At 65.4% G+C, this 56,289-nt stretch carries 55 protein-coding genes (1 of these 55 running past the window's edge); 26 read left to right on the forward strand and 29 right to left on the reverse strand.

Annotated elements, in window-relative coordinates; genetic code table 11:
* Window positions 1-36: 36 nt before the first annotated feature.
* On the reverse strand, window positions 37-456 hold the full coding sequence (locus F6X37_RS19075; protein WP_187612392.1) for a hypothetical protein: 420 nt from the start codon (window positions 454-456) through the stop codon (window positions 37-39).
* 336 nt (window positions 457-792) lie between these two features.
* On the opposite strand from F6X37_RS19075, the gene F6X37_RS19080 reads away from it, so the two are divergent.
* The 5 genes from F6X37_RS19080 (at window position 793) to fumC (ending at window position 7,287) form a co-directional block, all read left to right on the forward strand.
* Complete coding sequence (locus F6X37_RS19080; RefSeq protein WP_187612393.1) at window positions 793-1,011, forward strand: RNA-binding S4 domain-containing protein; 219 nt, start codon at window positions 793-795, stop codon at window positions 1,009-1,011.
* 293 nt (window positions 1,012-1,304) lie between these two features.
* Window positions 1,305-2,720 (forward strand): MATE family efflux transporter, encoded by a 1,416-nt coding sequence (locus F6X37_RS19085; RefSeq protein WP_090801226.1) that lies wholly within the window; start codon window positions 1,305-1,307, stop codon window positions 2,718-2,720.
* A 342-nt stretch (window positions 2,721-3,062) separates the two neighbouring features.
* Window positions 3,063-4,022, forward strand: coding sequence for a bile acid:sodium symporter family protein (locus tag F6X37_RS19090; protein WP_187612394.1), 960 nt, complete (start codon window positions 3,063-3,065; stop codon window positions 4,020-4,022).
* 250 nt (window positions 4,023-4,272) lie between these two features.
* Window positions 4,273-5,874, forward strand: coding sequence for a phospholipase D family protein (locus tag F6X37_RS19095; RefSeq protein ID WP_187612433.1), 1,602 nt, complete (start codon window positions 4,273-4,275; stop codon window positions 5,872-5,874).
* Window positions 5,875-5,889: 15 nt separating this feature from the next.
* Window positions 5,890-7,287, forward strand: a complete 1,398-nt coding sequence (gene fumC, locus F6X37_RS19100; RefSeq protein WP_187612395.1) for a class II fumarate hydratase — start codon at window positions 5,890-5,892, stop codon at window positions 7,285-7,287.
* Between the two features lie 10 nt (window positions 7,288-7,297).
* Here the strand turns inward: fumC and F6X37_RS19105 are convergent, their stop codons facing one another.
* Window positions 7,298-7,804 carry an acyl-CoA thioesterase gene (locus tag F6X37_RS19105; protein ID WP_187612396.1) on the reverse strand — a complete coding sequence of 169 codons (507 nt, stop codon included), beginning with the start codon at window positions 7,802-7,804 and terminating at the stop codon, window positions 7,298-7,300.
* Between the two features lie 118 nt (window positions 7,805-7,922).
* Window positions 7,923-8,063: a hypothetical protein gene (locus F6X37_RS19110; RefSeq protein ID WP_167368602.1), complete on the reverse strand. Its 141-nt coding sequence runs from the start codon at window positions 8,061-8,063 to the stop codon at window positions 7,923-7,925.
* Between the two features lie 210 nt (window positions 8,064-8,273).
* On the opposite strand from F6X37_RS19110, the gene F6X37_RS19115 reads away from it, so the two are divergent.
* Both F6X37_RS19115 and F6X37_RS19120 read left to right on the forward strand, forming a co-directional pair.
* A complete protein-coding gene (locus tag F6X37_RS19115; RefSeq protein WP_184061380.1) occupies window positions 8,274-8,987 on the forward strand; it encodes an ArsR/SmtB family transcription factor in 714 nt (237 codons plus the stop codon).
* A gap of 149 nt (window positions 8,988-9,136) precedes the next feature.
* Window positions 9,137-11,596 (forward strand): DUF6600 domain-containing protein, encoded by a 2,460-nt coding sequence (locus F6X37_RS19120; RefSeq protein WP_187612397.1) that lies wholly within the window; start codon window positions 9,137-9,139, stop codon window positions 11,594-11,596.
* A gap of 112 nt (window positions 11,597-11,708) precedes the next feature.
* Here F6X37_RS19120 and F6X37_RS19125 read toward each other — a convergent pair whose 3' ends face one another.
* Both F6X37_RS19125 and F6X37_RS19130 read right to left on the reverse strand, forming a co-directional pair.
* On the reverse strand, window positions 11,709-12,680 hold the full coding sequence (locus tag F6X37_RS19125; RefSeq protein WP_187612398.1) for a thymidylate synthase: 972 nt from the start codon (window positions 12,678-12,680) through the stop codon (window positions 11,709-11,711).
* 334 nt (window positions 12,681-13,014) lie between these two features.
* On the reverse strand, window positions 13,015-14,409 hold the full coding sequence (locus F6X37_RS19130) for a sigma-54 dependent transcriptional regulator (RefSeq protein WP_090801240.1): 1,395 nt from the start codon (window positions 14,407-14,409) through the stop codon (window positions 13,015-13,017).
* A 540-nt stretch (window positions 14,410-14,949) separates the two neighbouring features.
* Here F6X37_RS19130 and F6X37_RS19135 point away from each other — a divergent pair.
* The 9 genes from F6X37_RS19135 (at window position 14,950) to F6X37_RS19175 (ending at window position 23,425) form a co-directional block, all read left to right on the forward strand.
* Entirely contained in the window at window positions 14,950-15,426 is a 477-nt protein-coding gene (locus tag F6X37_RS19135) for a hypothetical protein (RefSeq protein ID WP_187612434.1), read from the forward strand.
* 119 nt (window positions 15,427-15,545) lie between these two features.
* Entirely contained in the window at window positions 15,546-16,097 is a 552-nt protein-coding gene (locus tag F6X37_RS19140; protein WP_187612399.1) for a hypothetical protein, read from the forward strand.
* Window positions 16,094-16,762: a hypothetical protein gene (locus tag F6X37_RS19145; RefSeq protein ID WP_187612400.1), complete on the forward strand. Its 669-nt coding sequence runs from the start codon at window positions 16,094-16,096 to the stop codon at window positions 16,760-16,762. Before F6X37_RS19140 ends, F6X37_RS19145 begins: the two co-directional genes overlap by 4 nt.
* 25 nt (window positions 16,763-16,787) lie before the next feature.
* On the forward strand, window positions 16,788-18,179 hold the full coding sequence (locus F6X37_RS19150; protein WP_187612401.1) for a hypothetical protein: 1,392 nt from the start codon (window positions 16,788-16,790) through the stop codon (window positions 18,177-18,179).
* A 105-nt stretch (window positions 18,180-18,284) separates the two neighbouring features.
* Complete coding sequence (locus F6X37_RS19155) at window positions 18,285-18,998, forward strand: C39 family peptidase (protein ID WP_090801251.1); 714 nt, start codon at window positions 18,285-18,287, stop codon at window positions 18,996-18,998.
* Window positions 18,999-19,005: 7 nt separating this feature from the next.
* Complete coding sequence (locus F6X37_RS19160) at window positions 19,006-19,815, forward strand: peptidase C39 (protein WP_187612402.1); 810 nt, start codon at window positions 19,006-19,008, stop codon at window positions 19,813-19,815.
* 92 nt (window positions 19,816-19,907) lie between these two features.
* Entirely contained in the window at window positions 19,908-21,359 is a 1,452-nt protein-coding gene (locus tag F6X37_RS19165; protein ID WP_187612403.1) for a hypothetical protein, read from the forward strand.
* A 24-nt stretch (window positions 21,360-21,383) separates the two neighbouring features.
* Complete coding sequence (locus tag F6X37_RS19170; RefSeq protein WP_187612404.1) at window positions 21,384-22,853, forward strand: sigma-54 dependent transcriptional regulator; 1,470 nt, start codon at window positions 21,384-21,386, stop codon at window positions 22,851-22,853.
* Window positions 22,854-22,924: 71 nt separating this feature from the next.
* On the forward strand, window positions 22,925-23,425 hold the full coding sequence (locus tag F6X37_RS19175) for a dihydrofolate reductase (protein WP_018421333.1): 501 nt from the start codon (window positions 22,925-22,927) through the stop codon (window positions 23,423-23,425).
* Between the two features lie 97 nt (window positions 23,426-23,522).
* On the opposite strand, the gene pmbA is transcribed toward F6X37_RS19175, so the two are convergent.
* Window positions 23,523-24,893: a metalloprotease PmbA gene (pmbA, locus tag F6X37_RS19180; protein ID WP_187612405.1), complete on the reverse strand. Its 1,371-nt coding sequence runs from the start codon at window positions 24,891-24,893 to the stop codon at window positions 23,523-23,525.
* 150 nt (window positions 24,894-25,043) lie between these two features.
* Between pmbA and yjgA the strand changes: the two genes are divergently transcribed.
* Complete coding sequence (yjgA, locus tag F6X37_RS19185) at window positions 25,044-25,661, forward strand: ribosome biogenesis factor YjgA (protein ID WP_184073814.1); 618 nt, start codon at window positions 25,044-25,046, stop codon at window positions 25,659-25,661.
* Window positions 25,642-26,283: a molybdopterin adenylyltransferase gene (mog, locus tag F6X37_RS19190; protein WP_187612406.1), complete on the forward strand. Its 642-nt coding sequence runs from the start codon at window positions 25,642-25,644 to the stop codon at window positions 26,281-26,283. The genes yjgA and mog overlap by 20 nt, the downstream gene beginning before the upstream one ends.
* A 38-nt stretch (window positions 26,284-26,321) precedes the next feature.
* Here the strand turns inward: mog and orn are convergent, their stop codons facing one another.
* Complete coding sequence (gene orn / locus F6X37_RS19195) at window positions 26,322-26,933, reverse strand: oligoribonuclease (RefSeq protein WP_090801266.1); 612 nt, start codon at window positions 26,931-26,933, stop codon at window positions 26,322-26,324.
* Between the two features lie 227 nt (window positions 26,934-27,160).
* Here orn and F6X37_RS19200 point away from each other — a divergent pair, with 227 nt between their 5' ends.
* From F6X37_RS19200 to F6X37_RS19210, 3 genes are read left to right on the forward strand one after another with little or no spacing between them, the layout of a single operon-like run.
* Complete coding sequence (locus F6X37_RS19200) at window positions 27,161-28,420, forward strand: M48 family metallopeptidase (protein WP_090801268.1); 1,260 nt, start codon at window positions 27,161-27,163, stop codon at window positions 28,418-28,420.
* Entirely contained in the window at window positions 28,417-29,415 is a 999-nt protein-coding gene (gene rsgA / locus F6X37_RS19205; RefSeq protein WP_187612407.1) for a ribosome small subunit-dependent GTPase A, read from the forward strand. The genes F6X37_RS19200 and rsgA overlap by 4 nt, the downstream gene beginning before the upstream one ends.
* A gap of 1 nt (window position 29,416) precedes the next feature.
* Window positions 29,417-29,737, forward strand: coding sequence for a DUF2007 domain-containing protein (locus F6X37_RS19210; RefSeq protein ID WP_184047461.1), 321 nt, complete (start codon window positions 29,417-29,419; stop codon window positions 29,735-29,737).
* Window positions 29,738-29,809: 72 nt separating this feature from the next.
* On the opposite strand, the gene F6X37_RS19215 is transcribed toward F6X37_RS19210, so the two are convergent.
* The 6 genes from F6X37_RS19215 to rpsP all read right to left on the reverse strand — a co-directional run bounded on the left by F6X37_RS19215 (window position 29,810) and on the right by rpsP (window position 34,196).
* Entirely contained in the window at window positions 29,810-30,748 is a 939-nt protein-coding gene (locus F6X37_RS19215; protein ID WP_187612408.1) for a CobD/CbiB family protein, read from the reverse strand.
* Window positions 30,749-30,899: 151 nt separating this feature from the next.
* Window positions 30,900-31,658: an NUDIX hydrolase gene (locus tag F6X37_RS19220; RefSeq protein ID WP_187612409.1), complete on the reverse strand. Its 759-nt coding sequence runs from the start codon at window positions 31,656-31,658 to the stop codon at window positions 30,900-30,902.
* An 87-nt stretch (window positions 31,659-31,745) separates the two neighbouring features.
* Complete coding sequence (gene rplS / locus F6X37_RS19225; RefSeq protein ID WP_013090115.1) at window positions 31,746-32,132, reverse strand: 50S ribosomal protein L19; 387 nt, start codon at window positions 32,130-32,132, stop codon at window positions 31,746-31,748.
* Window positions 32,133-32,281: 149 nt separating this feature from the next.
* Entirely contained in the window at window positions 32,282-33,049 is a 768-nt protein-coding gene (gene trmD, locus F6X37_RS19230; protein WP_184027806.1) for a tRNA (guanosine(37)-N1)-methyltransferase TrmD, read from the reverse strand.
* 25 nt (window positions 33,050-33,074) lie between these two features.
* Window positions 33,075-33,809 (reverse strand): ribosome maturation factor RimM, encoded by a 735-nt coding sequence (gene rimM / locus F6X37_RS19235; protein ID WP_187612410.1) that lies wholly within the window; start codon window positions 33,807-33,809, stop codon window positions 33,075-33,077.
* Window positions 33,810-33,941: 132 nt separating this feature from the next.
* Window positions 33,942-34,196, reverse strand: coding sequence for a 30S ribosomal protein S16 (rpsP, locus tag F6X37_RS19240; RefSeq protein ID WP_013090118.1), 255 nt, complete (start codon window positions 34,194-34,196; stop codon window positions 33,942-33,944).
* Between the two features lie 171 nt (window positions 34,197-34,367).
* On the opposite strand from rpsP, the gene F6X37_RS19245 reads away from it, so the two are divergent.
* Window positions 34,368-35,552 carry a PQQ-dependent sugar dehydrogenase gene (locus tag F6X37_RS19245; RefSeq protein WP_187612411.1) on the forward strand — a complete coding sequence of 395 codons (1,185 nt, stop codon included), beginning with the start codon at window positions 34,368-34,370 and terminating at the stop codon, window positions 35,550-35,552.
* Window positions 35,553-35,750: 198 nt separating this feature from the next.
* A complete protein-coding gene (locus F6X37_RS19250; protein WP_187612412.1) occupies window positions 35,751-36,218 on the forward strand; it encodes an NINE protein in 468 nt (155 codons plus the stop codon).
* A 36-nt stretch (window positions 36,219-36,254) separates the two neighbouring features.
* Here F6X37_RS19250 and F6X37_RS19255 read toward each other — a convergent pair whose 3' ends face one another.
* Both F6X37_RS19255 and F6X37_RS19260 read right to left on the reverse strand, forming a co-directional pair.
* Window positions 36,255-37,406 carry a PA0069 family radical SAM protein gene (locus F6X37_RS19255; protein ID WP_187612413.1) on the reverse strand — a complete coding sequence of 384 codons (1,152 nt, stop codon included), beginning with the start codon at window positions 37,404-37,406 and terminating at the stop codon, window positions 36,255-36,257.
* Window positions 37,407-37,551: 145 nt separating this feature from the next.
* The gene (locus tag F6X37_RS19260; protein ID WP_090801287.1) at window positions 37,552-38,040 is read right to left on the reverse strand and encodes an Lrp/AsnC ligand binding domain-containing protein; all 489 of its coding nucleotides are present in this window, start codon (window positions 38,038-38,040) and stop codon (window positions 37,552-37,554) included.
* A 179-nt stretch (window positions 38,041-38,219) separates the two neighbouring features.
* Between F6X37_RS19260 and F6X37_RS19265 the strand changes: the two genes are divergently transcribed.
* On the forward strand, window positions 38,220-39,506 hold the full coding sequence (locus F6X37_RS19265) for a D-amino acid dehydrogenase (protein ID WP_187612414.1): 1,287 nt from the start codon (window positions 38,220-38,222) through the stop codon (window positions 39,504-39,506).
* Between the two features lie 149 nt (window positions 39,507-39,655).
* Here the strand turns inward: F6X37_RS19265 and F6X37_RS19270 are convergent, their stop codons facing one another.
* From F6X37_RS19270 to F6X37_RS19295, 6 genes are all read right to left on the reverse strand, one after another.
* Complete coding sequence (locus tag F6X37_RS19270; RefSeq protein ID WP_187612415.1) at window positions 39,656-41,446, reverse strand: acyl-CoA dehydrogenase; 1,791 nt, start codon at window positions 41,444-41,446, stop codon at window positions 39,656-39,658.
* A 98-nt stretch (window positions 41,447-41,544) separates the two neighbouring features.
* A complete protein-coding gene (locus tag F6X37_RS19275; protein ID WP_187612416.1) occupies window positions 41,545-42,492 on the reverse strand; it encodes an electron transfer flavoprotein subunit alpha/FixB family protein in 948 nt (315 codons plus the stop codon).
* A 77-nt stretch (window positions 42,493-42,569) separates the two neighbouring features.
* The gene (locus tag F6X37_RS19280) at window positions 42,570-43,319 is read right to left on the reverse strand and encodes an electron transfer flavoprotein subunit beta/FixA family protein (RefSeq protein ID WP_187612417.1); all 750 of its coding nucleotides are present in this window, start codon (window positions 43,317-43,319) and stop codon (window positions 42,570-42,572) included.
* A 235-nt stretch (window positions 43,320-43,554) separates the two neighbouring features.
* Complete coding sequence (locus F6X37_RS19285; RefSeq protein ID WP_187612418.1) at window positions 43,555-44,352, reverse strand: MetQ/NlpA family ABC transporter substrate-binding protein; 798 nt, start codon at window positions 44,350-44,352, stop codon at window positions 43,555-43,557.
* Window positions 44,353-44,400: 48 nt separating this feature from the next.
* Complete coding sequence (locus F6X37_RS19290) at window positions 44,401-45,054, reverse strand: methionine ABC transporter permease (RefSeq protein ID WP_187612419.1); 654 nt, start codon at window positions 45,052-45,054, stop codon at window positions 44,401-44,403.
* The gene (locus tag F6X37_RS19295; RefSeq protein ID WP_090801299.1) at window positions 45,044-46,078 is read right to left on the reverse strand and encodes a methionine ABC transporter ATP-binding protein; all 1,035 of its coding nucleotides are present in this window, start codon (window positions 46,076-46,078) and stop codon (window positions 45,044-45,046) included. Before F6X37_RS19295 ends, F6X37_RS19290 begins: the two co-directional genes overlap by 11 nt.
* A 239-nt stretch (window positions 46,079-46,317) precedes the next feature.
* On the opposite strand from F6X37_RS19295, the gene F6X37_RS19300 reads away from it, so the two are divergent.
* Complete coding sequence (locus tag F6X37_RS19300) at window positions 46,318-47,223, forward strand: alpha/beta hydrolase (RefSeq protein WP_187612420.1); 906 nt, start codon at window positions 46,318-46,320, stop codon at window positions 47,221-47,223.
* A 27-nt stretch (window positions 47,224-47,250) separates the two neighbouring features.
* Here the strand turns inward: F6X37_RS19300 and F6X37_RS19305 are convergent, their stop codons facing one another.
* Complete coding sequence (locus F6X37_RS19305; protein ID WP_187612421.1) at window positions 47,251-48,060, reverse strand: enoyl-CoA hydratase; 810 nt, start codon at window positions 48,058-48,060, stop codon at window positions 47,251-47,253.
* Window positions 48,061-48,139: 79 nt separating this feature from the next.
* Window positions 48,140-49,063 (reverse strand): histone deacetylase family protein, encoded by a 924-nt coding sequence (locus tag F6X37_RS19310; RefSeq protein ID WP_090801305.1) that lies wholly within the window; start codon window positions 49,061-49,063, stop codon window positions 48,140-48,142.
* 334 nt (window positions 49,064-49,397) lie between these two features.
* On the opposite strand from F6X37_RS19310, the gene mltB reads away from it, so the two are divergent.
* Window positions 49,398-50,576 (forward strand): lytic murein transglycosylase B, encoded by a 1,179-nt coding sequence (gene mltB / locus F6X37_RS19315; RefSeq protein WP_184061350.1) that lies wholly within the window; start codon window positions 49,398-49,400, stop codon window positions 50,574-50,576.
* A 112-nt stretch (window positions 50,577-50,688) separates the two neighbouring features.
* Here mltB and cysM read toward each other — a convergent pair whose 3' ends face one another.
* From cysM to lapB, 6 genes are all read right to left on the reverse strand, one after another.
* Entirely contained in the window at window positions 50,689-51,591 is a 903-nt protein-coding gene (gene cysM / locus F6X37_RS19320; protein WP_187612422.1) for a cysteine synthase CysM, read from the reverse strand.
* Between the two features lie 237 nt (window positions 51,592-51,828).
* Window positions 51,829-52,203 carry a ComEA family DNA-binding protein gene (locus F6X37_RS19325; protein ID WP_187612435.1) on the reverse strand — a complete coding sequence of 125 codons (375 nt, stop codon included), beginning with the start codon at window positions 52,201-52,203 and terminating at the stop codon, window positions 51,829-51,831.
* Between the two features lie 78 nt (window positions 52,204-52,281).
* Window positions 52,282-53,274 carry an ADP-glyceromanno-heptose 6-epimerase gene (gene rfaD / locus F6X37_RS19330; protein ID WP_187612423.1) on the reverse strand — a complete coding sequence of 331 codons (993 nt, stop codon included), beginning with the start codon at window positions 53,272-53,274 and terminating at the stop codon, window positions 52,282-52,284.
* A gap of 85 nt (window positions 53,275-53,359) precedes the next feature.
* Window positions 53,360-54,367, reverse strand: coding sequence for a D-glycero-beta-D-manno-heptose-7-phosphate kinase (rfaE1, locus tag F6X37_RS19335; protein ID WP_090801312.1), 1,008 nt, complete (start codon window positions 54,365-54,367; stop codon window positions 53,360-53,362).
* The gene (locus F6X37_RS19340) at window positions 54,333-55,736 is read right to left on the reverse strand and encodes a UDP-glucose dehydrogenase family protein (RefSeq protein ID WP_090801314.1); all 1,404 of its coding nucleotides are present in this window, start codon (window positions 55,734-55,736) and stop codon (window positions 54,333-54,335) included. Before F6X37_RS19340 ends, rfaE1 begins: the two co-directional genes overlap by 35 nt.
* Window positions 55,737-55,862: 126 nt before the next feature.
* A protein-coding gene (gene lapB, locus F6X37_RS19345) for a lipopolysaccharide assembly protein LapB (RefSeq protein ID WP_187612424.1) crosses the window boundary here: on the reverse strand, window positions 55,863-56,289 show its final stretch. The gene runs 749 nt beyond the window's last position; 427 of the gene's 1,176 nt are visible here — the last part of the coding sequence; its start codon lies off the right edge, out of view; the stop codon is at window positions 55,863-55,865.

The raw sequence follows: 56,289 nt of genomic DNA on the forward strand, positions 1-56,289 counted from the left end.
CCTCGCAGACCCACGCGCCGCGGCATCCAGCAGGGCTTAGTGCTTGACGTCCGCGCCGTCGCCCTGCGTGGCAGCCTGCCCTTCCATGTTCATCTTCATTTCGTTATTGGCGGTCTGTTTGTCCGCCTTCTGGTTCAGCTTCGCGCCGCGCACCTGCTCCTTGTACTGGTCCTTCGCGGCCTTCTGCTCCGCCTTCAATTCCGCTTTCGAGGACTTCCTGGCCGCGCGATACTCGGCGTTGGCCTTCGCGTCGGCGTCGCGCTTCTGCACGAGCGGGTCGGTGGAGCCCGAAGCCGTCAAACGGGCCGGCGGCGGCGCCATGTCGGCGGCGCCCTGGCTCTGGATCTGCGGCTGAGCGCCGATGCCTGCTGCCGGCTGCGCGGTCTGCGCAACGGCCGCCGTCGCGGCAAAAGCAGTGAGGGCGGTACCGATCAGGAGCGAACGAATCTGGGTCATGGTTATCCTCTCTGGAGTTGTTGTGACACGGGCGGACTCTCTGGCGTCGTGATGACGGAACGTCGCGCGCGCCTCGTCCGGTCTGTGCATCGCTGGATGGGCGGCCGGGGAGCGATCCCGGAAGCCAGCGGGCTTTGCTGCTGAAACTGCACTCTAGGAGTGAAATCCGTCCGGTGCGACCAGCGTTACGGAACGTTTCACTTTCCGACAACTGAATAACATCTACTTTCATTTGCTTGCGCGAAGGGCTCGCCGGATGGCCGCGCCGCCGCTCCGGGTGCGCTTGCTTTATGATGCGAACCCCAACGCGACCCCGCGCCCAAAGGTGCAAACGCCATGCCCAACCTCAATTTCACGCTGACCGGCGAATACGTCGAACTCCACAATCTGCTGAAGATCACGGGCCTCGCGGATAGTGGCGGCGCCGCGAAGATGATGGTTGCCGACGGCGCCGTGATGGTCGATGGCCGGGTCGAGACGCGTAAGACCTGCAAGATCCGCGCGGGCCAGGTCGTGCTGCTCGGCGATACGCGGATCGCGGTCCACGAAGGCTGACGCCAGTCCGGAAAATCGCAGGCCGGCACGCACCAGAATTGTGCGTCGTCCATCGACAGCGGCCGGGGGAGGCAATAAGCTGTCGGTTTCGACAGGTAAACGACGGACCGCGCCACGGGCGAGGAGTCGGCTGACCGGCTCGGCGCCGCGTCGCGTTTTTTCCCGCCCGCTGCCCGGCCGCTCCAACGCCCGTCGGAGCGCGCGGCGAGATGCAATGCGGCGCCGCTCGCGCCCGCCTTTCGCTGACGCCACCGCTGTTGCCACCGCTGCCACTTTTCGCCGTCAGGCATTCGATGACTCAACCCAGCTTCGCCCGCGCGGCCAGCCGGCCGCCGACCCTATCCCGCCACGCGGCCGACACCGCGCGGCTCGCCGCGCCGCTCGCGATCGCGCAACTGTCGCAAATGGCGATGAGCGTCACCGACACGATCCTGCTCGGCTCGCTCGGCCCCGATGCGCTCGCCGCCGGCGGCCTCGGCGCGAACCTCTTTTTCGTCGTCGTCACGCTGCTGCAGGGCGTGCTGACCTCGGTCAGCGTCAGCGTCGCGCACGCGCGCGGCGCGCGGGACGACGGCCGGGTACCGCATATTTACTGGACCGGTTTCGTGCTGTCGGTGCTGCTGTCGGTGCCGGCGTTCATCCTGCTGTCGTTCGCGTCGAGGATCCTGCTCGCGGTCGGCGAGCCGGGCCTGCTCGCGCACAACGTCGGCCGATACGCGGCGGTGTTGCGCTGGGGCGCACCCGCGAGCCTGATCGGCGTCGGCCTGATGCGCTCGTTTCTGCCGGCGATCGGCGCGGCACGGCGCCTGTTGTGGGTGTCGATCGCGAGCGTCGGCGTGAACGGCTTCCTGAACTACGGGCTCATCCACGGCGCGTACGGGCTGCCGCGGCTGGGTTTTCTCGGCTCGGCGGCCGCGACCACGATCACCGTGTGGCTGACCGCGCTCGTGCTGATGGCGCTGCTGCATCTGCGGCCGCGCTTCCGCCATTTCGTCGTCGCGACGCGGCCGAAGCTGCCGTTGATGGGCGAGTTGTTCGGCATCGGCTGGCCGGTCGCGATCACCTACGGCGTCGAGTCGACGCTGTTCCTCGCCACTGGCCTGATGGTCGGCCTGCTCGGCGAATCGCAACTGGCCGCGCATCAGATCGCGCTGAACGTCGCGTCGGTCGCGTTCATGGTGCCGCTGTCGATCGGCCAGGCGGCCAACGTGCGGGTCGGCTACTGGGCCGGCGCCGGTCAGCCGCTCGCCGCGCGCCACGCGGGCTTCGTCGCGCTCGCACTCGGCGTCGGCTTCATGTCGATGTCGGGCCTCGTGCTGATCACCGCGCCGCACTGGATCGTCGGTCTGTATCTGCATCTGGACGACCCGGCCAACGCGCCGACCATCGCGCTCGCCAGCTCGCTGCTCGGCGTGGCGGCGATTTTCCAGATCGTCGACGGGATGCAGGCGGTGGGCTCCGGTTGTCTGCGCGGCCTGAAGGACACGCGCGTGCCGATGATCGCGGCCGCGTTCGGCTACTGGGTGATCGGTTTTCCGACCGGCTATCTTCTCGCGTTTCACGCCGGCCTCGGCGCGCGCGGCTTGTGGTGGGGGCTCGCCGCAGGTCTCGCGAGCGTCGCGCTACTGATGACGCTGCGTTTTCACAGGCTAAGCCGGCGGCAGGCGCCGACGGCGGCATCGGCCACGCCGCCCGCGCGCTCGGTTTGAGCGAAGTAGCCGTACGCTCCACTCCTGAAGCACTCCCTGCAAAAGGTAAAATGGCCGCCGCGGCACGCGAGCGCTAACCCGCGCTCACGCGCCACGAACCGCACGACGGCGCGCCTCACGAAGGCAGGCGCCGGACTGGCGCCGCTCGCGCGCTCACCATTGCCCGCTTCGCGTGCGGCTTCAATGGGCCGCCCGTTTTTGCCGCGCTTTCGCCACGGCGCTTGCCGTAGCCGCTTCACCCGCTTTGGCGCGGCAAACGCCGCAACGCCAGCCGCCAGCCGACACCCGGCCGCGCCGCAGCCCCGCTTTCCCGCGATACAACATAACCAAGGACCACCCACCATGCTTGCCCGCGTCACCCGCCTGTTCCCGCTCTGGGCCGTGCTCGTCTCGGTCGCCGCGTACTTCTCGCCGGCCTCGTTTTCCGGCGTTGCGCCGCACGTCACCACGCTCCTCACGATCATCATGCTGGCGATGGGCGTCACGCTGTCGGCCGGCGATTTCCTGCGCGTGTTTTCGCGGCCCGCGCCGGTGGTCGCCGGCATCGTGCTGCACTACCTCGTGATGCCGCTCGCCGCGTGGGTCATCGCCAGGGCGCTGCGCATGCCGCCCGAGCTGACCGCCGGCATGGTGCTGGTCGGCAGCGTCGCCAGCGGCACCGCGTCGAACGTGATGATTTATCTCGCGCGCGGCGACGTCGCGCTGTCGGTGACGATCAGCGCGCTGTCGACGCTCGTCGGCGTGTTCGCGACCCCGCTGCTCACGCGCCTTTACGTCGACGTGTCGATCGTCGTCGACGTGCACGGCATGCTGATGAGCATCCTGCAGATAGTCGCGCTGCCGATCGTCGTCGGTCTCGTCGTCAATCATCTGTTCGGCAAGCTCGTGCGCAAGATCGAACCGATCCTGCCGCTCGTGTCGATGGTCGCGATCGTGCTGATCATCGGCGCGGTGGTGGGCGGCACGCAGAAGAGCATCGCGTCGGTGGGCTTCGTCGTGATGGTCGGCGTCATCCTGCACAACGGCATCGGCCTGCTCGGCGGCTACTGGGGCGGCCGTCTGCTCGGTTTCGACGAAGCCGTCTGCCGTACGCTCGCGATCGAAGTGGGCATGCAGAACTCCGGTCTCGCCGCGACGCTCGGCAAGCTCTACTTCACGCCGCTCGCCGCGCTGCCGGGCGCGCTGTTCTCGGTCTGGCACAACCTGTCGGGCTCGCTGCTCGCTGGAGTGTGGGCGGGTCGCCCGGCGAAAGGCTCGACCCATCCCGATGGCGAGCGCGCGCTGCACGCCGGGCGCGTCTGATAGAGCGTCCGCGCGCCGCGGTTCGCATCGGGTGATGGATCACCGAACCGCGGCGCCCTCCCGACCGACGCGCGGCACGCTGCTGCGTTTGCAGACGAACGACGAACACGCGCCCCAATTCCCTTAGAATGGTTTTCTCGACAGCGTGCGCAGGCCTTCGCTGTCGCCACGCGAAAAGCTTGCAAAACAAGGGGAAAACAGCGTGCAGGGCCAATTCGAACAACATCGGCGGGCCGCGCGCCACCACTCGATAGTCAGCACGACGAGGCAATTTTTCCTGCTCTGTTGCGCGGCGGCATTGGTGACCGCCTGCGCGACGAAGCCGCCCGCCACCGCGTTCAACCGCCAGCTCACGCACGCACTCCCCGCCACCGCGGATACGCCGCTGCGCGAAGCGCTCGCGCCGTTCGAGGCGAAGCATCCGGAGCAGTCGGGCTTTCGCGTGCTGGCGAACGGCACCGACGCGCTGCAGATGCGCATCGCGCTCGCGCGCGCGGCGACCAAAACCCTCGACATGCAGTACTACATTGCCAACGAGGACACCACCGGCAAGCTGCTGCTCGGCGCCGCGCTGTATGCGGCCGATCACGGCGTGCGCGTGCGCATGCTGGTCGACGATCTGAACTTCAAGGACATCGACCGCGTCATGGCGGGGCTGAACTCGCACGACAACATCGAGATTCGCGTCTTCAATCCGTTCGGCAGCGCCCAGCAAGGCATGTTCGAGCGCACCACGAACGTGTTCACGCAGATCGGCCACTTCACGCGCCGCATGCACAACAAGGCGATGATCGCGGACAACCAGCTCGCGATCGTCGGCGGGCGCAATCTTGGCGACGAGTACTTCAGCGCCAGCGAGACGCTGCAGTTCCGCGACATGGACGTGCTTGCGGCGGGCCCGATCGTCGCCGACGTCTCAGCGAGTTTCGACGACTACTGGAACAGCGACCTCGCCTATCCGCTGCGTGCGCTGAACAAGCAGAAATTCGACCAGAAAGAACTCGACCAGACGCGCGACGACCTGCGCCACCACTGGCGCACCAATGCCGATCCGTACAACGCGAAACCGCTGAACGCGACGCCGCTCGCCGCGCAGATTACGAGCGAGCAGCTCGGCCTCACGTGGGCAAGTGCGGAATTCTGGGCGGACCTGCCGGAGAAGATCGCGCATCCGTCGCCGGACTACGTGAGCCCGCCGCTCGCGCGGCTGCGCGAACTGATGCGCGACGCGCAGCACGACTTCCTGATCGTGTCGCCCTACTTCGTGCCGCACGCGTCGGGCGTGCAGGCGGCCGGCGAGCTCACGCGCCGCGGCATCCGCATCGCAGTGCTGACCAACTCGCTCGCGGCTACCGACGCGGTCGCCGTGCAGGCCGGCTACAGCCCGTTCCGGGTGCCGCTGCTAAAGGCAGGCGTCGAACTGTACGAATTCAGGTCATTCCAGGACACGCCGAACGTGGGGCTGGTCGGCTCGCGTTCGCGCGCGAGTTTGCATGCGAAGACTTATGTGATCGACCACCAGATTCTCGTCATCGGCTCGATGAACCTCGACCCGCGCTCGGCCAATCTGAACACCGAGCTCGCACTCGTGATCCACAGCCCCGAACTCGCGAATCAGGTCGCCGGCATCTTCGAGCGCGCCATCCAGCCCGATCACAGCTACCACGTGACGCTCGCCGACGCGGCCCAGCTCGCCTATCTGCGCTCGATCGGCGCGCCCCTGTCGCCGCTCGTCTGGACCGACGTCGAGAACGGCCAGACACGCACCTACATTTTCGATCCGCAGGCCGGTTTTTACCGGAATGCGCTAACGGGTCTATTCTCGTTATTGCCTGTCAACTCGGAACTTTGAGAAGCGGAGTCAACCATGAGTGAAGACGTACGGATGGAGCGCGACACGTTCGGCGAAATCGCGGTGCCGAACGCCCGCCTGTGGGGCGCGCAGACGCAGCGCTCGCTGCAGAACTTCAAGATTTCGACGGAAAAGCAGTCGCCCGAGCTGGTCACCGCGCTCGCGGTGATCAAGCGCGCGGCCGCCGAGGTCAACCTCGGCCTCGGTGTGCTCGACGAGCAGAAGGCCCGCGCGATCATGCAGGCGGCCGACGAGATCATCGACGGCAAGCATCCGGACGAATTTCCGCTGGCGGTCTGGCAGACCGGCTCGGGCACGCAGACCAACATGAACCTGAACGAGGTGATCGCCAACCGCGCGAGCGAGCTGCTCGGCGGCGAGCGCGGCGAAGCGCGCAAGGTGCATCCGAACGATGACGTGAATCGCGGGCAGTCGTCGAACGACGTGTTTCCGACCGCGATGCACGTGGCTGCCGCGGATGCCATCGTCAAGCATCTGCTGCCCGCGCTGAAGACGTTGCGCGACACGCTCGACGGCAAGGCGAAAGCGTTCACCGACGTCGTCAAGATCGGCCGCACGCACCTGCAGGACGCGACGCCGCTCACGCTCGGCCAGGAATTCTCGGGCTATGTCGCGCAGCTCGAGCACGGCATCCGGCACGTCGAGTCGGCGTTGCCGCATCTGTACGAGCTTGCGCAGGGCGGCACCGCGGTCGGCACGGGACTGAACGCGCACCCGAAGTTCGCCGACGGCGTCGCCGCCGCGATCGGCAAGCTGACCGGTCTGCCGTTCGTGTCGGCGCCGAACAAGTTCGAGGTGATGGCAGCCGCCGACGCGCTGGTATTCGCGCACGGCGCGCTCAAAACGGTGGCCGCGAGCCTGAACAAGATCGCCAACGACATCCGCTGGCTCGCGAGCGGCCCACGCTGCGGTCTCGGCGAGCTGTCGATCCCCGAAAACGAGCCGGGCAGCTCGATCATGCCGGGCAAGGTCAATCCGACCCAGTCCGAAGCGTTGACGATGCTGTGCGCGCAGGTGTTCGGCAACGACGTCGCCGTGAACATCGGCGGCGCGAGCGGCAACTTCGAGCTCAACGTGTTCCGTCCGATGATCGCGCACAACGTGCTGCAGTCGGTGCGCCTGCTCGCCGACGGCGCGCACAGCTTCAACGACAACTGCGCGGCCGGCATCGAGCCGAATCATGAGCGCATCGATACCTTGCTCAACGAATCGCTGATGCTGGTGACGGCGCTCAATCCGCACATCGGCTACGACAAGGCCGCGCAGATCGCGAAGAAGGCGCACAAGGAAGGCACGACGCTGAAGGTGTCGGCGCTGGCGCTCGGCTATGTCACCGAGCAGCAGTTCGACGAGTGGGTGCGACCGAAGGATATGGTCGGACGCACCGCATGATGATGCGCGCTTAGATCTTTCCCTGCGCGACTTCTTCCGGCTTCAGCTCGACGATCGCGTCGAGCGCTTCCTTCACGTCCATCGCGTACCTGGCGAGGCGTTTCTGTTCGTCGGTCTCGGGCAGGAAGGCGGGCACCGGCACCGGATGGCCGTTCTCGTTGACGGCGACCATGACGACGAGACAGTCGGTGGTCTGCAGCAGTTCGCCGCCCTTCGGGTCGCCCGCGTACACCGACACGTGGATGTGCATGCTGGTGCGGCCCGTCGCGACGACGCGCGCGCGCAGCTCGACCAGATTGCCGACGAGGATCGGCCGACGGAAACGGATATTGCCGACGCTGACCGTCACGCAATAGCGCCCAGACCATACCGCCGCGCATGCGTAGGCGGTTTCGTCGATCCACTTCATCAGCGCGCCGCCATGCACCTTGCCGCCGAAGTTGACCGAGGTCGGCTCGGCGAGAAAGCGGAAGGTGGTTTCCGAACGGTCCAGCGGTGCGGTGGGAACAGTGCTCATCTTGACTCCGGTCAATCGGATGCATTGAAAGGAGGCGATTATACGAGCGCAATATTGCGCGCGGCGCGGTGTCGATTGGGGACGCGGCGCGAAGCGCGCCGATGGGCCGAGGGTGGGCCTAGTTGTGGACGCTGATCCCTGTGTCGACGGTGCCGTACATGTTGATGCTGCCGCTGCCGGCCGACCCCGAGCCGGCTCCGCCCCCCGCGCAGGCGCTGGACAGCAGAACCGCCGCGGCGACGGCGAGAAGAGTTTTCATCACATCGATTTCCTGCAAGGACAGGCTTCGATTCTAGCCTGGCGGCTCGCGACGACGCGCAAACGCGGACCGAGCCGGACACGTCCGTCGCATCGATTGTTCACGCGAAGCTGAAACATCGAATACCCGATGCGCGTAGAGTAGGAATCATGGCGGCGGGCTTTGCGATTGGACCGCGCTGCCCTGTGCCGCCCATTCAGGAGACGCGCCATGACCGCCCCCCTCTTAGACGACCAGAACCACTTCCCCGGCCTGAGCCGCATCGGCGCGCTACTCGCCGATCCCGGCCGCGCCGCGATGCTGTGGGCGCTAATGGACGGCAGCGCCCGCCCAGCCGGCGAACTGACGATGATCGCGGGGCTGTCGCCATCGGCGGCGAGCGCCCATCTCGGACGGCTCACCGACGGCGGGCTGCTCGCGCTCGAAGTGCGCGGCCGGCATCGCTATTTCCGTATCGCGTCGGCGGACATCGCCGCATCGATCGAAGCACTCGCCAACGTCGCGCAGGTCAGCGCGCCACAGCGCTCCGTGCCGCGTCCGGCACGCACCGTGCCGCTAGAAATGCGCTACGCGCGCACCTGTTACGACCACATGGCAGGCGAGCTGTCGGTGCGCATGTTCGAGCGCATGCTCGAGCGCGGACTGCTGACGCAAGACGGCGCTTCGCTCGAAGCGACCGCGCAGGGCGTCGCCCGCTTTGCCGACTGGGGCATCGATATGGCCGCGCAGAAGACCCGACGGCGGCGCTTCGCTTGCACCTGCCTCGACTGGAGCATGCGCCGACCGCATCTGGGCGGCGCGCTCGGCGCGGCGTTGCTCGATGCGTGGTCGGCGCATGGCTGGGTTGAGCGGACCGAGCGGCCGCGCGTGCTGCGCGTCACGCCGGCCGGCCATCAACAGTTCGATGCGTTTCTGGCCGGATAGACCGTTCGCCTGCCGGCGGCCCGACGCCGCGAGACCTTTTGTTACACGCCAGTGAATCCACATTACAAATGAGCGAGTCTTGAAACATAGGCGGCGGCTACAGTGACTGAACGGACCCGGCCCATTGCCGCGTCCGTCGGAGATCAGTCATGACACACGCCAAGCAACCCGTGCAGCATGCCGGGATCCGACGCCGGATGAGCGGCTATACGCTGATCGCGGCCGCCGTCGCGCTCGCGGCGCAGAGCGCCCTGGCGCAGCAAGCAACACCCACGCCACAAGCCGCGGCGGCCGTCGGGCCGGGCGGCGATCCGTCGGGCGGCGCTCCGTCGGGGGGCGATCCGCCGGGGCGCGTCGCGCGGCTGAACTACACGGCCGGCGCCGTGACCACCGAGCCGGCCGGCGCGACCGACTGGTCGTACGCGCAGATCAACCGGCCGCTGACGACCGGCGACCAGCTATGGAACGACCAGAACGCACGCTCCGAGCTGCACATCGGCTCGACCGCGGTGCGCCTCGGCCAGAACACGAGCCTCGACGTGCTCAATCTCGACGACACGACCGCGCAACTGAAAGTCGCGCAAGGCACGCTATCGACGCGCGTGCGCGAGCTCGCGCCGGGCTCGTCGTATGAAATCGACACGCCGAACCTTGCGCTCGGCGTAAATGGTCCCGGCGACTACCGCGTCGACGTCGCGCCGGACGGCAGCAGCACGACCGTCACCGTGCGCAGCGGCAGCGCGATCGCGTACGGCGACGGCGGCCAGGTGCCGGTCGCGGCGGGTCGGCAGATCCGCTTTGCCGGCACCAGCCTGCAGCAGCTCGCCGACAACCGCGCGCCCGCTGCCGACGAGCTCGACCAGTGGGCCGCCAGCCGCGACGCCGACGAAGACCGCTCGCTGTCGGCGCGCTACGTGTCGCGCGACATCCCCGGCTACGAGGACCTCGATGCCAACGGCACATGGCGCGAGACGCCGCAGTACGGCGAAGTGTGGATGCCGAACGCGACGCCGGCCGGCTGGGCGCCGTATCACGACGGCTACTGGGTCTGGCAGGCGCCGTGGGGCTGGACCTGGGTCGACGACCAACCTTGGGGCTTCGCGCCGTACCACTACGGCCGCTGGGCCGAGGTCGACGGCACGTGGGCCTGGGTGCCAGGTCCGCTCGAAGCGGACGCGACGCCGGTCTATGCGCCGGCGCTGGTCGCATTCGTCGGCGACGACGACGGCGGCGTCGACTGGGGTGTGAACCTGGCGGTCGGCGGGGTCATCGCGACGGGCGTCGCGTGGTTTCCGCTCGGGCCGGGCGAGCGGTGGCATCCGCATTGGGGCGGTCACGACCGCTGGAGCGCTGGGTACTACGACCGCGTGAACCGCACGACGATCGTCAACGACTACCGCCGCAACGTGAACATCCACAACACATACGTGAACTATCGCGTGCCGGGCGGTGTGACAGCCGTGCCGGCGACAGCGTTCGTGCACGGTCAGCCAGTCCGACGCTTTTCGCAGAAGGTCGATCCGGCGCAGTGGCGCAACGCGCGGATCAACCCGGGCGCACCGGGGATCGCGCCGGTGCGCGAAAGCTTCGGGTCGGATCTGCGGCGCGCGAACTACCGGCCACCGGCGAGCGTCGTCGGCCGGCCGGTCGTCGCGACTCGCAATCCCGTCATGCCGGCCGCTTATCACGACGAACTCGCGCAGCGCTTCGCGCAAAGCGGCGGTCGGGTGCCCGGCGGCGGCCAGCCGGTCGTGCGCACCGCGGTGCCGGCGCATATGACCGGCGCACCGAACGCGCTGCCGATGGCGAACGTGCGGGTCGTGCAATCGCATGTGCCGGGACGTCCGCCGGGGATGGCCGCGGGTGCGCTTGGCGCCCCCAGCGCAATGGGCGGTAACGGCCCGCATGGCGTCGAGCAGGCTGGCCAGCGGCCCGGCGAAGCCGGCGTCGTGGGGCCGCATGGCGAAGCGCCGCAAGCGCGTCAGGGCATGCCGCCGCAGACGGTCGGCAAGCCGCGTCCGCCGCAGTCTGGCGAGAGCGGGCTCGCGGGCAATATGGGCCATCCGTCGAATGGTGTGCCGCGGCCGCCGCAAGCAGCCGGCGGGAATTCAGCCGACGCGGCGGCGTACGCACGGCAGCGCGGCGCGCCGCAGGAATGGGGCGCGGTCGGCAGGTCTCAGCCGGCATGGACGCAGCCGCATACCCCGATGGCGCAGCAGGCACCGCGCATGGCGCAACCAGGCGGCCCGCAACAGCCGAGCTTCGCGCAACAGGCCGGTGTGCCCCATCCGCCGGACAACCCGGCCGCGCAGCAACAGGCGCGTGTGCCAAACTGGCATCCGCCTGTGACGCAACAGGCGCCGCACGCCCTCCCGCCGCAGCAACCGCGTCCCGAACCACAAATGCAGCAGGCGCAACAGCGGCGTGTCGAACCGCGTCCACAGCCGATGCCGCAAGCCCGGCCCGAGCCGCGTCCGCAGATGCAGCAGCCACGCCCCGAACCGCGGCCCCAGCAGGTGCAGCAGCCACGTCCGCAACCCCAGCCGCAACCGCAACATGCCGAGCAGCACCAGGGCGGCGGCAATCGTGACGAGCATCACAAGAGCTAAGCAGGACGCCTGCCGTCCCGGCAACAATAAAGCCCCGCGATGCAAACCATCGCGGGGCTTCTGTTATTCGACGACAACGAGGGCGAGCGCTACCGCCCCGCTCCCACCGACATCAGATCGCCATCGGCGCCGTCAGCGGCTCGTGATGCCGATAGCCGACCAGAGAGAAATCCGCAGGCTCGATCGTCTCGAGCCATTCCGGCTCGTACACGCCGGTCTTCGCGTAGTCGGGCACGCGATCGGAAATCGCGAGCCGCGGACTCTCGTACGGCTCGCGCTCGAGCTGCTGGTGCAGCATATCGAGCTGATTCTCGTAGATATGCGCATCGCCGATGAAATAGCTGAACCAGCGCGGCGTATAGCCCGTCAGCCGTCCGACCAGATGCAGCAGCGCCGCGCCCTCGGTCAGATTGAAGGGCGTGCCAAGCCCGACGTCGTTGCTGCGGATATACAGGCACAGCGAAATTTCGCGGCGCGCAACGTTCGGCAGAAACTGGTACAGCAGATGGCAAGCCGGTAGAGCGATCTGGTCGAGCACGGCTGGGTTCCAGGCATGGAACAGAATGCGTCGATCGGCGGGGTTCTGCATGATCGTGTCGAGACACTGGCGCAGCTGGTCGATCGCCTTGTAAAGCAGCACCTTCGAGCGGCCTTCTTCGTCGAACTGCGTGATCACGCGAAAACCGCGCGCCTGCGCGTCAGCGAATTGCGCACTTGCGCTGGCGTCGAGCACCTTGTAGGCCGGCCACTTGCGCCATTGCACGCCGTAGACATCACCGAGATCATCCGGGCCCTCGCGATACGGATTGGCGAGCCACTGCGCGTTCTGATTCGCGTTCCCGTCCCACACCTTGCAGCCGAGCTCGCGGAAATCCGCGGCGCTGCGCGAAGCACGCAGAAACCCGACCAGCTCGCCGATCGCCGACTTGAACGCGAGCTTCTTCGTCGTGACCGCTGGAAAGCCTTGTTGCAGATCGAAGCGCAGCATCGCGCCGGGCATGCTGATGGTGCGGATGCCGGTGCGGTTTTCCTGCCACGTGCCGGTGTCGAGAATCGTACGGACGAGGTCCAGGTATTGTTTCATGCAGTTTCCTTCGGCGCGGCGCGAACCCGATCAGGCGCGCACACGGAATTGAGCAAAACCCGATTCTAACAAGCGCGACCGCACGCCGCCGGGGCATGGCGCGCCGCATGGGGAATATCGAGGGAAATATCAGACGGAAAGGAAAACACCGCGGTACGCGATATACGGGCGGCAAACACGTGCATGCAAAAGTGCTTCGACGCGACGCTTGCCGGCTGGCGTCGCTGCGCCCGGAAGGCACAGTCAATCCGTCCGAACCGGGACAGCCCGAGACCCCCGGCGACGCGCCAGACCTTCACCTGCCACGTCGCCAGTCTCGCCGCTCGCCCGCCGCCTACAGATGTTGCACCGACGCCGGCAAATCGCCGTGCGGCGGCGCCATCGGCTCACCTTCCATATGACGCATGCCGTGCGAGCACAGCAGCCGGTACAGCGTTACTCGCGAGATGCCAAGTTCCTGCGCCGCGTCTCCGAGCCGCCCGCGATGCCGCAGCAACGCAAGCTCGATCGCCTGACGCTCGGCCGCTTCGCGCGCCTGCGCGAGCGACACCGGCACGATCTCGACGTATTCGGCAAGTTCGAGGTCGCGCGCGGTGATCGCGCGTCCCTCCGACATCACGATCGCGCGCCGCACCCGATTGATCAGTTCGCGCACGTTGCCGGGCCAGCCGTAGTTATGCAGCGCGGCGATCGCGTCGGGCGCGAAGCCACGCAGGCGGCGGCTTGCATCCTTCTTGAAACGTTCGAGCATGTGCCGCGCGAGCAGTTCGATGTCCTTGCCGCGCGCGCGCAGCGGCGGCTCGTCGATCTGCAGCACGCAGAGGCGGTGATAGAGGTCGGAACGGAAGCGCCCTTCGATCATCGCCGCGGTCATGTCCACGTGCGTGGCCGAAATGATGCGCACGTCGACGTCGATCGCGCTATGGCCGCCGAGCCGCTCGACCTTGCGCTCCTGCAGGAAGCGCAACAGGCTCGCCTGGCTTTCGAGCGGCAGATCACCGATTTCGTCGAGAAACAGCGTGCCGCCGTTGGCCGCCTCGACCCGGCCGATCTTGCGCTGGTTCGCGCCGGTGAACGCACCGCGCTCATAGCCGAACAGCTCCGATTGCAGAAGATGCGGCGGGATCGCACCGCAATTGATCGGCACGAACGGCGCGTTGCGCCGCGCCGAGCGTTCATGAATGGCGACTGCCGTCAGCTCCTTGCCGGTACCCGATTCGCCGGAGATGAACACCGGCGCGTCGGTCATCGCGACCTTGCGGATCGAGCGGAACAGCGCGAGCATCGCGTCGCACGAGCCGACCATCTCGCCCTCGGCGCCTTGCGAGCCGTCGTGCGACGCCGTTTCGCTCAGCGAGATCATGCCGTATGCATGACCGACCGAGTCGACAATACGGTCGCCCGAAGACGGCACCGTCACGTAATCGAAACAGTAGTCGCGCACGAGCCGGCGCAACGCGGCGTCCTGGAGTTGGCCAGGCGTAGTGGCAGCGACCCAGCCGACGTTCGGCATGGTCAAACAGGATTCAAAAGCGGCGATTTCGTGCGGCTGGAAATCACTGGACAGATCGAGCAGGCCGCCAGCAGCCGAGCCGGTGCGCACTGCCCGGCGCGCATCGCGCGCCGATCCCACGACTTCGACATGCCAGCCACGCTGCATAAAACGCGTATTCAGTTCCGCGCTCGGGTCACGCGAAACGTAAATCAGTTGCCGCGTTGCGGGTTCCATTATTCAGATCCTCTCGCCAACGAACGTTAAGGACGACGCATGCACCTGAAATTGCGGTTCGGACACGCTGACTCGTCCAGGATTCGCGAATCGCAAAACCCGAACGGCCATTCCATTCCGTGCGGACAGCTGATCCCCAAGAAAGCGGCGTGTGTGTGTTCGAGACGGCCCGATATGGGCCTTTTTTAAATCTGAAGCTGTTTTCGAGAGCTTACTATACGCGCGCCGCTTCGAAAACAATTATGCGAATTTAATCGATCGACCCGTTGCCCATCAAGGCTTAGCGGCCGATCGCGATTTATTCAGCCGACAAATCAAACATTAGTGGAAGCGCTTTTCGTGGCGTTCTCGCGACAGTATTTCGTACCTCGCGGATTAACGAATTATAGGTATTTTCTGCTGATCCGTTTCAGGGTTGCAACGTTTTTTCCCGATTTGGAACGCATTAGTCATGTTTGCGCTGGTTGGCGCCAGACGTATCAATGGATTGCGAGCGATGGCACACGTTTCGCTAATTGGCGTGCACCAGGGAGACACATCATGCGACTCGCATTGCGCATCGATCTGATAAGCCGCCGCGCACCATATTTCGCGATCTGCGCAGCTCTCGCGTTCAGCGCCCTGCCGGCGAGTGCCGGCACGCCGACAGCGCAAGCCGCCCCGGCGCGATTCGCCACGCTGACGAATTCCAGCGATGCCGCCGACCCCGCCTCCGCCAGCCTGCAAGCCACCACGCCGGTTGCCGCGGAGGACGACAGCCAGGTTGCCGCCAACCCGTCGACCCCGGCTGCCGATGCTGCATCCATGAACGATATTTCGCTCGACGACCAGATGCTGTCGCGGCAACGCGGCGGCGCGCTCGGCATGTTGATGGTCGCCGCGACGCCCCGGTTGATGCAAAGCGGCGGCAACCAGGTGACGTTGTGGGACGAGATCGCGCCACCCTCGCCGCTGCCGGTGCCCGTCGATGCCGCGCGCGCCGCCCAGGGCAACGTCGCGACATACCAGCGCAAGTAAGCAGGACAAAGCAACGAACAGACGGCAAATAACCAGGCAATGCAGGACCGGTGGCCGCGCGAGCAGTGACGCGCCCCACGAGGGCGGGACACAGGCAACAAGAGAGAAGGGACCGGGACATGAGTACGAACCAACAGACGCCGCACGCCCTCGGGCTGCCGGCGGCGTCGTTCAGCAACGCTCCCGTCTTGCCGCGCGCCGCTTCGGCCGGCACCGCCCTTCTCGCCAGCGTCCTCGTCACCGCCTGCTTCACGAGCCATGCCTATGCCGAGCAGGTTGCCAATCCGGGCGACCTCGTCGTCGAGCGCAGCGTCACGCCGCGCGACGCGTTCGTCCCCGTGCCGCGCGACCAGGACCCGGTCGCCGTGCGCGCCACCACGTTCCCAGCCAACTCGTTCGATCCGACGATCGCGACGCTCGTCGGCGACACCGATCTGACGAACGCGCACGGCTCGAACGGCGTCGCCGCCGGCGGCGTACTCGGCGGCACCGGCATGCAGGCCGTCACGCAGATCCTCTCCGGCAAGGCGACCGGCAACACGATCCCGCTGAACTCGGGCGGCATCGGCGGACCGGCGACGGGCGTCGGCGGCACGATCAGCTCGTCGGTGACGGGCGCGCTCGCGCCGCTATCGAACGTCCTCGGCGGCGCGCTCGGAGGTCTGAAATGAGCACATGCCTGCGCCCCTCGCTGCACTCGCGGCAAATCGCTGCGGCACGCCCGGCCCTGCGCGTCTGCGCGTGCCTGTGCATGGGCGTCGCTGCGTTCGTCGCCGGCGCGGCTCACGCGCAGGCGCAAGCGGTGCCCATCGTCGGCGCCATCGCGACGATCGGCACCGGCGCGGGCATGGGCGCGACGGGCGCGCTCACGGTCAACGAAACGGCTGGCCTCGACAACGCGCAGGCCAACCAGATCACGGTGACGAACGGCGCCGCAGTCGGCAACGCGAACGCGAGCGTGCAAGGCGCGTCGGTGGTCGCGAACGTGCCGCGCGCGCAAGCGTCGATCGAAGCCAATGCGTTTTCGAACACATCCGGCGCGGTGCTGGTGAACCAGTCGGCCGGAGCAGGGAATCTTCAGCGCAACAGCACCCAGATCGGGACTGCGGCGCTCGGAGTCGAGACTGTCTCGGATGGGGAGCTATCCGCGACGGCCCCGAAAAACGGCAGTCCGGGGCAGTCGAACGCGATTCACGGCGTGCGCGAGGCAAGCATTTCCAGCGATGCCTTGCGCAACGCGAACGGAATCGTGCAGATCAACCAGGCAGCCGGCGCCGGTAATGCCACGGCAAACAGTTTTGTGCTCCGTCCCCCGGCGGGCACTTTTTTTAACTGACCACACTTAAGTATCGGAGCGAATCATGAAGCGCACTCTTATTGCCACGGCCGTCCTCGTTGCCGCGTCCGGCAGCGTGCTTGCCGCGCCGCAGAAGGCCTACCTGTTCAATACGACGGTCGTCGGCGAGATGGTCGGCGTCGAAGGTCTGGTCGGACTGTTTGGCTGCGTGCATGTCTCCAGCACGGCTAACGCGGTGATCAACAACAATCAGACCGTCAACGTGAATGCGACGCTCGATCCGCAGGCGCAGACCTACACCAGCGGCAACGTGACCACGACCCTGAACAACAGCACAACGTCGGTCAGGGGCGGCGGCTCGGCATTCGCGTTCACGACGCAAAACCATACGTCGTCGAGCTCGGGCTCGCAGGGCTTCGAAGCCTCCGGCGGCTATGCGTACGGCAGCCACAGCGCGAGCGTGACGAGCAGCGGCTATGAAACCAGCCAGCAGGCAGCCGGCATTGCGGGCAGCTTCTCGCACACAAGTCAGAACTCGGGCGGCCAGCTGTCGGCCGGCGGCTCGATCGGCGGCAGCTACAGCTATCAGGACCACAACACGTTCTCGCACGGCAGCGGCTCGTTCAGCGCCCGCGGCGGCCTGCAGGCCGGTTATCGCGAATCGAGCTACGCGAACTCGTCGGGCGTCGCCGGCGGCTTCGAAGCGAGCGAAGCGTCCGGGCAAAGCCGTTCATGGGGCTTCAGGGCGAGCGAAGGCTCCGGCTATGCGATGGTCGGCGAGCAATCGTCGGGCTACTCGCGCAGCCGCTCGTCGTCGAGCGACTCGTATGGCGCCGCCTGGGGCATCGACGCAGGCATGTCGACGACCGACGTGACGACGCGCGGCTCGATCACGCAGCACATCAACAACGAAGCGGCCGCCACGCTGAATGCAACCACCGGCACCAACGCAGCCAGCAACGTGTCGGGCAACCTCGGCATCAACATCGCGGAAGGCATCGACAACGCGCAGAGCAACGACGTGTCGCTCGCCTCGGTCGACGTCGGCAACGTGTTCGGCAACGCGCAGGCCTTCAACGTGCAGTCCTCGGGCGGCAGCGCGACGATCCACAACTTCAATCTGAACGCGTCGGTCGGCAACGGGTCGCTGTCGGGTGTGACGGGCAACGTCGGTGTGAACATCGCTTCCGGTATCGGCAACGCGCAGGACAACGCGCTTGCCGGCGCCGTGACGACGACCTCGCCGGGCAAGGCGCTGACCACCGCGATGGATGCGACGGACGACAACTCGCAATCCGCGACGATGACCGTCCACGGGCAATTCCAGGGCACCGCGAGTCTGGGTGCCGATACGCTGAAAGGCGCCTCCGGAAACATCGGCGTGAACATCGCCGGCGGCGCGGGCAACTTGCAGCACAACGGCCTCGCCATCGCGGCGCTGAACAGCGGCAAGTAAGCCGACGACGCGGCGAGCGCGGGCAAGCAGAAGAAGCACAAAGCAGTCGGAGGGGCGCGCCGGCAGCCATCGAAGCTGCCGGCGCGGATCGGGCAGGAGACCAGCATGACCGGGTTCAAGGGGTTCCCGGCGCTACCGTTCGCCGTAGCGCTGGCAGGGTGCGTGCTGTGCGCGGATCACGCCGCCGCACAGTCGAGCATCGACACGTCCACGTTCGTCGGCGTGCCGTTGACGAAGACGGTCCGTTCGATGAAGGATCTGCGCTACAACCACATCGTCAATCAGCAATTCGATTACAGCTGCGGCGCGGCGGCGCTCGCCACCCTCCTCAAGTACGGCTATGGCATCGATATTCCGGAAACCGAACTGATTCGCCGGATGATGGTCTTTTCAACCCCCGAAGTCGTCGTCAAGAACGGCTTCTCGATGCTCGACATGAAGCACTTCGTCGAGACCATCGGACTGCGCGGCCGCGGCTTTCGCGTCAACGTCGAAGCGCTCCACCATCTTCAGATCCCCGTGATGGTCCTGATGAACATCGACGGCTACGAGCATTTCGTGATCGTCAAGCATGCGCAGGACGGCCGCGTGTTCATCGCGGACCCGGCGCTCGGCAATCGCATCGTGCTCGAAGAGGACTTCGCGAAGACCTGGAACGGTCTCGTGTTCGCGGTCCTCGGCAAACCCTTCAGGGAGGATTCACCACTGTTGCAGGACAACGAGTCGCTCGCGCTGAAGCTGCGCGCCGCTGCGCTGGCAGCCGGCACCGCCGCGACTCCCTTTTTCGAGTACGGCTTGAACAAGGCAGACATGTTCTGATCCCGCCATGAAGTCACACTTCACACAGCTTGGGTTCGTGCTCTGCGCCGTCGCCTGCGGCGCAGGCGGCCTTGCCCACGCTTCGGAGGGCGCCGCCTCGCCACCGGCTCCCGAACTTTCGATACCACCCGAGCCAGGCGCCGCGCCCCTGCGGGTGCAACTCGTCGGCGACGACGTGCTCGCGACCCAGACCGGCAAATACGCCGGCGCGACGATGATCTCCGGCTTCGTGCTGAACGTCATTTCGCAATGGCAGTTGCCCAACGGCGCGAGCGCGCTCGCCCAGGGATCGCTGAGCGCGGTGCAGAACGGCGGCGGCCAGCTCACGAGCTCCGTCAGCACGTTCGCCAGCGTGAGCGGCGGCGCGCACGGCCAACCAGGCGATTCGGGCGCCAACCCGAATGCCCAGGCGCGCGGCGGCCAGAGCGTCGGCGTCAATAGCGTGTCGCAGATCACCCAGGTCGCGGGCGATCGAAACAGCGGCACCAACACCGCGCTAATCGACTTCAACAACAGCGCCGTGACGCTGACGGGCTCCGCCAACGCGCCGTCGGCATCGGCCAGCAATTCGACCGGCTCCGTGAAAGCCGGCATTTCGTTCGGCAGCAACGGCGTGAACGTGGCGCTGCAGACACCCGCTGGGCTCGCCACCCAGACCATCGCGCCGAGCAACGGGCAGATCGCCCAGTTGCTGCAGATTGCAGGCAATAACCAGCAAGTCGCCAACGCCCTGCAACTGCATCTGCAAACCCAGCAGATGTCGGCTTCGATGCTTCGTCAGTTGGGCGTGCTACAGGCACTGCAAAACAGGAGATGACGAGGCGGGCCGCCACCGCCAGTTGCAGCACAAGCAGTAAAGAGACGGCCGCGCAGTCGGCACCGCGCGGCCGGACCACCGGGGGAGCAAAAATGAAAAAAGTGTCATCGACCAGGGCACCGCGCATGGCTCTCGCGGCCATTCCGGCCGCGGTCATGCTGTGGGCTCTTTCTCAGACGGCGAGCGCGCAGGCGCTCGCCGGTCAATCCGTGGAGGACCGTCTGAACACGCTGATGCGCGTCGTCGACGAGCAGCAGCGGCAGATCCACTCGCTCGAACGGCAGGTCACCGAACTCGAGATGGCGCAGCGCGGACGCGGCGTGCCGGGCGCCGGCGCCCCCGCGGGCAGCGACACGGTGGCCGAGCAGCCCGGCGCCGACGGCCTGCCGGTGCCGCTGCCGCCGCTCGCGCAGATCGCGCCCGGCGCGCCCGCGCCGGCGGGCACCACCGGCACCGCGACCGGCGTGCCGGTCAATCCGCCGACGCCGGCCGGCAGCAATGCAGGCAACGCCAGCGCCGGCGGCCTGCCCGCCGCCACCGACGGCAGCGGCGCGGTCGGCCGGACCCAGCGCGCGAACGAACCGGTGCGCACGCAGGCCGAGCAGGCGGTCGTGCAACGCGAGCATGCGCCGCTCTTCGACCACAAGCTGACGATGGACTTCGGCATCAGCGACACCTATTACGACCGTCGCCAGTTGCAGTTGTCGGGCTTCCTCGCGCTCGACGCGATTTTCCTCGGCAACATCAACCTCGGCCAGACCAAGTCGCACCAGGTGATGGCGGACCTCGACACGCGCTACGGCGTGTCCGACCGCATCAATGTCGACGTCGACGTGCCGTACGTGTATCGGCGCAGCACCTTCATCGTCGGCGGCGCGGGCGGCGCGGCGAGCACGCTGTCGGACGCGACGGTGTCGAGTCACGACATCGGCGACGTGAACTTCGGCATCTACTACCAGTTCGTCAGGGAAACCAATGCCTTGCCGGACGTGGTCGGCAGTCTGCGCGTGAAGGCGCCGACCGGCAGCTCGCCGTTCGGCGAAAAAGTCGTGCAGGTCGACGCGGACAACACCAACCTCGTCGCGCCGACCAGACTGCCGACCGGCACCGGCTTCTGGAACATCACGGCGGGTCTGTCGGTGCTGAAGACCTACGACCCGGTCGTGCTGTTCGGCAGCGTTTCCTATACCTACAATCTCGCGCGTTCGTTCGCGGACATCTCGTCGGTGCAGGGACAAACCGAACCGGCGACGGTCAAGCTCGGCGACATCGTGCAGTTCGGCGGAGGCGTCGCGCTCGCGTTCTCCGACAAGGATTCGGCCAGCGTGTCGTTCACGATGGCGCTCGAACCCGCGTCGCAGACCAAGTCGCCGGGCGGCAGCTATCAGAAGGTGCCGGGCAGCGAAACCACGGCCGCGGCGATGAATTTTGGCCTGAACCACGTCGTGAACAAGCATCTGACCATCAACGGCTCGGTATCGATCGGACTCACACCCGACGCGCCGAACTTCGTGGTCGGCATGCGCTTTCCGTACACCTTCTGACGTGCCAACGATACGAGGTCGAACGTGCGTGAATCACCTCATCTGACCGGTGTGGCTTCCGTCGCGGCAGCGGGATCGCATCTGTCGCTCGCGGTGCCGAAGCAGCGCGCCGCCGTCGCGCGACAGTTGCTGTACGTCGCGCGCACGCCCGACGAAACGCTGATCGCGCATCTGAAAAGCCGCGGCTGGCAGGTCGCGGCGGCGCGCTCGGCGCACGAACTCGGGCGGCTCGTGAAACCTGACATCGCATGCGCGGGGATCGTCGATCTGGCGAGCTTCGTGCCGCGCGACATCGGCGGGCTCGAGGCGAGCCTGCGTCAGCAGCAGATCGGCTGGATCGCGCTGGCGACCAACGAGCGGCTCGACGATCCGCTCGTGCGACGCCTCGTGCGCCACTACTGCTTCGACTTCGTGAAGCTGCCCGTCGCGCACGCCACGATCGACTATCTGGCCGGCCACGCGTTCGGCATGGTCGCGCTGTGCGACCCGGAACTTCCGCCGCCCGTCAGCGAAGCGGGCGACGAGGAAATGGTCGGCACCTGCGAGGCGATGCAACAGCTTTTTCGCACGATCCGCAAGGTCGCGAACACCGACGCGAGCGTGTTCATCGCGGGCGAATCGGGCACTGGCAAGGAGCTGACCGCGCTCGCGATCCACGAGCGCTCGCCGCGCCGCAAGGCGCCTTTCACGCCGATCAACTGCGGCGCGATCCCGCCTCATCTGCTTCAATCCGAACTGTTCGGCTACGAGCGCGGCGCCTTTACCGGCGCGAATCAGCGCAAGATCGGCCGCGTCGAGGCGGCAGACGGCGGCACGCTGTTTCTCGACGAGATCGGCGATCTGCCGCTCGAAAGCCAGGCGAGCCTGCTGCGCTTTCTGCAGGAAGGCAAGATCGAGCGGCTCGGCGGACGCGAATCGATTCCGGTCGACGTGCGCATCATCTCGGCGACCCACGTCGATCTCGACGGCGCGATGCGCGAGGGCCAGTTCCGTGCGGATCTGTTTCATCGCCTGTGCGTGCTGCGCGTCGATGAGCCGCCGCTGCGCGCGCGGGGGCGGGACATCGAGATTCTCGCGTACCACATGCTGCACAAGTTCAAGACCGACAACGCGCGCAAGATTCGCGGCTTCACGCCGTCGGCGATCGAGGCGCTCTACAACTACAACTGGCCCGGCAACGTGCGCGAGCTGATCAACCGCGTACGCCGCGCGATCGTGATGGCCGAGAACAAGCTGATCTCGGCCGACGACCTCGACCTCGCGGGCTACACCGGGCAGGAAAGCATGACGCTCACGCAGGCGCGCGAGGCTGCCGAGAAGCGCGCGATCGAGGCCGCGCTGCTGCGCCATCGGCACCGGTTGAACGAGGCGGCGGTGGATCTGAACATTTCCCGCGTGACGCTGTATCGGCTGATGGGCGTGCACGGCTTGCGCGAACCGGGCAGCGCCGACCACAAGGGAGCGCTCCCCGCGGACGGGCCGGCGCGGGCGTGAGCGGCGGGTACGCGTCGGTGTGGATCGACGGCTCGGGTAGAATCGCCCGGTTACCCTCCTCTTTCCATTCGATGACGACGCTCACCCTGATCGTCGCTCGCGCCAGCAACGGCGTGATCGGCCGCGACAACCAGTTGCCCTGGCGACTGCCCGAAGACCTCAAATTCTTCAAGCGCACGACGATGGGCGCGCCCATCATCATGGGCCGCAAAACGCATGAATCGATCGGCCGGCCACTGCCGGGACGCCGCAACATAGTCGTCACGCGCGATGCCTCGCGACGCTTTCAGGGCTGCGACACCGCGACCAATCTCGACGAAGCGCTCGCGCTCGCCGCGCAGGACCAGGCGCCGCAGGCGTTTCTGATCGGCGGCGCAGAGCTCTACGACGAAGGGCTGCGCCATGCGGACAAGCTGATCGTCACCGAAATCGCCGCCGACTTCGACGGCGACGCGACCTTCCCCGCGATCGACCCGCAGGTGTGGGAAGAAATCGCGCGCGAAGCGCATCACTCGAATGCGCCCAACGACTTCGATTACGCATTCGTCACGTATCAGCGCAAGGACGTCTGACGGCGCGCGCCGCGCAAGCGATAAAAAACGCCACGCAACGTTCAGTTGCGTGGCGTTTTCGTTTGATACGGGGCTGCGCTGGAACGCGCCGTGCGGCTTACTGCCCTGCGATCGTCATCCGCTCGATCAGCACCGAGCCGGTCTGCTTGGAGCCGCGCGTGATCGTATCCGCGCCGATCGCGACGATATGACGGAACATCTCCTGCAGCGTGCTCGCGACCGTGATTTCCTCGACCGGATACTGGATCTTGCCGTTCTCGACCCAGAAACCCGACGCGCCGCGCGAGTAGTCGCCAGTCACGTAATTGACGCCCTGCCCCATCAACTCGGTCAGCAGCAGACCCGTGCCGAGCTTCTTCAGCATCGCCTCGAAGTCGTCCTCGGGGCGCGTGTTCGAACTGAGCAGCGACAGGTTGTGCGAGCCGCCCGCGTTGCCGGTGGTCTTCATGCCGAGCTTGCGCGCCGAGTAGGTGGACAGGAAGTAGCCCTCGACGACGCCGTCCTTCACGACCGAGCGCTGGCGCGTGCGCACGCCTTCCTCGTCGAACGGCGCGCTGCCCATCGCGCGCGCGACGTGCGGGTCTTCGACCACCTGCACGTGCGGCGCGAACACCGGCTTGCCGAGGCTGTCGACCAGAAACGAAGTCTTGCGATACAGCGCGCCGCCGCTCGTCGCCTGCACGAATGCGCCCAGCAGGCCCGCCGCGAGCGGCGCCTCGAACAGCACCGGCACCTTGCGCGTGTCGAGGCCGCGCGCGCCGATGCGCGCGAGCGCGCGCTGCGCCGCGTAACGACCGACCGCTTCGGGATCGGCGAGTTCGTCGGCGCTGCGCGTCGACGTGTACCAATCGTCGCGCTGCATGTTGCGGCCGCTGCCGGCGATCGGCGCGCACGCGACGTAGTGGCGCGAATACGGATAGCCGGCGAGGAAGCCGCGCGAGGTCGCCAGCACGAACTGCGAGTGCTGTGCCGACACGCTCGCGCCTTCCGAGTTCTTGATCTGCGGATCGGTCGCGAACGCGGCGTCTTCGGCGCGGCGCGCGATTTCGACCGCTTCGTCGGCGGACAGATTCCACGGGTGGTACAGATCGAGGTCGCGCGGCGCGGTTTCGAGCAGCTCCGCTTCGGCGAGGCCCGCGCAATTGTCTTCGGCGGTGAAGCGCGCGATGTTGTAGGCGGCCGCGACCGTGTCCTTCAATGCCTGCGGCGAGAAGTCCGAGGTGCTCGCGTTACCGCGTTTGTTGCCGATGAACACCGTCACGCCGACCATCTTGTCGCGGTTGTGCTCGATCGTCTCGACTTCGCCGCGCCGTACCGAGACGGACAGGCCGTCGCCTTCGGAGATTTCGGTCGCGGCGTCGGTGCCGCCGAGCGCCTTCGCGTGACGAAGGATGTCCGAGGCGATTTCCTTCAGCTCATCCTGGGTATGCGGAAAAAAGCGCTGCTTGACGTCCATGTCTGCTGCCATTGTGGTTGCCGTCCTGTTGGGGCCGCGCGGCCCTGGGTATGCACACCGTATTCGGGGCAGGCGCGCGGGTGCGGGATAAATGCATCCCGCGATCATAGCAAGGTACGCGCCGCCGCGGGTCGGGCCGGCGCGGCAAGTTACAATACCGGCATGACACGCAAAACCCGCATTCAACCGATCGAATCCGTCGTCACGGAAGTCGACGAAAACGGCTACGATCGTCCGAGCAAGTCCCAGGTCAAACGCGAAATGCAGGCGTTGCAGGATCTGGGCTTGGAACTCGTCGCGCTGCCGAAAGACGCGCTCAAGCGCATGCCGATGCCCGAAAAGCTCGACGAAGCCGTGCGCGAAGCGCGCCGCATCACCGACCACGAAGGCAAGCGCCGCCAGATCCAGTACGTCGGCCGCGTGATGCGCTCGCTGCTCGACACCGAAACCGCCGCGCTGCGCACCGCGCTCGACACCTACAAGGGCATCAACAAGTCGGAGACGGCGAAGCTCCATTGGATCGAGCGCACCCGCGAAAAGCTGCTGGCCGACGACGCCGCGCTGACCGAGTTCATCCGCCAGCACCCGAGCGCCGACCCGCAGCAGGGCCGCACGCTGATCCGCAACGCGCGCAAGGAAGCGGAGCAGAGCAAGCCGCCGCGCTACTTCCGCGAGTTGTTCCAGTGGATCAAGAGCGCGGCCGGCACCGACGACGAAGCGCAAGACGCGCACGACCCCAACCTCGCCGCGGAAGACGACGATGACGACCGCGACGCCTGATCAACGTAAGCAACGTCAGCACCCCGACGAAATCGTGATCGGCCTCGTGTCGATCAGCGACCGCGCGTCGACGGGCGTGTACGAGGACAAGGGCATTCCGGCGCTGCAGGAGTGGCTCGGCGCGGCCTTGAGCTCGCCATGGCAGGTGGTCACGCGGCTGATCGCCGACGACGCGCCGACCATCTCGGCGACGCTGATCGCGCTGGTCGACGAAGTGGGCTGCGATCTGGTGCTGACGACCGGGGGCACCGGACCGTCGCGCCGCGACGTGACGCCCGAGGCGACGCTCGCTGTCGCGACCAGGGAGATGCCCGGCTTCGGCGAGCAGATGCGGCAGATCAGCCTGAATTTCGTGCCGACCGCGATCCTGTCGCGCCAGATCGCGGTGATCCGCGAAACCGAACGACACGCCGCGCTGATCATCAACCTGCCCGGCCAGCCGAAATCCATCAGGGAAACGCTGGAAGGCCTGCGCGATGACGGCATGGTCAAGGTGCCAGGGATTTTCGCGGCGGTGCCGTACTGCATCGACCTGATCGGCGGCCCTTACGTAGAAACGAACGTCGACGTGGTCAAGGCGTTCCGGCCGAAAAGTGCGCAACGCGCGCCGCGGCAAGACTGAGGTTCGAGGTTCGTGGCCTGCCCGTGCAGGCCCGCGCTTTACTGAGCGCTCGCGGCGGCGTCCGGCGCCGACGGCACGAGGAAATGCTCGCGGTAGTACTTCAGCTCGTCGATCGACTCGTGGATATCGGCCAGCGCCGTGTGCATCGCGCGCTTCTGGAAGCCCTTGTAGATGACCGGCTGCCAGCGCCGGCACAGCTCCTTCAGCGTGCTCACGTCGAGGTTGCGGTAGTGGAAGAAGCTCTCCAGATCCGGCATCCAGCGCGCCATGAAGCGGCGGTCCTGGCAGATCGAGTTGCCGCACATCGGCGACTTGCCCGGCGGCACGTACTGGCCGAGGAACTCGCGGATCTGCGCGGTCGCGTCGGCCTCGCTGACAGTCGACGCCTTCACGCGATCGATCAGCCCCGAGCGGCCATGCGTGTTCTGGTTCCACGCGTCCATCTTCGCGAGCGTTTCATCGCTCTGATGAATCGCGAGCACCGGACCTTCGACCATCCTGTCGAGCGTCGAATTCGTCACCACCACCGCGATTTCGATGATGCGGTCGGTGTCGGGCTCGAGCCCGGTCATTTCCATGTCCAGCCAGACGAGATTCATGTCGCTGCGCACGAGCGGCGGCTGTTCGGTGGATGCGAGGATGTCAGTCATGAAGGCAACCCTGAGGGCCGCGCGGCGGGCTTCGCTGGAAACCCGTGCGGCGCGGCATGTGTTCGTTTGAAATCGATTCGCGCGGTTCGAGCCGGGCCGGCCGCGCCAAAGCGCCGCCCTGAACTGCTACCCGGAGCTCTTGCGTTGAACCGTCGCGTTAAACCGTATCTCCGCCGCGAGGCGGGAAGAAACATATAATTCTCGCATAGATACCACGGAATCCCCGGATGCCTACCCTGTACTTCACCGCCCTGTTCGTCGTCGCCGTCGTCGCGATGGTCGGCACCAAACTCTGGCTCGCGTCGCGGCAGATCCGCTTCGTCGTCGCGCATCGCGAACAGGTGCCGAGCCAGTTCGCGAACACCATCGCGCTCACCGCGCATCAGCGCGCGGCCGACTACACGGTCGAGCGCACGCGGCTCGCGATGGTCGAGATCGTCGTCGGCGCGGCCGTGCTGATCTGGCTCACGCTGCTCGGCGGCGTGCAGATGCTCGATCTCGCGATCTCCGACTGGCTCGGCCGCGGCTACGTCGGTCAGATCGCGCTGGTTGCCGCTGTGATCGCGATCACGAGCGCGATCGACCTGCCGTTCGATTACTACCGGCAGTTCGTCGTCGAGCAACGCTTCGGCTTCAATCGCATGAGCAAAAGCCTGTTCTTTTTCGACCGTCTGAAGGGCGCGCTGCTCGGCATCGCGTTCGGCCTGCCGTTGTTGTTCGTCGTGCTGTGGCTGATGAACCGCGCGGGCAACCTGTGGTGGCTGTGGGCATGGGTGGTGTGGGTCGCGTTCCAGATGTTCGGCCTGCTGATTTTCCCGACCTTCATCGCGCCGCTCTTCAACAAGTTCGAGCCGCTGAAGGATGAAGCGCTCGTGACCCGCATCGAGGCGCTGATGAAGCGCTGCGGCTTTGCCGCGAAGGGCCTGTTCGTGATGGACGGCAGCCGCCGTTCGGCACACGGCAACGCGTACTTCACCGGCTTCGGCGCGAGCAAGCGCATCGTGTTTTTCGACACGCTGCTCGCGCGCCTGTCGGGCCGCGAGATCGAAGCGGTGCTCGCGCACGAGCTCGGCCACTTCAAGCGTCGTCACGTGATGAAGCGCATGCTGGTCACGTTCGCGATCAGCCTCGCGATGCTCGCGCTGCTCGGCTGGCTGACGCAATGCGTGTGGTTCTACGAAGGGCTCGGCGTGCGGCCGTCGCTCGTCGGCGGCAATAGCGGACTCGCGCTCGTGCTGTTCTTCCTCGCGCTGCCCGTGTTCATGTTCTTCGTCACGCCGCTTGGCAGTCTCAGCTCGCGCAAGCACGAGTTCGAAGCCGACGCGTTCGCGGCGACGCAAACCGACGCGCACGATCTCGTCAACGCGCTCGTCAAGCTGTACGAGGACAACGCGTCGACGCTGACGCCCGATCCGATCTACACCGCGTTCTACTATTCGCATCCGCCGGCCTCGCAGCGGATCGACCGACTGCTGCAGCACGCATGAGCGGCCGCGCTCCGAAGAAGGCGTCGCGCGGCGCGTCGGCCACCGCATCCGGCATGTACGGCGTGCGCACGGGCGGCCTCGTGGTGGCCGCGCACGGCCGCCACTATCTGGTCGCTCCTGAAGACGGCGGCGCGTTGCTGCAATGTTTCCCACGCGGCAAGCGCAGCGAGGTCGCGGTCGGCGATCGCGTGATCTATGAGCCGACCTCGGCGGATCAGGGCGTGATCGTCGAGATCGGCGAGCGGCGCAATCTGCTGTATCGCTCGGATCAGTACAAGTCGAAGCTGTTCGCCGCGAACCTCGACCAGTTGCTGATCGTGCTCGCCACCGAGCCACATTTCAGCGAGGATCTGCTCGGCCGCGCGCTCGTCGCCGCCGAGGCGAACGAATTGAAGCCGCTGATCGTGCTGAACAAGATCGACGTCACCGATGCTCTGGACGGCGCGCGCAAGCGGCTCGAGCCGTATCGCGCGCTCGGCTATCCGGTGCTCGAAGCGTCGATCCGCATGCAGCCCGAGGCGGCACGCGCCACGCTGACCGAACATCTGCATGGTCATGCGACGCTGCTGCTCGGCCAGTCCGGCATGGGCAAATCGACACTCGTGAACCTGCTGATTCCGGATGCCGAAGTCGCGACGCGCGAGATCTCGACCGCGTTGAACAGCGGGCGCCATACCACGACGTTCACGCGTCTTTATCCGCTGCCGCGGTCGGAGGGCACGACCGGCGTGAATGGCGTCAACGGCGCGGCCGGCGCGCTGATCGACTCGCCGGGCTTTCAGGAATTCGGCCTGCATCACCTGAGCGAAGGCCGGCTCGAACGCGCGTTCCCCGAGTTCCGGCCGCTACTGCCAAACTGCCGTTTCTATAACTGCCATCATTTGCACGAGCCTGGCTGCGCGATCCTCGAAGCCGTCGCCGACGGGCGCATCCGCCGCGAACGGCATGCGCTTTATGCGCAGCTCGTGCACGAGGCGAGCCAGATTGTCCGCTGACATGAAACTGATGCGCGCGCCGAACCTGATCATCGGACAGCATTGGGTCAACGTGCTGGAGACCGCGGGCATCGCTTGCGAGCTGCACAACCGCTATCTGAACGGGGCGCTCGGCGAGATTCCGGCCGACCAGTGCGCGCCGGAGTTGTGGCTCGTCGATGAACGCGATGAGGCGATCGCGCGGCGGCTGATCGAAGCGGCCTCGCGAGGACCGGCACCGGGCACGCCTCCATGGCAATGTCAGCAGTGCGGCGAGGTGCTCGAGGCGCAGTTCACCGTGTGCTGGCAATGCGGGACCGTGCGCGATCCGTTGAAGGGGTGAAGCGGAGTCGGGAATTGAAGAAGCCGGGCATTGCCCGGCTTCTTCTTGTGCTGCGCGCGTGACCTGGCCGCTTCAGGCGAGCCACACCGCGATGGTCAGCATCAACAGCAGGATCATCCACAGTACGACTGCACGCCACACCAGCCCCACTGCCGATTGCAGCGTGCGCGGCGTGCAGTCGTCGCCGACCTGCATCGGACCGCCGTCGCCCGTGGCGAGCGCGTCGAGGCTCGACGGCTCCGCGAGTGGCCCGGCCAGGCGCGCGCCGAGCGCCCCGCTGCCCGCGGCGAGCAACACGCCGTCGTTCGTATCGGGCCACTGCCGCGCATGGTTGCGCCACGCGTAAATCGCATCCTCGAAATTGCCGACGATCGCAAAGCCCAGCGACGTCAGCCGCGCCGGCACCCAGTCGATCACGAAGAACGCGCGTTGCGCGAAGCTCGAAAACGCGACGGTGCGGTCGTCGGCCGGCCGCGCCCATGCGCGCGCGAGATATTCCGCGCAACGGTACAGCACCGCGCCAGCGGGACCGGCCGGAATCAGAAACCAGAAGAACACGCCGAACACATGGCGATGCGACGCGACCACCGCGTGGATCAGCGTGTGACGCACGATCTCGCTGACCGGCATGTCGACGGTCTCGAGCCCGGTCCATTCGTTGAGAATTTCGCGCGCGCGTGGCACGTCGTCGTTGTTCAACGCGAGATGGATGTCGGTGAAGTAATGGCTGAACTGCCGGAAGCCGAGCGTGAAGTACAGCACCACGACGTTCCACAGGAACGCGAGCATGAAGTGAATGTGATACAGCACGTAGTAGACGAGCGCGACCGCGAGCGTCCAGGGCACCACCACGACGAGCCACGCGAGCAGACCGTGACGTTGCTTGCCAGCATCGAATCCGTGCGCCGCCGACTCCGCATGGTATTGAAGCAACGCGGACAACGGATTGTTCGGCGACAGCGCGCGTACCTGTTCAATGATCAGAGCCAGCAATACGGAGAAAAAAGTCATGCGATGCGCCGTGCTTTTTAAGTTTTTTACGATTGTTTTATAACGATAGCACAGGGTCGGATGAGTCTGAACGCTGATGCTGACAAAGCGCCGACAAGTGCGTCGTTCGCGCAACTGTGCATCGTCGACGCGGCGATGCGAGTCACGTAATTTATGCGGCGAGGAACCGATACAGGTTGCGCAGCATCGCCGCCGTCGCGCCCCAGATGAAATGATGGCCGCCTTGCACGGCTGCTGGCGTGACCGTCTGCGCGTGGTGCGCGCCGCGCTGCTCGGCGGCCTCCGGAGCCACCGTCAATTCGCCGCGCGGATACGGCATCGCGAAGAAGCGGCGCTCTCCGCCCTCGTAGCGGAACAGGCGTTCTTCGTGGTTGGACGGGTCCATCAGGAACGCGAGCGGCACTTCGAAGACCTCGGCCACTTCGAGCGTATCGATCTCCAGCGAGAATGGCGGGTGCACAAGAGCGATGACCGGCGACACGCGAAAGCCGGTTCCAGTCAGATAGTCGGGCAACGTGCCGAGAACTTCGACGCGCGACGCGTCGAGGCCCACCTCTTCGCGCGCTTCGCGCAGAGCCGTAGCAGTCGCATCAGCGTCGAACGCTTCCTGGCGGCCGCCGGGAAAACTCACCTGACCGGCGTGATCGTTCAGATGGTCCGCGCGCTGCGTGAGCAACACGGTAAGACCATGCGCGCGCACGACGAGCGGCACCAGCACCGCGGCCACGCGCGGATCGAGGTCGGTATTGCGCCACGGCGCATCGGCAATTTTCTCGGGTGTCCAGGCAAGCTGCCGATCAAAGCGCGCCCGCAGTGCATCGGGCGTCAGACGCTCGCGCGCGACCGGTGGCAGATCGGCGCCTGTCGCGATGACAGGCAGAGTTTCGGGCTCAAAGACGGGGCGGATCAACGGGTCTCTCTGATGAGCGTGGACATGCCGCTATTTTGACCTGGCCAACAAAAAAGCACCCGCGAGGGGTGCTTTTTCTTACAGCATTTACGCTTGGGAAGCAGCGCGGTCTTTCGAGACCAGCTTTTCCTTGATTCGAGCCGACTTGCCCGAACGCTCGCGCAGATAGTACAGCTTGGCACGACGCACATCGCCGCGACGCTTGACGACGATGCTAGCCAGCAGCGGCGAATACGTCTGGAACGTACGCTCGACGCCTTCGCCCGACGAAATCTTACGGACGATGAACGACGAATTCAGACCACGGTTACGCTTGGCGATCACGACGCCTTCGTAAGCCTGCACACGCTTACGCGTGCCTTCAACCACGTTCACGCTGACGATGACCGTATCGCCCGGACCAAAATCCGGAATGGTCTTTTCGCCGAGAACGCGCGCGATTTCTTCCTGCTCGAGTTTTGCAATCAGATTCATCACTGACTCCTAGATCCATCTTGTCGGCGTTCGTACCTGCCTCACGCGCTTACTGCGTTGGGCTACGGCCCCGATAGAGGATGGGTTCACATCTGGCACCGCACACGCATGCACGGCACCGCCTTGTGTCCGCTCGAAAGACCGGGGCCTCAGGCCTTCGGCTCTTCCTTCGCGAGACTCGCGAGCCACGCCTCGTCGGCACGGCTCAGCATTCTGTTCTTTCTGGCCTTCACGATCAGATCGGGCCGCTTGTTCAACGTGTTGCGCAATGCTTCGCGCCGCCGCCACGCTTCGATTTCCGCATGATGGCCGCCGAGCAGCACATCAGGCACCCGCACGCCCTCGTATTCCTCGGGACGCGTGTAGTGCGGACAATCGAGCAGCACATCGACGAAGCTATCCTGCACCGCCGACTGTGAGTCGTTCAGCACGCCAGGCAACTGACGCACGACCGCATCCATCAACGCCATCGCGGGCAACTCGCCGCCCGACAGCACGAAGTCGCCAAGGCTTACTTCTTCGTCGACGACACGGTCCAGCAGACGCTGGTCGATCGCTTCGTAGCGCCCGCACAACAGGATCAGACCGGGTTCGGCCGCGAACTTCATCACGCGCTCGTGATTCAGTGTGGCGCCTTGCGGCGACATCATCACGACGCGCGCCGCGCCGATGCCCTGCTCCGACTGCGCCGCTTTCGCGGCACTGATCGCGTCTTCGAGCGGCCGGGCCAGCATAACCATGCCGGGGCCGCCGCCGTATGGGCGATCGTCGATCGTGCGGTAGTTGTCGGTCGTGAAATCGCGCGGATTCCACGTACGCAACCCATAGCGCTGCTGCTTCGCGGCCCGGCTGGTGATACCCCAGTCAGTCAGCGCGCGGAACATTTCTGGAAAGAGCGTCACGACATCGAACTGCATCGCTCTCCCCGCTCAACGATAGATTTCAATAGTCAGCTTCCCAGTCGACGACGATATGCTTTGCCGCCTGGTCCACCGTTTTGACAAAGACGCCGACGAACGGGATCAAACGCTCGCCTGCGACCGGCTTGCCGTTTTTGTCGGTAGCCGGATATTCGATGCGCAGCACCGACTGCGCGCCGTTGTCGATCATGCTGGCGACTTTGCCGAGGTTGAGCCCGGCGAGATTCACCACGTCCAGGCCGATCAGATCGACCCAGTAGAATTCGTCGGCTTCGAGCGCCGGAAATTCGCTACGGCCGATGTATACGCGGGAACCGCGCAAAGCCAACGCCGTATCGCGGTCAGCGACGCCACCCAGACGGGCGACCACGCTGTCGCTATGTGTTTTGGCCTGCAAGGACGGCGCCGATTTGCGCTCCTGGCCTTTCAGCAGCCACCAGCGCTTCGCGCTCAGCAAGACGTCGCCGCCTTGCCCGGCATCCGCATGCGCGGCTACCTTGACCCAGCCTTTGAGACCATAGGCGTCGACGATTGCGCCGACTTCGACCGCATCGGCCGGCCAGCTTGCCGCCGTTTCGATGCGCATTTCTGCAGCTTCGAAATCGGCGTTCGCGGCATTGGCTTGCGCCTCTTTCGCCTTGCCGTCGGTTCGTTCGACCGACTTGCGGACGAATGCACCGAACGACGCCTGACCAGACGCCTTTGCGCGCGAAGCTGCCTTGACGCTACCAGAACTGCCGGAATCACGCTCAGACATCGAATAACCTCGACAACAACTTCGCAGCCTGCTTTGGCGTCTGCTTCAGTAAAACAAATTGCGCATCGGACTGCTCACGCGAGTTGCGCGAGCCGCCGGCCGAACCGACGACGATACGCCTGCGGGCCGCCATCAAGCAGCCGGCTGCGCCTTTTGCGCTTCCTTCACGAGACGTTCGACGGTCGGCGACAGTTGCGCGCCAACACCTTGCCAGTACGTCAGGCGATCCTGAGCGATACGCAGGGACTCGCCCTTCGTAGCGACCGGGTTGTAGAAACCGACGCGCTCGATGAAGCGGCCGTCACGACGGCTGCGCGAGTCGGTGGCGACGATGTTGTAGAACGGGCGCTTCTTGGAGCCGCCACGAGCCAAGCGGATGATGACCATACTAGAATCCTTGAAAACCGGGGTTCGGAACGACTGAAACACGCGATTATAGCGGGAAACCGACGCCATAACAAACACTTACCGGGATAAACTGCGGAACCGGGCTGCACCCACCTTCTGCAAGAGGTGCGAGAACCCGTTCAAACGCCCGAATTACCTGAAGGAGCGCCTGTGCAACGCCAGCCGAAACTCCCGTTTCCGTTCGCCTTTCGTGCCTTTTTCGTACGCTTTGCTGGACTTTCGCGCACCTCGTGCAGCCGGATTCTACGTGCGGTAGCGGCCGCGGTTATCGCCGCGCAGGCGTTGACGGCAATCGCCGCGCTGCCCATCGAGAAAATCAAGCTGCCGCCGGGCTTTCACATCGAAGTGTTGTCGGACGAGGTGCCGAGCGCGCGCGCGATGACGTTGTCGCCCAAGGGCATTCTCTACGTGGGCAGCGACGATGGCCATGTGTATGCGCTCGAGCTGCGGAACGGCCGCGTGACGGGTCACCACGTGATCGCGTCCGGGCTGCAGATGCCCGCCGGCGTCGCGTGGCGCGACGGCGCGCTGTATGTGTCGGCCGTGTCGAAAATCGTGCGCTTCGATGCGATCGACTCGCATCTGAACGATCCGCCGAAACCGGTCGTTGTCACCGACAAGCTGCCAACGGACACGCATCACGGCTGGAAATTCATCGCGTTCGGCCCGGATGGCAAGCTGTACGTGCCGCAAGGCGCGCCGTGCAACATTTGCCAGAGAGATCCGGACCGCTTTGCGATGATTGGCCGCATGAACCCGGACGGCAGCCACTACGAGGTCGTCGCGCGCGGCATCCGCAATTCGGTCGGCTTCGCGTGGCATCCGGTCACCCACGAACTCTGGTTCACCGACAACGGTCGCGACCTGCTCGGCGACGATATTCCGAGCGACAAGCTCAACCGCGCGCCGCATGTCGGCATGAACTTCGGCTTTCCGTACTGTCACGGCGGCGACACGCCCGACCCCGAGTTCGGCAAGGATCATCCGTGCAGCGAATTCACGCCGCCAGTGGTCAAGCTTGGCGCGCACGTGGCGGCGCTTGGCATGCGCTTCTACGACGGCCCGATGTTTCCAGCCGACTACCGCAACAATATCTTCATCGCCGAGCACGGCTCGTGGAACCGCAGCAAGAAGGTCGGCTACCGCGTCGTGCGCGTGATCACCGACCCTGACGGCAGCCACGCACGCCAGCAGGTCTTTGCCGAAGGCTGGCTGCAACCCGGCGAATCGGTCTGGGGCCGCCCCGCCGACGTGTTGCCGCTGCCAGACGGTTCGCTACTGATCAGCGACGATACCGCCGGCGCAATCTATCGCATCACGTATTCAGCGCCGTAACGCGCGGATGCACGCATGCCCGGCTGAACGGCTGCACTCACCTCGAGCCAGGTCCGGCGCATCTCGCCACCCCGCTTTCAGCCTGGGCGATCGTCCTCCACGTGACCACCCGCGCGCCGCAGGCGTAGAATGCGCGTCGGTCCGCGCCCCCGCGGCGCGCCGCTCCTTTCGACCGCCCGTCACTCTGCCCACGCGTTCATGCCCACCGCTGCCTCGACTTCCCCGCGCTTCAGATCCAAGACGCTCACCGCCGCGTTGGCGTTCCTGTTCGGCAGCCTCGGCGCCCACCGCTTCTATCTGTACGGCACCCGAGACATCTACGGCTGGGCACATCTACTCGGCACGCTGATCGGCATTCCCGGCGTGATGCTGCTGGTCGCGACCGAGCGCGCGTCGATCCTGGGCTGGGTGCTCGCGCCGTTCGGCGCGGTTTCGCTGTTTGCCGCGTTTCTGGCGGCGCTCGTCTACGGGCTGCGTCCTGATCAGAAATGGGATGCGCAATTCAACACCCACACGCAACGCAAAAGTCGCTCCGGCTGGACGGTCATTTTCGTCGTGATCTTTTCGCTGCTGATCGGTGCGTTTCTGCTGATGACCGGTCTCGCGCTCGCGTTCCAGACCTACTTCGAAAGTCAGGTCGAAGCGGCCAAAGCGATTTCGCAGTAATGCCCCCGTGGCGGGACCCGCAGACGTTCCTGCGCGCTAGAAAAGCCTCAGTTGCGGATTGTCGCGCGCCGGTGCGCTCACCTGCTCGGCGCGCGGCGGCTCGATCCGGCGGAAATGCGACATGTCGAGAATGCCGCGGTCGCGCCCGTTCAACCCTAACCGGCGCACGGCCTTGTGAAAGCGCTGCCTGAGCAGATCCGCCCATAAGCCCTCTCCCTTCATGCGGGTCGAGAACGAAGAATCGTAATCCTTGCCGCCTCGCATGTCGCGCACACGGCTCATCACGCGCTCGGCCCGATCCGGGAAATGTGCGCCCAGCCAATCCTTGAACAGCGGCGCGACCTCCCACGGCAGCCGCAGCACGATATAGCTCGCATTGCTGGCGCCCGCTTCGGCGCATGCTTCGAGCACGCGCTCCATATCCGGTTCGGTGACGAACGGGATCACCGGCGCGATGCTGACGCCGACCGGAATGCCCGCCTCGCTGAGCGTACGGATCGTGCGCAGCCGGCGCGACGGCGTGGCCGCGCGCGGTTCGAGCGTGCGCGCGATGTCGGCGTCCAGCGTGGTGATGGTGATCGCCGCCATGAATTGCCCGCGCTCGGCCATCGGCGCAAGCAGGTCGATGTCGCGCTCGATCAGCGATGATTTGGTGATCGCCGCGAACGGGTGGTTGCGCTCGCTGAGCACCTCGATCACACGACGCGTAAGACGCAAGTCACGTTCGGCCGGCTGCCATGCATCGGTGGCGACGCCGAGCGCGATCGGCTCGGGTACATAGGATTTCTTCGACAGTTCCCGCTCGAGCAGTTCGGGCGCGTTGATCTTTGCGTAGATGCGGCTTTCGAAATCGAGCCCGGGCGACAAACCCAGGTAGCTGTGCGTGGGCCGCGCGAAGCAATAGATGCAGCCGTGTTCGCAGCCCCGGTAAGGATTCAGCGACACATTGAACGGAATGTCCGGCGACGCATTGCGTGTGAGGATGGTTTTTGCGCGCTCCTCGAACACCTGCGTGCGCAGGACCTTCGGCTCCCCGTCTTCGTCGGCCGTCTGCCAGCCGTCGTGGACGGCTTCGCGCTGGTCGACTTCGTAGCGGCCTTGCAGGTTCGTGACCGCGCCGCGCCCCTTGCGAGGCGCCGGCGGCGCGATCGGAAATTCTGGAATGTCAGGGGTGTCGGGGTCATCCACGGCGGGCCACGCAAAGCAAACGCAAACAGGAAGCGCCAAAGGAAAGCGGCGCAAAACACCTGTATAAATATACAGTGTTTACGCCGTTTGTCGAGCACTTCGTTGGTCGCTTGATGCGCGTCCAACCCCGTCAGTGAACCGGCACCTACTCGCCCACCGCGATCGTCAGCGTCTCCTTGATTTCCTCCATCACCACATAGCTCTTCGACTGCACCGCGCCCGGCAGCTGCAGCAGGATATCGCCGAGCAACTTGCGGTAATCGGCCATTTCGCCGATGCGCGCCTTGATCAGATAGTCGAAATCGCCCGACACGAGGTGGCACTCGAGCACCTCGGGGATCTTCTGCACCTCGCGCCGGAACAGATCGAACATGTTGCCACTCTTGTGATCGAGCGTGATCTCGACGAACACGAGCAGCGCCGCGCCCAGCTCGGCCGGGTTCACGCGGGCGTAGTAGCCGGTGATCACGCCGTCGCGCTCCATCCGCTTGACGCGCTCGATGCACGGCGTCACCGATAGACCGACCTGCTCCGCCAGGTCCTTCATCGCCATACGGCCGTCCTGCTGCAGGAGCCGCAGGATCTTGTGATCGAGCTTGTCGAGAGCCCGCACGGGCTGGCGCTGGGTACGCATGGTGTTTTTTCTAAAAATGATGAAAATACAATAACAAAACCTGTCTCACTGTCAATAGTATAGCGGTTAACACTGGGCAAACGGCATTTCACCTCACGTTGCAGCTCGCCGAATCGAATCAGATCGAACCTCCGACGAGCGCCTTGCCCTCACTCAATTTTTGGATATCTGGAGCAGCTATGCGAGTCGTCGTTTTGGGCAGTGGCGTCGTCGGCGTGACGAGTGCGTATTACCTCGCGCGCGCCGGTCACGAAGTGACCGTTGTCGATCGCGAAGCCGGCCCGGCGCTCGAAACCAGTTTCGCCAACGCGGGCCAGATCTCGCCGGGCTACGCTTCGCCGTGGGCCGCCCCGGGCGTGCCGCTGAAGGCCGTCAAGTGGATGTTCCAGAAGCACGCGCCGCTAGCGATTCGCGTCGACGGCACCGCGTTCCAACTGCAATGGATGTGGCAGATGCTGCAGAACTGCACGGCGCCGCGCTATGCGGCGAACAAGGGCCGTATGGTGCGGCTGGCCGAATACAGCCGCGACTGCCTGCAGGCGTTGCGCGCCGACACCGGCATCGAGTACGAAGGCCGCACCGGCGGCACGCTACAGGTATTTCGCACGCAACAGCAGTTCGACGGCGCCGCGAAAGACATCGCCGTGCTGCAGGATGCCAACGTGCCATACGAGCTGCTGACGGCCGACGAACTCGCCAAGGCCGAACCAGCCCTCGCCGCGGTGTCGCACAAGCTCACCGGCGGCCTGCGCCTGCCCGGCGACGAAACCGGCGACTGCCAGATGTTCACGACGCGCCTCGCGGCGCTCGCCGAGGAACTGGGCGTCAAGTTCCGCTACAACACGTCGATCGACGCGCTCGCGATGGCGGGCGGCCGCATCGCCGGCGTGCAGTGCGGCAGCGAACTCGTGCGCGCGGATTCGTTCGTGGTCGCGCTCGGCTCGTATTCGACGCGCTTCCTCGATGGCATAGTGAAGATTCCGGTCTATCCGCTGAAGGGCTATTCGATCACCGCGCCGATCGTCGACGCGGCGGCCGCGCCGGTGTCGACCGTGCTCGATGAGACCTACAAGATCGCGATCACGCGCTTCGACGACCGGATCCGCGTCGGCGGGATGGCCGAGATCGTCGGCTTCGACAAATCGCTGCGCGAGGCGCGCCGCGAGACGCTCGAGCTTTCAGTGAATGACCTGTTCCCGGGCGGCGGCGACACGTCGAAGGCGACGTTCTGGAGCGGTCTGCGGCCGATGACGCCGGACGGCACGCCGATCGTCGGCCGCACGCCGGTGCCGAACCTGTTCCTGAACACCGGCCACGGCACGCTTGGCTGGACGATGTCGTGCGGCTCGGGCCAACTGCTCGCCGACTTGATGTCGGGCAAGCAGCCCGCGATTCGCGCGGACGATCTGTCGGTGCATCGCTATCTCGGCGAGACCGCGGGCGAGCATCGGCCGGCGTATGCGTGAGTTTGAGTGCGTGCGCTGACGCGGCCCTGGCCGCGGCGCAGGCCGCAACAAACTGCAGCCGGACAAACAAACGGCGCCTCGCGGGGCGCCGTTTGCATTTGTTTGCATTTCAATGTGCTGCCGCGATCGCGGCCGGCATCGAGGCATGCTCAGAACAGGTCTTCCGACAAAGCCAGCACGCCCTCGCCCCCCTTCGCGCTGACGATCGCCACTTCGAGCGCCGCCGCCTGCGGCAACACGTGCTCGGCGTAGAACCGCGCGGTCGCGATCTTCGCGTCATGAAACGCTGGGTCCTCGTCGCGCTTCGTCGCCGCGGCAAGCTGCGCACGCGCCATCTGCCAGCCGCCCAGCACGATGCCCGCGAGCTTCAGATAGGGCACGCTGCCCGCGAACACCGCATTCGGATCGCCCTTCGCATTGGCGACGATGAAATCGACGACCGCGCCAAGCTCGCGCTGGCCCTGCGCGAGCTGTGTGCGCATCGATGCGAACGCCGCGCCCTGCTGCGCGCCAAGCGCTTCAACCGTTTCGGCGACGCCAGCGAGCAGTTCCTTCGCGACCTTGCCGCCGTCGCGCAGCGTCTTGCGACCGATCAGGTCGTTGGCCTGGATCGCGGTCGTGCCTTCGTAAATCGGTAGAATGCGCGCGTCGCGGTAGTACTGGGCAGCGCCGGTTTCCTCGATGAAGCCCATGCCGCCATGCACCTGCACGCCGAGGCTCGTCACGTCGATCGACAGCTCCGTGCTCCAGCCCTTCACGATCGGCACGAGGTATTCGTAGATCGCCTGATGCTTCGCGCGCGTCGCATCGTCCGGATGACGATGCGCGATATCGCAGTGCGAGGCCGCGAGGTAGGCGAGCGCGCGCGACGCCTCGGTGAGGCTGCGCATCGTCGACAGCATGCGGCGCACGTCCGGGTGCTGGATGATCGCGACCGACTGCTTCGCGGAGCCGTCCACGGGACGGCTCTGCACGCGCTCTTTCGCATACGCGACCGCCTTCTGATATGCGCGATCCGAGATCGCGACACCTTGCATGCCGACCGCGAAACGGGCGGCGTTCATCATGATGAACATGTATTCGAGGCCACGATTCTCTTCGCCGATCAGCTGACCGAGCGCGCCGCCGTGATCGCCGAACTGCAGCACCGCGGTCGGGCTCGCCTTGATGCCGAGCTTGTGCTCGATCGACACGCAGTGAACGTCGTTGCGCTCACCGAGCGAACCGTCTTCGTTGACGAGAAACTTCGGCACAAGGAACAGCGAAATGCCTTTCACGCCATCGGGCGCGTTCGGCGTGCGTGCGAGCACCAGATGCACGATGTTCTTCGCCATGTCGTGCTCGCCCCACGTGATGAAAATCTTCGTGCCGAACAGCTTGAACGAACCGTCGGCCTGCGGCTCGGCGCGCGTGCGTACGAGCGCGAGATCGGAGCCGGCCTGCGGCTCGGTCAGGTTCATCGTACCGGTCCATTCGCCGGAAATCAGCTTGGGCACATAGGTCTGTTTTTGCGCTTCGCTGCCAGCGGTTAGCAGCGCTTCGATGGCGCCGTCGGTCAGCAACGGACACAGCGCAAAAGAGAGGTTCGACGCATTGAGCATTTCGATGCAAGGCGTCGCGATCAGCTTCGGCAGGCCCTGGCCTTCGTAGTCGAGCGGATGTTGCACGCCCTGCCAACCGCCTTCGGCAAACTGGCGGAAGGCTTCCCTGAAACCCGGCGTCGCAGTGACCACGCCATCCTTCCAGCTGCTCGGATTGCGATCGCCATCGACGTTCAGCGGCGCGAGCACTTCGCCGCATAGTTTCGCCGACTCGTCGAGCACGGCCTGCGCGGTGTCGAGGTTCGCGTCCTCGAAGCCGGGCAGCTTCGCGATGTCTTCGAGTCCGGCCAGTTCTTTCATCACGAACAGCATGTCCTTGATGGGCGCCGTATAGCTCATTTCGGTTCTCCTCCCTTGATATGAAAAAAGGGCGCGGGACTTGGTCGGTCCTGCGCCCTTCGCTTGCTTTCGGCGGTCTCTTTCAGGCGCCGCGGCGCTTAGCCGAGTTCGCTCACGAGTTCCGGCACGAGGGTGAACAGATCGCCAACCAAGCCGTAATCGGCCACGCTGAAAATCGGCGCTTCTTCGTCCTTGTTGATCGCGACGATGACTTTCGAGTCCTTCATGCCGGCCAGATGCTGGATCGCGCCCGAGATGCCGACTGCGACGTACAGTTGCGGTGCGACGATCTTGCCGGTCTGGCCGACCTGATAGTCGTTCGGCACGAACCCCGCGTCGACCGCCGCGCGCGATGCGCCGAGCGCCGCGTTCAGCTTGTCGGCCAGCGGCTCGAGCACCTTCATGTAGTTCTCGCCATTGCCCAGACCACGGCCACCCGACACGATGATCTTCGCGCTCGTCAGTTCCGGACGATCGAGCTTCGTCACTTCGCGGCTCACGAACTGCGCGAGGCCTGCGTCGGCTGCCGCTTCGATCCTCTCGACCGCTGCGCTGCCGCCTTCGGCCGCGACGGCATCAAAACCGGTCGAGCGCACGGTGATGACCTTGATCGGATCAGCCGATTGCACGATCGCGATTGCGTTGCCCGCGTAGATAGGACGCTCGAACGTGTCGGCGCTATCCACTGCCGTGATGTCGCTGATCTGCGCGACGTCGAGCTTCGCGGCGATACGCGGCGCAACATTCTTGCCGTAGGCGGTAGCCGGCGCGAGGATGTGCGTGTAGTGCTTCGCCGCATCTTGCACAAGCGTCAGGACCGTCGCTTCGACGTTTTCCGCGAGGCCTTCGGCCAGTTGCGGCGCATCGGCGAGCAGCACCTTGCTGACACCCGCGATCTTCGCGGCCGCATCGGCCGCGCCCTGCGCGTTATGTCCCGCGACCAGCACGTGAATATCGCCGCCGATCTTCTGTGCCGCTGCGATCGTGTTCAGCGTCGCGGCCTTGATCGACGCATTGTCGTGTTCTGCAATTACCAGGTTCGTCATTTGCTCTGTCTCCGTGTCGACTGGAGTTAGCGCTTTAGCGCTTACTCCAGTCCCATGCAACATAGTTGCCGTTCTACTTAAAGCACCTTCGCTTCGGTCTTCAGCTTCTCGACCAGCGTCTTCACGTCCGGCACCTTCACGCCGGCGGAGCGCTTCGGCGGCTCGGCGACTTTCAGCGTCTTCAGACGCGGCGTGACATCGACGCCGAGGTCTTCGGGCTTGACCGTTTCCAGCGGCTTTTTCTTCGCCTTCATGATGTTCGGCAGCGTTACGTAGCGCGGCTCGTTCAGGCGCAGATCGGTCGTGACCACGGCCGGCAGCGTCAGCGACAGCGTTTCCGCGCCGCCGTCCACTTCACGCGAGACCGTCGCCTTGCCGTCCGCCACGACAAGCTTCGACGCGAACGTCGCCTGCGGCAGATTCGCGAGCGCGGCGAGCATCTGGCCGGTCTGATTGGAGTCGTCGTCGATGGCCTGTTTGCCGAGGATCACCAGTTGCGGCTGCTCCCTGTCGACGAGCGCCTTGAGCAGCTTGGCGACGGCGAGCGGCTGCAGCTCTTCGTTCGATTCGATCAGGATCGCGCGATCCGCGCCGATGGCGAGCGCGGTGCGCAGCGTTTCCTGCGCCTGCGCAACACCGGCCGACACGGCGATCACTTCGGTCGCGACGCCCGCTTCCTTCAGACGCACCGCTTCTTCAACCGCGATTTCGTCGAACGGGTTCATCGACATTTTCACGTTCGCGATATCGACGCCCGTACCGTCCGATTTCACGCGGACCTTCACGTTGTAGTCGACCACTCTTTTCACTGGCACCAGAATTTTCATGCACACGCTCCAAAGTTACGAATACGTCAACCCGATGAACATTATAGCGACTGCCCTCATGACAGCCGTGTCGCGGGCGCTTTGCGGGAGGATATCGCTCCTCAGCGGCGTAACGGCAATATCGAACGATCGTTCTATTTTAATCTCCAAAAAACCCGGGAGACAACCCCGGGTTCCGACTCAGACCTCTAATTTCGCATTGCCGTCGTGTTCTGCGAGGTCCGCGGGCGTTGCATCACCAGGAGGTGATTACCGAGCCGCCGAATTTGCTGTCGACGAACTGCTTCACTTCCGGCGAGTGGTACGCCGCGACGAGCTTCGCGACCCACGGCCTGTTCTTGTCCGCTTCGCGAATCGCGATCACGTTCACGTAGGGACCTTTCCGGTCCTCGATCGCGATAGCGTCCTGCGTTGGCTTGAGGCCCGCTTCCATCGCGAAGTTGGTGTTGATCGCGGCGGCATCGACATCGCCCAGCGAACGCGGAATCTGCGCCGCGTCAAGCTCGACGATCTTTAGTTTCTTCGGATTGTCGACGATGTCGAGCGGCGTCGCCTTCAGGCCCGCCTCGGCGCGCAGCTTCAGCAAGCCCTGCTTCTGCAGCAACAGCAGCGCGCGGCCGCCGTTGGTCGGGTCGTTCGGCACGGCGATCTTCGCGCCCGGCTGCAGTTCGGCGAGCGACTTCACCTTCTTCGAGTAGATACCCATCGGGTACGTGACCGTATCGGCGATACGGATCAGCTTGTAGCCGCGATCCTTCACCTGCGCCTGCAGGTACGGGTCGTGCTGGTAGCTGTTCGCGTCCAGATCGCCGCCCGCGAGCGCCGCGTTCGGCTGCACGTAGTCGGAGAATTCGACGATCCTGATGTTCAGGCCGTTCTTCGCCGCGACCATCTTCACGACGTCCATGATCTGCGCGTGCGGGCCGCCGGTGACACCAACCTTGATCGTGTCTTCGGCATGCGCCGCGGTGGTGGCGAAGAGCGTTGCCGCGCCGAATGCGGCGGCCAGCTTGAGAATGAAGCGACGTTGCATGATCGACCTTTTCCGAATCTTTATTAGCGGGCTTCCGAACGCCCTTGTTTATTTGTGGCTCAGACGACGCACGAGCCAATCCCCAAACGACTGCACCAGTTGCACGAACACGATCAGTATCAGCACGACCGCGAGCATCACTTCTGGCAGGAAGCGCTGATAGCCGTAGCGGATGCCGAGGTCGCCAAGACCGCCGCCGCCGATCGCGCCGGCCATCGCCGAATAGCCGACCAGCGACACGAACGTGATCGTCAACCCGGCGACCACCCCCGGCAGCGATTCCGGCAACAGCACCTTGAAGACGATCTGGCTGGTGGTCGCGCCCATCGCCTGGGCCGCCTCGATGAGCCCGCGATCGACCTCGCGCAGCGCCGTTTCGACCAGACGCGCGATGAACGGCGCCGCGGCGATCGTCAGCGGCACGATCGCGGCCGCGGTGCCGATTGACGAACCGACGACCAGTCGCGTAAACGGAATCACCGCGACCAGCAGGATGATGAACGGCGTCGAGCGCACCGCGTTGACGATCACGCCCATCACGCGATTCAACGCGACGTTTTCGAGCACGCCCTGGCGGTTGGTCAAATACAGCAGCACGCCGAGCGGCAAGCCGACCACAGCGCCAATCAGTCCGGAGATACCCACCATGATGAGCGTCTCCCAGAACGACTGGACGAACATATCGAACATTTCACTCAACATGCGAGAGCTCCTCCACGACGACACCCTGCTCGCGCAGAAACGTGATCGCCTGCGCGACCTTGGCCGGATCGCCGCCCGCGAGTACCGCGAGCGAGCCGAACGCCTGCCCCTGGATTTCGTCGATCTGGCCGTGCAGGATGTTGAAGTCGAGCTCGTAGCGGCGAATCGTCTCCGACAGGATCGGCTGATCGACGCCCGAACCGGTGAACGCGAGGCGCAGCAGATGGCCGCTGCCGGTCTTCAACCGCTGCGCGACGCGCGCCTTCATGGCGGGCGGCAGCTCCTGCGCGATCACGTCGCCGATCAGCGCGCGCGTGACTTCGTGGTGCGGCTGCAGGAACACGTCGATCACCTTGCCCTCTTCGACGACGCGGCCCGCGTCGAGCACCGCGACGCGATCGCAGACCTGCTTGATCACGTCCATCTGGTGAGTGATCAGCACGATCGTCAGGTTCAGTTCGCGGTTGATGCGCTTGAGCAGATCGAGGATCGCGCGGGTGGTTTCGGGGTCGAGCGCGGAGGTCGCCTCGTCCGACAGCAGCACCTTCGGCTTGCTCGCGAGCGCGCGCGCGATGCCCACGCGCTGCTTCTGCCCGCCGCTGATCTGCGCCGGATAGCGGTCCTTCTGCGCCGACAGACCGACGAGCTCGAGCAGCGGCAGCACGTTCGCCTCGATCTCGTCGCGCTTCAGGCCGGCCAGTTCGAGCGGCAGCGCGACGTTCTCGTACACGGTGCGCGACGACAACAGATTGAAGTGCTGGAAGATCATGCCGATCTCGCGACGCGCGTCGCGCAGTTGCGCGGCGGGCAGCGTCGTCAGATCGCGGCCGTTGACGAGGATGTTGCCCTCGGATGGGCGCGTCAGCAGGTTGATCGTGCGCACGAGCGTGCTCTTGCCCGCGCCGCTGCGGCCGATGATGCCGAACACCTCGCCCGCCGGAATCGTCAGATTGACGTTGTGCAGCGCCTCGACCCACCCCCGGGGCCCGGCAAACCGCTGGGAAACATTGCGTATTTCGATCATGGACAAACGAAAACGGCGGAGGCTGCCGGCGAGCATCGTGCTCCCGACAAGCGGCCGCCGTTTCTTTTATTGGGATTTGAGGTCGTCATTCTACCGCAGCGACGACATGCCCTTTAATAATCAATTTCGATCTTTTCATAACCTGCGGGCATTAGAGCCGCACCTTATGCACGAAGCTCACGCGCTTCGCGCCGCGACGACTATGATCGAGCCACCCTTCCTCAGCACAGGCCGCCGCCATGCAGACTTCTCCGAGCCACACCGTGCGCGCGAGCGCCGGCAGTCTCAATAAAGATGTGCCGCAGCGCGGGTCGGTGACGACCGGCGATGGCATCGAATTGCCGCTGTATCGCTGGCGGCCGAACGGGCCCATACGCGCGACGGTCGCGCTGCTGCACGGCCTCGCCGAGCACGCCGGCCGTTACGCCGCCGTTGCGGGCCGGCTCAACGCGGCGGGCATCGAACTCGTCGCGATCGATCTGCGCGGCCACGGCCACGCGCCCGGCAAGCGCGCCTATGTGAAACGCTTCGACGACTACCTGCTCGATGCGCAGGCGCTGCTCGATGCCGCCGCACAAAGCTGTGCGCCGTTATTCCTGATGGGTCACAGCATGGGTGGCGCGGTGGCGGCGCTGTATGCGATAGAGCACCTCGACGCGAGCGGGCGGCGCCTCGCCGGCCTGATCCTGTCGAGCCCCGCGCTCGCGCCGGGCCGCGACGTGCCGAAGTGGATGCTCGCGCTAAGCCAGGTGATCAGCCGCGTCTACCCAACCTTCCCGGCGATGAAGATCGACCCTGCGCTGCTCTCGCGCCTTCAGCCGGTGGTCAAAGCCAACCTCAACGATCCGCTCGTGCATCACGACGCGATTCCGGCGCGCACGGGCGCCGAGCTGCTGCTCGCGATGGCGCGCATCGAACGTGGACGCGCAAGGCTGCGCATGCCGCTGCTTGTGTTTCATGGCACCGACGACAAAGTGACCGAGCCCGACGGCAGCCGCGCGTTCGGCGAGCACGCGGGCTCGCCGGACAAGACGCTCACGCTGCACGAGGGTAGCTACCACGAGACGATGAACGACCTCGATCGCGATCGGGTGATCGAGGCGTTGGTCGAGTGGATCGAAAGGCGGGCGGTGGGACCGGGTTGACAAGACGCGGCGCTTGCTGGCCGTCGACTAGCGCTTCCACTCCGGCGCGCGTTTGTCGATGAAAGCCTGCACGCCTTCGAGCGCCGAGTCGTCCATCATGTTGCAGGCCATCGTCTGCCCCGCGAGCTGGTACGCGGCTTCGATACCCATTTCGAGCTGCCGGTAGAACAGGCGCTTGCCCGCGCTGACAGCTTCGACCGGCTTCGCGCAGATGCTCGCGGCGAGCCGCGCGACTTCGTCGTCGAGCGCATCGGCTGGGGCGACGCGGTTCACGAGCCCCTGCTTGCGCGCTTGGGCGGCGTCGATGAAATCGCCGGTCAGCAGCATTTCGAGCGCGGCCTTGCGCGACAGGTTGCGCGACAGCGGCACCGACGGTGTCGCGCAGAACAATCCGAGGTTCACGCCCGATACGGCGAAGCGCGCGGTATCGGCGGCGACCGCGAGATCGCACATTGCGACCAGCTGGCAGCCGGCGGCGGTCGCGATGCCATGCACGCGCGCGATCACCGGCTGCGGCATGCGCTGGATCGTCAGCATCAGCTTCGTGCAGCGCGCGAACAGCTGCTGGTAATAAGCAAGCGATGGCGCCGCGCGCATTTCCTTCAGGTCGTGCCCCGCGCAGAACGCGCGGCCAGCGCCGGCGATCACGACCACGCGGGCATCGGTCTTCGCGATCCCGGTCAGCGTCTGCTGCAGTCCGTCGAGCAACGCTTCGGACAGCGCGTTGAACGCATCGGGCCGGTTCATCGTCACGCGCACGATGCCCGCTACGCGATACGCATCGTGTTCGATCGTGACCGGCGACGCGTCGCCGGTGCTGGCGGGACTGGTGTTCATGGCTCGCTCCTCGGTGCGTGAATGTCGATTTTCGCTCGCTGGCTTTCGAGCCACTGTCGCCGCGTGCAGTCGGGCAACCTCAGATCTCCGCCAGCGACCGCACGTGCGCGACCACGCTGCGCCCGAGCGCCGACAGGTTGTAGCCGCCCTCGAGACAACTGACGATGCGCCCACGCGCATATCGCCGCGCGATCTCGCGCATCTGGTCGGTGATCCACGCGTAATCGTCTTCGACGAGGCCCATGTTGCCGAGGTCGTCCTCGCGATGCGCGTCGAAGCCGGCCGAGATGAACAGCATCTCCGGCCTGAATTCGTGCAGGCGCGGCAACCACAGCATATCGACCGCTTCGCGCACGGCCATGCCGTTCGAACGCGCCGGCATCGGCACGTTGCACATGTTGGACGCCTGGTTGTCGGCGCCCGTGAACGGATAGAACGGGTGCTGGAAGATACTGCACATCAGCACGCGCGGGTCGCCCGAGAACGCGGCCTCGGTGCCGTTGCCGTGATGCACGTCGAAGTCGATGATGGCGACGCGCGCGAGACCATGCACGTCGAGCGCGTGGCGCGCGGCGATCGCGATGTTGTTGAAAAAGCAGAAGCCCATCGCACGCGCCGGCTCCGCGTGATGGCCCGGCGGCCGCACGCTGCAGAACGCGTTGTCGTAGCGGCCTTCGATCACCGCGTCGGTGGCGGCGACCGCCGCGCCCGCCGCGCGCAGCGCGGCCTGCCACGTGTGCGGATTCATCGTCGTGTCGGGATCGATCTCGGCGACGCCCTCGACGGGCGAGCGACCGCGGATGTAGTCGACGTGCGCCTGCGTGTGCACTCGCAGCAGCGCGGCCTCGTCGACGAGCGGCGGCGATTCGCGCTCGATCAGCGCGTCGATGCGGCTTGCGATCAGTTGATCCTCGATCGCCTGCAGGCGCGCGGGACACTCGGGGTGCCACTGCCCCATGTCGTGCAGCAGACAGTCGGGGTGGGAATAGAAGCCTGTTGCCATAGTTCGTGTTGTGCGTCTCTTCTACGGCGCGACGCATGAACTGCGCGCGCGGCGTGTCTCCGTCGAGCGGCGCGCGCCCCCGCGCGCCTCCATTCGTCAAGTTACCACACGACGCCGCTGTCGCCGATTCAGCACGGTTTTGCGGGAGTCGTCGGATATACTTCCCCGACCCGTTATTCGCCGGTTCGTTCCTGCAGCTTTCCGACTGCTTCCAGCCTTTCACGCATCGCGCTCACTGCTCACCATGACCGTCAAGCTTGCTCTGTCCGCAGGATCCCCACGCCATCGTCTTCGCCTCGGCACCCACGCCGCCTCACTGATCGTCGCATCGTGCATGTTCATCGCAGCAAGTCCCGCGAGCGCGCAAAGCGCCACGAGGAAAGCACCGGTGCAACTCGCGCAGAGCCAGCCGCAGCAGCCGGTACCGCAAGGACAGACGTTCGAGGAAGAGATCATTCCGCAGCGCTATGCGCACAACGCGAACGTCGATGCGTTCATCAACGAGATGGTCGCACGCTACGATTTCGACGAAGCGTCGCTGCACGCGCTGTTCACCGGCGTCAGCTACTCGGCGACCGCAGTGAAGCTGGTCACCCCGTCACCGACGCCGTCGGTCAAGAACTGGCGCTCGTATCAGGCGCGCTTCCTCGACCCGGTGCGCGTCAATGCCGGCGTGCAGTTCTGGCGCGAGAACCGGGCCACGCTGCAGCGCGCGTATCAGGAGTTCGGCGTGCCGCCGGAGATGATCGTCGGCATCATCGGCGTCGAGACGATCTACGGTCGCTACATGGGTAATTTCCGCGTGCTCGATGCGCTGACCACGCTGAGCTTCGATTATCCGAACACCGCGAATCGCGCGGACCGCCAGGCGACCTTCCGCAAGAATCTCGAAGACTACCTGGTGTGGACGCGCGACGCGCAGATCGACCCGAACACGGTGCTCGGCTCGTACACCGGCGCGATCGGCATTCCGCAGTTCCTGCCGAGCAGCATCGTCCAATACGCGGTCGACTACGAAGGCAACAAGCGCATCGATCTGCGCACGAGCGATGCGGATGCGATCGGCAGCGTCGCGAATTATCTGCGCCAGAACGGCTGGGAAAGCGGCCGGCCGGTGGTATGGCGAATCGGCTCGGACGCGGGCAGCCTCGGTGTCGCGCAGGCCGCGGCCAATGGGCAGCCGGAGCCGCACTGGCCGCTCGACCAGTTGCTGCGTGCCGGCCTCGTGCTGAACGAGCCGAACGTCGACATTGCTTCCGAAGCGGGCACCCCGGTCACGGTGGTCGATCTGCCGACGCCGGGACGCGGCACCGAGTTCGTGCTCGGCCTGAAGAATTTCTACGTGCTCACGCGCTACAACCGCAGCTTCTTCTATGCGCTCGCGGTGTATCAGCTGGGTCAGAAGGTCAAGGCGCAGATGCAAGCGATCGACGCGGCGAATGCCGCAAAAGCGGCCAACAACGGCAGCGCGTCGCAAGGCCAGGCGGATCAGTCGAACTCTGATTCGCAGTGAGTCACGCCGCGAGTCGCCGCGGGTGCCTCGCGTTGAAGGACGTAAAAAAAGCGCCGGCTCGACCGGCGCTTTTTATTGGCTCGGGTGCCCGCGAAGGCGCCCGGCGACCCGCTTACGCGGGAAATACCCCCGTGGACAGGTAACGGTCGCCGCGATCGCAGACGATGAACACGATCGTCGCGTTCTCGACCTGACGCGCGATGCGCAGCGCGACTTCGCACGCGCCACCCGACGAAATGCCCGCGAAGATGCCTTCGACCGCCGCCAGGCGGCGCGCCATCGCCTCGGCCGCGGATTGGCTGACGTTCTCCACGCGGTCGACGCGGCTGCGGTCGAAGATTTTCGGCAGATACGCTTCCGGCCATTTGCGAATACCCGGAATACGCGAGCCCTCTTCCGGCTGCGCGCCGATGATTTCGATCTGCTGGTTCTGCGTTTTCAGATATGTCGACACGCCCATGATCGTGCCGGTCGTGCCCATCGACGACACGAAGTGCGTGATGCGCCCTTCCGTGTCGCGCCAGATTTCGGGGCCCGTGCCTTCGATGTGCGAGGCCGGATTGTCCGGGTTCGCGAACTGATCGAGGATGATGCCCTTGCCTTCGCGCTGCATCTGCTCGGCGAGATCGCGCGCGTACTCCATGCCGCCTTTGACAGGCGTCAGGATGATTTCCGCGCCGTAAGCGGCCATGCTCTGGCGGCGCTCGACCGACAGATCTTCCGGCATGACCAGCACCATCTTGTAGCCGCGGACTGCGGCGGCCATCGCGAGCGCGATGCCGGTGTTGCCGCTCGTCGATTCGATCAGCGTGTCGCCCGGCTTGATGCGTCCGCGCGCTTCGGCCTTCTTGATCATCGACAACGCCGGCCGGTCTTTCACCGACCCCGCAGGATTGTTGCCCTCGAGCTTCGCGAGGATCACATTGTTGCGGCTACGGATCTCGTCGTCGGGAAGCCGGACGAGTTGTACGAGCGGCGTATTGCCGACCGTGTCTTCAATCGTTTGGTATGCCATATGGGGTCTAGCGATCGATGCGCGGAAGAGTGTCTTCAATCCATCGATTCTAAACCACGATCTCCGGCCGCTGCCCTGCAGCCCTTCTGCCCGCATGGATGCATGGTGTTGCTACGCAAAAGCCCGCGGCTGCGAGCCGCGGGAACACGTGTGTACCAATCGATGCAATGGAACGTTCGCGAACCCTGCGCGCCGCAAGCCGCTCGTCAGCATGGCACGCGCAAGGCTCGCGGCCGCTTACTTCTTCACCGCCACTGCGGCGGCGCCCTTCTGCGTGGCGGCGGACGCGGCCGCAGCGGCCGGCTCCTTGCCCGCCGCAGCTGCCGCAACCTGCGTGCTAGCAGCCGCACCAGCCGGTCCGACAGCGAGACCCTCCGCCTGCAGGCGCTCGATGGTGTGCCCGCCCATGCCCTTGACGCGCTTGCCGAAATCCGCCGCGTCCTTGAACGGGCCGTGCGCATTACGTTCCTCGACAATCGCTTTGGCTTTTGCCGGACCGATGCCCTTGATGCCGCGCAGCGCGTCTTCGTCAGCCGTGTTGACGTCGACCGCCGCATATGCGTGGCCGAAAGCGGCGAGCATCGCCGCGGTAACCAGTACTTTTCGAAACATATTGGAATCTCCCTGTTGCCACTGGCCGGCGACCATCACCGGCCAGGAGATTCCAGTTTAAAGAGGATGACGTACGAATCACACCTGGCCGAACAGCCAACGCACGTAACGATCGACACCTTCCTGCACGCTCAGAAACGGCTCGTCGTAGCCGGCCGTGCGCAGTTTCGACTGATCGGCCTGCGTGAAGCACTGGTACTTGCCGCGCAGCGCGTCGGGGAACGGAATGTATTCGATCAGCCCGCGTTGCACCTGATCCGCGAGCGACAGCGCCGGCTCGTTGTTCAGCGCGCGCAGCGTGTTGACCACGGTGCTCGCGATATCGTTGAACGGCTGCGCGCGGCCGGTGCCGAGATTGAAAATGCCTGACTTCTCCGGATGATCGAAGAAGAACAGGTTGACCTTGACGACGTCTTCGACCGAGATGAAATCGCGCGTCTGCTCGCCGGCCGCATAGCCGTTGTACTCGCCGAACAGCTTGACCTTGCCCTCGGCGCGGAACTGGTTGAAGTTGTGAAACGCGACCGACGCCATGCGCGCCTTGTGCGTTTCGCGCGGACCGTAGACGTTGAAATAACGGAAGCCCACGATCTGGCTCTTCGCGGTGGGCAGCACGCGGCGAATCACCTGATCGAACAGGAACTTCGAATAGCCGTACACGTTCAGCGGCTGCTCGACCTCGCGCTCCTCGACGAAGCGGCTCGAGCCGCCATACGTCGCCGCCGACGACGCGTACAGGAACTGGACGTTCTGCGCGAGGCAGATGTCCAGCACGTCGCGGCTATAGCGGTAGTTGTTGTCCATCATGTAGCGGCCGTCGGTTTCCATCGTGTCCGAGCAGGCGCCTTCGTGGAATATCGCGCGCACCTTGCCGAAGTCGCCGCGCCTGAAGCGCTCGACGAATTCGGTTTTGTCGAGATAGTCGTCGATTTCGCAGTCGACCAGATTCCTGAACTTGTCCGCACGCGTGAGGTTATCGACGGCGATGATGCGCTGTTCGCCGCGCTCGTTGAGCGCCTTCACGAGATTGCTGCCGATAAAACCGGCCGCGCCGGTGACGATGACGGTCATGGTGATCCTGCGGTAGTGAGCTTCGTTCAGTCAACGCCGCGCGGGGTCCGCTGGTCCGTCGGACGACGGCGCCCCGCGGGCTGCATCAGGAAAAGAGTTCGTCGTAGTCGACGGTGGCGGTGCCCAGTTTGCCGACCACGATGCCGGCCGCGCGATTCGCGAGTCCGACCGCGTCGACGAGCGAAAGACCCGCGCCGAGCATCGCGGCGAGTGTCGCGATCACGGTGTCGCCCGCGCCCGACACATCATACACTTCGCGCGCAACGGCCGACGCGTGCAGGATGCCATCGTCGGAGAACAGCGTCATGCCCTCCTCCGAGCGCGTCAGCAGCAGCGCCTTGAACTGGAGCTCGGCGCGCAGCTTCGTGACGCGCGCGATCAGATCTTCCTCGGACTTCCACTGTCCGACGACCTCGCGCAATTCCGCGCGATTCGGCGTGATCAGCGTCGCCCCGCGATAGCGCTCCCAGTCGTCGCCCTTCGGATCGACGAGCACCGGTTTGCCGGCCGCGTGCGCCTTCGCGATCATTTGCGTGACGTGCGTGAGGCCGCCCTTCGCGTAGTCGGACATCAGGATCACGTCGTACGATGGCAGCAGCTCGTCGAAACGCGCGAGGCCCGCGAGCAGCACCTCGTGTGCCGGCGAGTTTTCGAAATCGACGCGCAGCAACTGTTGCTGACGCGACAGCACGCGCAGCTTGATCGTCGTCAGCAAGGCCGGATCGCGTTCCAGATGCGGCGTGACGCCGCTTTCGCCGAGCAGCTGCACGATACGCTCGCCGGGCTCGTCATGACCGACCACGCACAAAAGACCCGCCTGCGCGCTGAGCGCGACCGCGTTGCGCGCGACGTTCGCCGCGCCGCCCAGCCGATCTTCCTGGCGCTGCACGTGCACGACCGGCACGGGCGCCTCCGGAGAAATGCGGTTGACGTCGCCGAACCAGTATCGGTCGAGCATCACGTCGCCGACCACCAGCACGCGCGCCGCGTTGAGCTGCGCGCGCGGCACGACCGTGAGCTTCTGCGCCGTCGTGGACGCGGGCGCCGCGGGCATGGCCTCAGGCATCGACCGGAAGTTCAGAGGGTTGGGCATAGGGGCGTCCAATGGCGTGGTAGTCGATACCGAGCTCGGTCATCGCGTCCGGTTCGTACAGGTTGCGGCCGTCGAAAATCAGCGGTGTCTTCAGCACCGATTTCAGATGCACGAAATCAGGACTCTTGAACTCCTTCCATTCGGTCACGATCACGAGCGCGTCGGCGCCGATCAGCGTTTCGTCCTGAGTGCTCGTGAACGTGAGACGCGCCAGCTGCTCCGGCGCAGCGTGCAGATCCATCGCGAATACGCGACGCGCCTCGGTCACGGCGACCGGATCGTACGCACGCACGTTCGCGCCGCGCGCAAGCAACTCGCCGATCACGCGACGGCTCGGCGCCTCGCGCATGTCGTCGGTATTCGGCTTGAACGCGAGACCCCACACCGCGAACGCGCGGCCGCTCAAATCCTCGCCGAGCTTCGCGGTGATCTTGTTCACGAGCACGTCCTTCTGCTGGTAGTTCACTTCCTCGACCGCCTCGAGAATCCGCAGGTTGTGGCCGCTCTCGCTCGCGGTGCGAATCAACGCCTGCACGTCCTTCGGGAAGCACGAGCCGCCATAGCCGCAGCCCGCATACAGGAAGTGATAGCCGATGCGCGGATCGGAACCGATGCCGCGGCGCACCGCTTCGATGTCGGCGCCGACCTTGTCCGCGAGATTCGACATCTCGTTCATGAACGAGATGCGCGTCGCGAGCATCGCGTTGGCCGCGTACTTGGTGAACTCGGCCGAGCGAACGTCCATGTACAGCGTGCGTTCGTGATTGCGGTTGAACGGCGCGTACAGACGCTTCATCATTTCGCGCGCCCGCACGCCCGGTTCGTCTTCGTCGATACCGATCACGATACGGTCGGGGCGCATGAAGTCGTCGACGGCCGCACCTTCCTTCAGGAACTCCGGATTCGACACGACCGAGAAGCGATGCTGCGCGCTGCCGGCGAGCCCGCGTTTCGCGAGCTCTTCATTGATCACGGCGCGCACGCGCTGCGCGGTGCCGACCGGCACCGTCGATTTGTCGACGATCACCTTGAAACCATTCATCGTGCGGCCGATGTTGCGCGCGGCCTCGAGCACATATTGCAGATCGGCGGAGCCGTCTTCGTCGGGCGGCGTGCCGACCGCGATGAACTGCACGTCGCCGTGCGCGACGCTCGCGGCGACATCGGTCGAGAAGGTGATGCGGCCAGCCGCGCGCGTGCGGGCGATCATCTCCTGCAAGCCCGGTTCGTGAATCGGCACGCCGCCTTTGTTGAGGATGTCGATCTTGCGCTGATCGACGTCGAGACAGAAGACGTCATTGCCGATCTCGGCGAGACACGCGCCGGTGACAAGGCCCACATAGCCGGTGCCGATAATGGTGATTTTCATACGCTTTCCGGTGGAAGGTTCCGGTAATGAATGCCGCTCATGAGGCCGGCGATAAACTCGTTGCGAAATTCGCGGAGCGGTCGCGTCGCAATGAACGCCGACGCGGCCAAAGCCGCCCGTGCGGCGTCAACTCGGCGCGGTAATCGGCTCGACGCGGCGCGGTGCATAGGTTTCCCAACCGCTGCATCCGGGGCACTGCCAGTAGAAAAGCCGCGCCCGGAAACCACAATTCTGGCACGTATAGCGTGGCAGATTCTTGGTGCGCTGGCGGATCAGTGTGTGCATCAGTTCGAGCTCGCTGCGCCGCGGCTCTTCGGCGACGGCCTGCTGCGCTTCGAGCAGACGCGTCATGCCGGCCAGATTCGGCGACTTCTGCATCTGCGTGCGCGCGAGCGCATGCGCGGCATCGGCGCCGCGCAGCGACGCGACGTGCTGATACGCGACGTCGAGCAGATCGTTGCTCGGATGACGGTCGACCCACGTGGTCAGCAGATCGGCGCCCTCCTGCGCGCGGCCGAGCGCTTCATACGCCTTCATGATTTTCTCGGCGACG

It is taken from the genome of Paraburkholderia sp. 31.1, from assembly GCF_014397645.1.
Lineage (GTDB): Bacteria > Pseudomonadota > Gammaproteobacteria > Burkholderiales > Burkholderiaceae > Paraburkholderia > Paraburkholderia tuberum.

Excerpts from the sequence above, each read along its gene's own strand:
- F6X37_RS19120 (WP_187612397.1), top strand. The coding sequence starts at position 9,137 with ATGACACACGCCAAGCAACCCGTGCAGCATGCCGGGATCCGACGCCGG.
- F6X37_RS19155 (WP_090801251.1), top strand. The coding sequence starts at position 18,285 with ATGACCGGGTTCAAGGGGTTCCCGGCGCTACCGTTCGCCGTAGCGCTG.
- F6X37_RS19300 (WP_187612420.1), top strand. The coding sequence starts at position 46,318 with ATGCAGACTTCTCCGAGCCACACCGTGCGCGCGAGCGCCGGCAGTCTC.
- F6X37_RS19105 (WP_187612396.1), bottom strand. The coding sequence starts at position 7,804 with ATGAGCACTGTTCCCACCGCACCGCTGGACCGTTCGGAAACCACCTTC.
- cysM (WP_187612422.1), bottom strand. The coding sequence starts at position 51,591 with ATGGCATACCAAACGATTGAAGACACGGTCGGCAATACGCCGCTCGTA.
- F6X37_RS19210 (WP_184047461.1), top strand. The coding sequence starts at position 29,417 with ATGAAACTGATGCGCGCGCCGAACCTGATCATCGGACAGCATTGGGTC.
- F6X37_RS19265 (WP_187612414.1), top strand. The coding sequence starts at position 38,220 with ATGCGAGTCGTCGTTTTGGGCAGTGGCGTCGTCGGCGTGACGAGTGCG.
- F6X37_RS19260 (WP_090801287.1), bottom strand. The coding sequence starts at position 38,040 with ATGCGTACCCAGCGCCAGCCCGTGCGGGCTCTCGACAAGCTCGATCAC.
- F6X37_RS19215 (WP_187612408.1), bottom strand. The coding sequence starts at position 30,748 with ATGACTTTTTTCTCCGTATTGCTGGCTCTGATCATTGAACAGGTACGC.
- rimM (WP_187612410.1), bottom strand. The coding sequence starts at position 33,809 with ATGTCTGAGCGTGATTCCGGCAGTTCTGGTAGCGTCAAGGCAGCTTCG.
- F6X37_RS19160 (WP_187612402.1), top strand. The coding sequence starts at position 19,006 with ATGAAGTCACACTTCACACAGCTTGGGTTCGTGCTCTGCGCCGTCGCC.
- pmbA (WP_187612405.1), bottom strand. The coding sequence starts at position 24,893 with ATGGCAGCAGACATGGACGTCAAGCAGCGCTTTTTTCCGCATACCCAG.
- F6X37_RS19125 (WP_187612398.1), bottom strand. The coding sequence starts at position 12,680 with ATGAAACAATACCTGGACCTCGTCCGTACGATTCTCGACACCGGCACG.
- fumC (WP_187612395.1), top strand. The coding sequence starts at position 5,890 with ATGAGTGAAGACGTACGGATGGAGCGCGACACGTTCGGCGAAATCGCG.
- F6X37_RS19150 (WP_187612401.1), top strand. The coding sequence starts at position 16,788 with ATGAAGCGCACTCTTATTGCCACGGCCGTCCTCGTTGCCGCGTCCGGC.
- F6X37_RS19090 (WP_187612394.1), top strand. The coding sequence starts at position 3,063 with ATGCTTGCCCGCGTCACCCGCCTGTTCCCGCTCTGGGCCGTGCTCGTC.
- F6X37_RS19135 (WP_187612434.1), top strand. The coding sequence starts at position 14,950 with ATGCGACTCGCATTGCGCATCGATCTGATAAGCCGCCGCGCACCATAT.
- F6X37_RS19340 (WP_090801314.1), bottom strand. The coding sequence starts at position 55,736 with ATGAAAATCACCATTATCGGCACCGGCTATGTGGGCCTTGTCACCGGC.
- F6X37_RS19085 (WP_090801226.1), top strand. The coding sequence starts at position 1,305 with ATGACTCAACCCAGCTTCGCCCGCGCGGCCAGCCGGCCGCCGACCCTA.
- F6X37_RS19130 (WP_090801240.1), bottom strand. The coding sequence starts at position 14,409 with ATGGAACCCGCAACGCGGCAACTGATTTACGTTTCGCGTGACCCGAGC.
- F6X37_RS19295 (WP_090801299.1), bottom strand. The coding sequence starts at position 46,078 with ATGATCGAAATACGCAATGTTTCCCAGCGGTTTGCCGGGCCCCGGGGG.
- rplS (WP_013090115.1), bottom strand. The coding sequence starts at position 32,132 with ATGAATCTGATTGCAAAACTCGAGCAGGAAGAAATCGCGCGCGTTCTC.
- F6X37_RS19140 (WP_187612399.1), top strand. The coding sequence starts at position 15,546 with ATGAGTACGAACCAACAGACGCCGCACGCCCTCGGGCTGCCGGCGGCG.
- F6X37_RS19250 (WP_187612412.1), top strand. The coding sequence starts at position 35,751 with ATGCCCACCGCTGCCTCGACTTCCCCGCGCTTCAGATCCAAGACGCTC.
- F6X37_RS19115 (WP_184061380.1), top strand. The coding sequence starts at position 8,274 with ATGACCGCCCCCCTCTTAGACGACCAGAACCACTTCCCCGGCCTGAGC.
- F6X37_RS19175 (WP_018421333.1), top strand. The coding sequence starts at position 22,925 with ATGACGACGCTCACCCTGATCGTCGCTCGCGCCAGCAACGGCGTGATC.
- F6X37_RS19165 (WP_187612403.1), top strand. The coding sequence starts at position 19,908 with ATGAAAAAAGTGTCATCGACCAGGGCACCGCGCATGGCTCTCGCGGCC.
- F6X37_RS19280 (WP_187612417.1), bottom strand. The coding sequence starts at position 43,319 with ATGAAAATTCTGGTGCCAGTGAAAAGAGTGGTCGACTACAACGTGAAG.
- F6X37_RS19080 (WP_187612393.1), top strand. The coding sequence starts at position 793 with ATGCCCAACCTCAATTTCACGCTGACCGGCGAATACGTCGAACTCCAC.
- F6X37_RS19290 (WP_187612419.1), bottom strand. The coding sequence starts at position 45,054 with ATGTTGAGTGAAATGTTCGATATGTTCGTCCAGTCGTTCTGGGAGACG.
- mltB (WP_184061350.1), top strand. The coding sequence starts at position 49,398 with ATGTTCATCGCAGCAAGTCCCGCGAGCGCGCAAAGCGCCACGAGGAAA.
- trmD (WP_184027806.1), bottom strand. The coding sequence starts at position 33,049 with ATGCAGTTCGATGTCGTGACGCTCTTTCCAGAAATGTTCCGCGCGCTG.
- F6X37_RS19075 (WP_187612392.1), bottom strand. The coding sequence starts at position 456 with ATGACCCAGATTCGTTCGCTCCTGATCGGTACCGCCCTCACTGCTTTT.
- F6X37_RS19200 (WP_090801268.1), top strand. The coding sequence starts at position 27,161 with ATGCCTACCCTGTACTTCACCGCCCTGTTCGTCGTCGCCGTCGTCGCG.
- F6X37_RS19110 (WP_167368602.1), bottom strand. The coding sequence starts at position 8,063 with ATGAAAACTCTTCTCGCCGTCGCCGCGGCGGTTCTGCTGTCCAGCGCC.
- rsgA (WP_187612407.1), top strand. The coding sequence starts at position 28,417 with ATGAGCGGCCGCGCTCCGAAGAAGGCGTCGCGCGGCGCGTCGGCCACC.
- mog (WP_187612406.1), top strand. The coding sequence starts at position 25,642 with ATGACGACCGCGACGCCTGATCAACGTAAGCAACGTCAGCACCCCGAC.
- F6X37_RS19145 (WP_187612400.1), top strand. The coding sequence starts at position 16,094 with ATGAGCACATGCCTGCGCCCCTCGCTGCACTCGCGGCAAATCGCTGCG.
- F6X37_RS19270 (WP_187612415.1), bottom strand. The coding sequence starts at position 41,446 with ATGAGCTATACGGCGCCCATCAAGGACATGCTGTTCGTGATGAAAGAA.
- F6X37_RS19275 (WP_187612416.1), bottom strand. The coding sequence starts at position 42,492 with ATGACGAACCTGGTAATTGCAGAACACGACAATGCGTCGATCAAGGCC.
- orn (WP_090801266.1), bottom strand. The coding sequence starts at position 26,933 with ATGACTGACATCCTCGCATCCACCGAACAGCCGCCGCTCGTGCGCAGC.
- rfaD (WP_187612423.1), bottom strand. The coding sequence starts at position 53,274 with ATGACCGTCATCGTCACCGGCGCGGCCGGTTTTATCGGCAGCAATCTC.
- yjgA (WP_184073814.1), top strand. The coding sequence starts at position 25,044 with ATGACACGCAAAACCCGCATTCAACCGATCGAATCCGTCGTCACGGAA.
- F6X37_RS19285 (WP_187612418.1), bottom strand. The coding sequence starts at position 44,352 with ATGCAACGTCGCTTCATTCTCAAGCTGGCCGCCGCATTCGGCGCGGCA.
- F6X37_RS19305 (WP_187612421.1), bottom strand. The coding sequence starts at position 48,060 with ATGAACACCAGTCCCGCCAGCACCGGCGACGCGTCGCCGGTCACGATC.
- rfaE1 (WP_090801312.1), bottom strand. The coding sequence starts at position 54,367 with ATGCCCAACCCTCTGAACTTCCGGTCGATGCCTGAGGCCATGCCCGCG.
- F6X37_RS19325 (WP_187612435.1), bottom strand. The coding sequence starts at position 52,203 with ATGTTTCGAAAAGTACTGGTTACCGCGGCGATGCTCGCCGCTTTCGGC.
- rpsP (WP_013090118.1), bottom strand. The coding sequence starts at position 34,196 with ATGGTCATCATCCGCTTGGCTCGTGGCGGCTCCAAGAAGCGCCCGTTC.
- F6X37_RS19310 (WP_090801305.1), bottom strand. The coding sequence starts at position 49,063 with ATGGCAACAGGCTTCTATTCCCACCCCGACTGTCTGCTGCACGACATG.